This window comes from Aeromicrobium sp. P5_D10, from assembly GCF_054049535.1.
This window is the reverse complement of sequence record NZ_JBFUME010000009.1, coordinates 1-56,855: the sequence shown is the minus strand read 5'-3', so window position 1 is coordinate 56,855 and position 56,855 is coordinate 1. Positions and strand designations below refer to the sequence as shown.

The 56,855-nt window shown below is 64.6% G+C and carries 58 protein-coding genes (1 of these 58 running past the window's edge); 41 read left to right on the top strand and 17 right to left on the bottom strand.

Going from position 1 to position 56,855, the window contains the following annotated elements:
- The 3 genes from ACXJKC_RS17340 to ACXJKC_RS17330 all read right to left on the bottom strand — a co-directional run.
- A protein-coding gene (locus tag ACXJKC_RS17340) for a sigma-70 family RNA polymerase sigma factor (protein ID WP_456698041.1) crosses the window boundary here: on the bottom strand, positions 1–671 show its 5' end (the start). Its footprint begins 961 nt before the window's first position; the window shows 671 of its 1,632 coding nt (coding positions 1–671); its start codon is at positions 669–671; its stop codon lies off the left edge, out of view.
- A 75-nt stretch (positions 672–746) separates the two neighbouring features.
- On the bottom strand, positions 747–1,520 hold the full coding sequence (locus tag ACXJKC_RS17335; protein WP_456697995.1) for an RNA polymerase sigma factor: 774 nt from the start codon (positions 1,518–1,520) through the stop codon (positions 747–749).
- Between the two features lie 180 nt (positions 1,521–1,700).
- Complete coding sequence (locus ACXJKC_RS17330) at positions 1,701–3,821, bottom strand: CHAP domain-containing protein (RefSeq protein WP_456697994.1); 2,121 nt, start codon at positions 3,819–3,821, stop codon at positions 1,701–1,703.
- A 292-nt stretch (positions 3,822–4,113) separates the two neighbouring features.
- Between ACXJKC_RS17330 and infA the strand changes: the two genes are divergently transcribed.
- The 8 genes from infA (at position 4,114) to ACXJKC_RS17290 (ending at position 10,254) form a co-directional block, all read left to right on the top strand.
- A complete protein-coding gene (gene infA / locus ACXJKC_RS17325; RefSeq protein ID WP_007078610.1) occupies positions 4,114–4,335 on the top strand; it encodes a translation initiation factor IF-1 in 222 nt (73 codons plus the stop codon).
- 48 nt (positions 4,336–4,383) lie between these two features.
- Positions 4,384–4,497, top strand: coding sequence for a 50S ribosomal protein L36 (rpmJ, locus tag ACXJKC_RS17320; RefSeq protein ID WP_008361054.1), 114 nt, complete (start codon positions 4,384–4,386; stop codon positions 4,495–4,497).
- 191 nt (positions 4,498–4,688) lie between these two features.
- Positions 4,689–5,057: a 30S ribosomal protein S13 gene (rpsM, locus tag ACXJKC_RS17315; protein WP_056606237.1), complete on the top strand. Its 369-nt coding sequence runs from the start codon at positions 4,689–4,691 to the stop codon at positions 5,055–5,057.
- Positions 5,058–5,063: 6 nt separating this feature from the next.
- Entirely contained in the window at positions 5,064–5,459 is a 396-nt protein-coding gene (gene rpsK / locus ACXJKC_RS17310) for a 30S ribosomal protein S11 (protein WP_056209373.1), read from the top strand.
- Between the two features lie 40 nt (positions 5,460–5,499).
- Positions 5,500–6,108, top strand: coding sequence for a 30S ribosomal protein S4 (gene rpsD, locus ACXJKC_RS17305; RefSeq protein WP_456697993.1), 609 nt, complete (start codon positions 5,500–5,502; stop codon positions 6,106–6,108).
- 73 nt (positions 6,109–6,181) lie between these two features.
- Complete coding sequence (locus ACXJKC_RS17300) at positions 6,182–7,192, top strand: DNA-directed RNA polymerase subunit alpha (protein WP_456697992.1); 1,011 nt, start codon at positions 6,182–6,184, stop codon at positions 7,190–7,192.
- 51 nt (positions 7,193–7,243) lie between these two features.
- Complete coding sequence (gene rplQ / locus ACXJKC_RS17295) at positions 7,244–7,774, top strand: 50S ribosomal protein L17 (RefSeq protein ID WP_456697991.1); 531 nt, start codon at positions 7,244–7,246, stop codon at positions 7,772–7,774.
- A gap of 125 nt (positions 7,775–7,899) precedes the next feature.
- Positions 7,900–10,254 carry a S8 family serine peptidase gene (locus ACXJKC_RS17290; protein ID WP_456697990.1) on the top strand — a complete coding sequence of 785 codons (2,355 nt, stop codon included), beginning with the start codon at positions 7,900–7,902 and terminating at the stop codon, positions 10,252–10,254.
- An 82-nt stretch (positions 10,255–10,336) separates the two neighbouring features.
- Here the strand turns inward: ACXJKC_RS17290 and ACXJKC_RS17285 are convergent, their stop codons facing one another.
- The 4 genes from ACXJKC_RS17285 to truA are packed head-to-tail and all read right to left on the bottom strand — an operon-like array spanning position 10,337 to position 12,907.
- Positions 10,337–10,924 carry a class I SAM-dependent methyltransferase gene (locus ACXJKC_RS17285; protein ID WP_456697989.1) on the bottom strand — a complete coding sequence of 196 codons (588 nt, stop codon included), beginning with the start codon at positions 10,922–10,924 and terminating at the stop codon, positions 10,337–10,339.
- 12 nt (positions 10,925–10,936) lie between these two features.
- A complete protein-coding gene (locus ACXJKC_RS17280; protein WP_456697988.1) occupies positions 10,937–11,710 on the bottom strand; it encodes an endo alpha-1,4 polygalactosaminidase in 774 nt (257 codons plus the stop codon).
- 15 nt (positions 11,711–11,725) lie between these two features.
- Positions 11,726–12,067 (bottom strand): MmcQ/YjbR family DNA-binding protein, encoded by a 342-nt coding sequence (locus ACXJKC_RS17275; RefSeq protein ID WP_456697987.1) that lies wholly within the window; start codon positions 12,065–12,067, stop codon positions 11,726–11,728.
- 21 nt (positions 12,068–12,088) lie between these two features.
- On the bottom strand, positions 12,089–12,907 hold the full coding sequence (gene truA / locus ACXJKC_RS17270) for a tRNA pseudouridine(38-40) synthase TruA (protein WP_456697986.1): 819 nt from the start codon (positions 12,905–12,907) through the stop codon (positions 12,089–12,091).
- Positions 12,908–13,036: 129 nt separating this feature from the next.
- Here truA and ACXJKC_RS17265 point away from each other — a divergent pair, with 129 nt between their 5' ends.
- Positions 13,037–13,477: a hypothetical protein gene (locus ACXJKC_RS17265; RefSeq protein ID WP_456697985.1), complete on the top strand. Its 441-nt coding sequence runs from the start codon at positions 13,037–13,039 to the stop codon at positions 13,475–13,477.
- An 85-nt stretch (positions 13,478–13,562) separates the two neighbouring features.
- Here the strand turns inward: ACXJKC_RS17265 and ACXJKC_RS17260 are convergent, their stop codons facing one another.
- Entirely contained in the window at positions 13,563–14,858 is a 1,296-nt protein-coding gene (locus ACXJKC_RS17260; RefSeq protein WP_456697984.1) for a citrate synthase, read from the bottom strand.
- A gap of 242 nt (positions 14,859–15,100) precedes the next feature.
- Between ACXJKC_RS17260 and rplM the strand changes: the two genes are divergently transcribed.
- Genes rplM through glmM form a run of 3 tightly spaced genes read left to right on the top strand, consistent with a single transcriptional unit; the run spans position 15,101 to position 17,430 of the window.
- Positions 15,101–15,544: a 50S ribosomal protein L13 gene (gene rplM, locus ACXJKC_RS17255; RefSeq protein ID WP_456697983.1), complete on the top strand. Its 444-nt coding sequence runs from the start codon at positions 15,101–15,103 to the stop codon at positions 15,542–15,544.
- A gap of 32 nt (positions 15,545–15,576) precedes the next feature.
- Positions 15,577–16,077 (top strand): 30S ribosomal protein S9, encoded by a 501-nt coding sequence (rpsI, locus tag ACXJKC_RS17250; protein ID WP_456697982.1) that lies wholly within the window; start codon positions 15,577–15,579, stop codon positions 16,075–16,077.
- 6 nt (positions 16,078–16,083) lie between these two features.
- Positions 16,084–17,430 carry a phosphoglucosamine mutase gene (glmM, locus tag ACXJKC_RS17245; protein ID WP_456697981.1) on the top strand — a complete coding sequence of 449 codons (1,347 nt, stop codon included), beginning with the start codon at positions 16,084–16,086 and terminating at the stop codon, positions 17,428–17,430.
- Between the two features lie 22 nt (positions 17,431–17,452).
- Here glmM and ACXJKC_RS17240 read toward each other — a convergent pair whose 3' ends face one another.
- Entirely contained in the window at positions 17,453–19,225 is a 1,773-nt protein-coding gene (locus ACXJKC_RS17240) for a serine/threonine-protein kinase (protein WP_456697980.1), read from the bottom strand.
- Positions 19,226–19,369: 144 nt separating this feature from the next.
- Between ACXJKC_RS17240 and ACXJKC_RS17235 the strand changes: the two genes are divergently transcribed.
- The 3 genes from ACXJKC_RS17235 to ACXJKC_RS17225 all read left to right on the top strand — a co-directional run bounded on the left by ACXJKC_RS17235 (position 19,370) and on the right by ACXJKC_RS17225 (position 22,455).
- Positions 19,370–20,659: an Ig-like domain repeat protein gene (locus tag ACXJKC_RS17235; RefSeq protein WP_456697979.1), complete on the top strand. Its 1,290-nt coding sequence runs from the start codon at positions 19,370–19,372 to the stop codon at positions 20,657–20,659.
- A gap of 75 nt (positions 20,660–20,734) precedes the next feature.
- Positions 20,735–21,481, top strand: coding sequence for a hypothetical protein (locus tag ACXJKC_RS17230; RefSeq protein WP_456697978.1), 747 nt, complete (start codon positions 20,735–20,737; stop codon positions 21,479–21,481).
- Entirely contained in the window at positions 21,478–22,455 is a 978-nt protein-coding gene (locus ACXJKC_RS17225) for a GNAT family N-acetyltransferase (protein ID WP_456697977.1), read from the top strand. The genes ACXJKC_RS17230 and ACXJKC_RS17225 overlap by 4 nt, the downstream gene beginning before the upstream one ends.
- Here ACXJKC_RS17225 and coaA read toward each other — a convergent pair.
- Complete coding sequence (gene coaA, locus ACXJKC_RS17220; protein WP_456697976.1) at positions 22,452–23,393, bottom strand: type I pantothenate kinase; 942 nt, start codon at positions 23,391–23,393, stop codon at positions 22,452–22,454. The two genes, ACXJKC_RS17225 and coaA, sit on opposite strands and share 4 nt — an antisense overlap.
- A gap of 123 nt (positions 23,394–23,516) precedes the next feature.
- On the opposite strand from coaA, the gene glmS reads away from it, so the two are divergent.
- From glmS to ACXJKC_RS17165, 11 genes are all read left to right on the top strand, one after another.
- The gene (glmS, locus tag ACXJKC_RS17215) at positions 23,517–25,361 is read left to right on the top strand and encodes a glutamine--fructose-6-phosphate transaminase (isomerizing) (RefSeq protein ID WP_456697975.1); all 1,845 of its coding nucleotides are present in this window, start codon (positions 23,517–23,519) and stop codon (positions 25,359–25,361) included.
- A 13-nt stretch (positions 25,362–25,374) separates the two neighbouring features.
- Positions 25,375–25,728 (top strand): holo-ACP synthase, encoded by a 354-nt coding sequence (locus ACXJKC_RS17210; RefSeq protein ID WP_456697974.1) that lies wholly within the window; start codon positions 25,375–25,377, stop codon positions 25,726–25,728.
- Positions 25,722–27,164 (top strand): bifunctional ADP-dependent NAD(P)H-hydrate dehydratase/NAD(P)H-hydrate epimerase, encoded by a 1,443-nt coding sequence (locus ACXJKC_RS17205; RefSeq protein ID WP_456697973.1) that lies wholly within the window; start codon positions 25,722–25,724, stop codon positions 27,162–27,164. Before ACXJKC_RS17210 ends, ACXJKC_RS17205 begins: the two co-directional genes overlap by 7 nt.
- Positions 27,165–27,166: 2 nt before the next feature.
- Entirely contained in the window at positions 27,167–28,285 is a 1,119-nt protein-coding gene (gene alr / locus ACXJKC_RS17200; RefSeq protein ID WP_456697972.1) for an alanine racemase, read from the top strand.
- On the top strand, positions 28,282–29,262 hold the full coding sequence (locus ACXJKC_RS17195; protein WP_456697971.1) for an alpha/beta fold hydrolase: 981 nt from the start codon (positions 28,282–28,284) through the stop codon (positions 29,260–29,262). The genes alr and ACXJKC_RS17195 overlap by 4 nt, the downstream gene beginning before the upstream one ends.
- Positions 29,259–30,263: a tRNA (adenosine(37)-N6)-threonylcarbamoyltransferase complex ATPase subunit type 1 TsaE gene (gene tsaE, locus ACXJKC_RS17190; RefSeq protein WP_456697970.1), complete on the top strand. Its 1,005-nt coding sequence runs from the start codon at positions 29,259–29,261 to the stop codon at positions 30,261–30,263. The genes ACXJKC_RS17195 and tsaE overlap by 4 nt, the downstream gene beginning before the upstream one ends.
- 131 nt (positions 30,264–30,394) lie before the next feature.
- Entirely contained in the window at positions 30,395–31,030 is a 636-nt protein-coding gene (tsaB, locus tag ACXJKC_RS17185) for a tRNA (adenosine(37)-N6)-threonylcarbamoyltransferase complex dimerization subunit type 1 TsaB (RefSeq protein ID WP_456697969.1), read from the top strand.
- Entirely contained in the window at positions 31,027–31,461 is a 435-nt protein-coding gene (locus tag ACXJKC_RS17180) for a GNAT family N-acetyltransferase (RefSeq protein WP_456697968.1), read from the top strand. The genes tsaB and ACXJKC_RS17180 overlap by 4 nt, the downstream gene beginning before the upstream one ends.
- 45 nt (positions 31,462–31,506) lie before the next feature.
- Positions 31,507–31,884 carry a DUF5709 domain-containing protein gene (locus ACXJKC_RS17175; RefSeq protein WP_456697967.1) on the top strand — a complete coding sequence of 126 codons (378 nt, stop codon included), beginning with the start codon at positions 31,507–31,509 and terminating at the stop codon, positions 31,882–31,884.
- 27 nt (positions 31,885–31,911) lie between these two features.
- Complete coding sequence (locus ACXJKC_RS17170) at positions 31,912–32,676, top strand: lysophospholipid acyltransferase family protein (protein WP_456697966.1); 765 nt, start codon at positions 31,912–31,914, stop codon at positions 32,674–32,676.
- A complete protein-coding gene (locus ACXJKC_RS17165; RefSeq protein WP_456697965.1) occupies positions 32,673–33,023 on the top strand; it encodes an SdpI family protein in 351 nt (116 codons plus the stop codon). Before ACXJKC_RS17170 ends, ACXJKC_RS17165 begins: the two co-directional genes overlap by 4 nt.
- A 60-nt stretch (positions 33,024–33,083) precedes the next feature.
- On the opposite strand, the gene ACXJKC_RS17160 is transcribed toward ACXJKC_RS17165, so the two are convergent.
- A complete protein-coding gene (locus ACXJKC_RS17160) occupies positions 33,084–33,821 on the bottom strand; it encodes a DUF981 family protein (RefSeq protein WP_456697964.1) in 738 nt (245 codons plus the stop codon).
- Between the two features lie 166 nt (positions 33,822–33,987).
- Between ACXJKC_RS17160 and ACXJKC_RS17155 the strand changes: the two genes are divergently transcribed.
- Entirely contained in the window at positions 33,988–34,539 is a 552-nt protein-coding gene (locus ACXJKC_RS17155) for a TetR/AcrR family transcriptional regulator (protein ID WP_456697963.1), read from the top strand.
- A 9-nt stretch (positions 34,540–34,548) separates the two neighbouring features.
- On the opposite strand, the gene ACXJKC_RS17150 is transcribed toward ACXJKC_RS17155, so the two are convergent.
- Positions 34,549–35,049 (bottom strand): DinB family protein, encoded by a 501-nt coding sequence (locus ACXJKC_RS17150; protein ID WP_456697962.1) that lies wholly within the window; start codon positions 35,047–35,049, stop codon positions 34,549–34,551.
- A gap of 26 nt (positions 35,050–35,075) precedes the next feature.
- Here ACXJKC_RS17150 and tsaD point away from each other — a divergent pair, with 26 nt between their 5' ends.
- Positions 35,076–36,122 (top strand): tRNA (adenosine(37)-N6)-threonylcarbamoyltransferase complex transferase subunit TsaD, encoded by a 1,047-nt coding sequence (gene tsaD, locus ACXJKC_RS17145; protein WP_456697961.1) that lies wholly within the window; start codon positions 35,076–35,078, stop codon positions 36,120–36,122.
- 1 nt (position 36,123) lies between these two features.
- Positions 36,124–37,755 carry a glycoside hydrolase family 3 N-terminal domain-containing protein gene (locus tag ACXJKC_RS17140; RefSeq protein ID WP_456697960.1) on the top strand — a complete coding sequence of 544 codons (1,632 nt, stop codon included), beginning with the start codon at positions 36,124–36,126 and terminating at the stop codon, positions 37,753–37,755.
- A gap of 15 nt (positions 37,756–37,770) precedes the next feature.
- Here the strand turns inward: ACXJKC_RS17140 and ACXJKC_RS17135 are convergent, their stop codons facing one another.
- From ACXJKC_RS17135 to ACXJKC_RS17120, 4 genes are all read right to left on the bottom strand, one after another.
- The gene (locus tag ACXJKC_RS17135; RefSeq protein ID WP_456697959.1) at positions 37,771–38,628 is read right to left on the bottom strand and encodes a 5-oxoprolinase subunit C family protein; all 858 of its coding nucleotides are present in this window, start codon (positions 38,626–38,628) and stop codon (positions 37,771–37,773) included.
- Positions 38,625–39,203, bottom strand: coding sequence for a 5-oxoprolinase subunit B family protein (locus tag ACXJKC_RS17130; protein ID WP_456697958.1), 579 nt, complete (start codon positions 39,201–39,203; stop codon positions 38,625–38,627). Before ACXJKC_RS17130 ends, ACXJKC_RS17135 begins: the two co-directional genes overlap by 4 nt.
- Positions 39,200–39,913: a LamB/YcsF family protein gene (locus tag ACXJKC_RS17125; protein WP_456697957.1), complete on the bottom strand. Its 714-nt coding sequence runs from the start codon at positions 39,911–39,913 to the stop codon at positions 39,200–39,202. Before ACXJKC_RS17125 ends, ACXJKC_RS17130 begins: the two co-directional genes overlap by 4 nt.
- Before the next feature lie 80 nt (positions 39,914–39,993).
- The gene (locus ACXJKC_RS17120) at positions 39,994–41,175 is read right to left on the bottom strand and encodes a class I SAM-dependent methyltransferase (RefSeq protein ID WP_456697956.1); all 1,182 of its coding nucleotides are present in this window, start codon (positions 41,173–41,175) and stop codon (positions 39,994–39,996) included.
- 334 nt (positions 41,176–41,509) lie between these two features.
- Between ACXJKC_RS17120 and groES the strand changes: the two genes are divergently transcribed.
- From groES to ACXJKC_RS17105, 3 genes are all read left to right on the top strand, one after another.
- Complete coding sequence (gene groES / locus ACXJKC_RS17115; RefSeq protein WP_456697955.1) at positions 41,510–41,803, top strand: co-chaperone GroES; 294 nt, start codon at positions 41,510–41,512, stop codon at positions 41,801–41,803.
- Positions 41,804–41,899: 96 nt separating this feature from the next.
- A complete protein-coding gene (groL, locus tag ACXJKC_RS17110; protein WP_456697954.1) occupies positions 41,900–43,507 on the top strand; it encodes a chaperonin GroEL in 1,608 nt (535 codons plus the stop codon).
- Between the two features lie 63 nt (positions 43,508–43,570).
- Positions 43,571–44,989 carry an RNB domain-containing ribonuclease gene (locus tag ACXJKC_RS17105; RefSeq protein ID WP_456697953.1) on the top strand — a complete coding sequence of 473 codons (1,419 nt, stop codon included), beginning with the start codon at positions 43,571–43,573 and terminating at the stop codon, positions 44,987–44,989.
- Between the two features lie 84 nt (positions 44,990–45,073).
- On the opposite strand, the gene ACXJKC_RS17100 is transcribed toward ACXJKC_RS17105, so the two are convergent.
- Positions 45,074–45,667 (bottom strand): TetR/AcrR family transcriptional regulator, encoded by a 594-nt coding sequence (locus ACXJKC_RS17100; RefSeq protein ID WP_456697952.1) that lies wholly within the window; start codon positions 45,665–45,667, stop codon positions 45,074–45,076.
- Positions 45,668–45,777: 110 nt separating this feature from the next.
- Here ACXJKC_RS17100 and guaB point away from each other — a divergent pair, with 110 nt between their 5' ends.
- From guaB to ACXJKC_RS17055, 9 genes are all read left to right on the top strand, one after another.
- Positions 45,778–47,289 (top strand): IMP dehydrogenase, encoded by a 1,512-nt coding sequence (gene guaB / locus ACXJKC_RS17095; protein ID WP_456697951.1) that lies wholly within the window; start codon positions 45,778–45,780, stop codon positions 47,287–47,289.
- A gap of 9 nt (positions 47,290–47,298) precedes the next feature.
- Positions 47,299–48,357 (top strand): NYN domain-containing protein, encoded by a 1,059-nt coding sequence (locus ACXJKC_RS17090; RefSeq protein WP_456697950.1) that lies wholly within the window; start codon positions 47,299–47,301, stop codon positions 48,355–48,357.
- Between the two features lie 44 nt (positions 48,358–48,401).
- Complete coding sequence (locus ACXJKC_RS17085; RefSeq protein ID WP_456697949.1) at positions 48,402–49,508, top strand: GuaB3 family IMP dehydrogenase-related protein; 1,107 nt, start codon at positions 48,402–48,404, stop codon at positions 49,506–49,508.
- Complete coding sequence (locus ACXJKC_RS17080; RefSeq protein ID WP_456697948.1) at positions 49,508–49,975, top strand: GNAT family N-acetyltransferase; 468 nt, start codon at positions 49,508–49,510, stop codon at positions 49,973–49,975. The genes ACXJKC_RS17085 and ACXJKC_RS17080 overlap by 1 nt, the downstream gene beginning before the upstream one ends.
- 133 nt (positions 49,976–50,108) lie before the next feature.
- The gene (locus ACXJKC_RS17075) at positions 50,109–50,501 is read left to right on the top strand and encodes a hypothetical protein (RefSeq protein ID WP_456697947.1); all 393 of its coding nucleotides are present in this window, start codon (positions 50,109–50,111) and stop codon (positions 50,499–50,501) included.
- Between the two features lie 166 nt (positions 50,502–50,667).
- Positions 50,668–51,807, top strand: a complete 1,140-nt coding sequence (efeO, locus tag ACXJKC_RS17070; RefSeq protein ID WP_456697946.1) for an iron uptake system protein EfeO — start codon at positions 50,668–50,670, stop codon at positions 51,805–51,807.
- A gap of 31 nt (positions 51,808–51,838) precedes the next feature.
- Positions 51,839–53,137, top strand: coding sequence for an iron uptake transporter deferrochelatase/peroxidase subunit (efeB, locus tag ACXJKC_RS17065; RefSeq protein ID WP_456697945.1), 1,299 nt, complete (start codon positions 51,839–51,841; stop codon positions 53,135–53,137).
- 54 nt (positions 53,138–53,191) lie between these two features.
- Positions 53,192–54,763: a succinic semialdehyde dehydrogenase gene (locus tag ACXJKC_RS17060; RefSeq protein ID WP_456697944.1), complete on the top strand. Its 1,572-nt coding sequence runs from the start codon at positions 53,192–53,194 to the stop codon at positions 54,761–54,763.
- Positions 54,756–56,453, top strand: coding sequence for a GMC oxidoreductase (locus ACXJKC_RS17055; RefSeq protein WP_456697943.1), 1,698 nt, complete (start codon positions 54,756–54,758; stop codon positions 56,451–56,453). The genes ACXJKC_RS17060 and ACXJKC_RS17055 overlap by 8 nt, the downstream gene beginning before the upstream one ends.
- Positions 56,454–56,855: the final 402 nt, after the last annotated feature.

Genomic DNA, 56,855 nt, shown 5'->3' with positions numbered 1-56,855 from the left:
CACCGGGTGCAGGTGTCGAGATGCTTCTCGACCGCGGCGGTGTCGCGTGTGCGCAGCGCCTTCCGCACGTACTGTCCGAGGAGCGCGGTTGTGCTTTTGCAGTCGTCATCGAGTGTGGGCGACAAGTGGCTTTGCAAGTAGGCGACGCGCAGACCCTCGCGGGCGCGGTAAGCGAGCGCGGAAACGCTGTTGGGGCTCATCCCGAGCAGGGGAGCGACCTGGGCGGGTTTCTGCTGCTCGACATCGAGATGCCACAAGACCATCTGCCAGCGTTCGGGCAGCGACGCGAAAGCCTCGGCGGCGGCCTGCTGCTCGAACTTCATCTCCGCCGGGTCGATGAACTCGACCGCGCGATCGAGCTCGGCCTCGTCGCCGGTCGTCTTCAGCCGTTTTCCGGCCCGGATGCGGTCGACGTGCAGCCGACGGATACTCGTCAGCAGATAAGCCCGGAAGAACTCGTCGGGTCCCTTGCCACCCTGGAGGGCAGCCATGACACGTGAGAAGGATTCGGCCACGAGGTCGTCGGCGTCTGAGCTGGGGACCAGCTGCCTGGCGAGCCGGTTCGCGGCGTCACGATGCCGGGCGAACAGCACTCCGTACGATTCGAGGTCGCCAGCGCGCACCGCGACGATGAGCTCGGCGTCGGTGACGTCTGAGGTCGCGCTCGACATCTCGGTCACGTCGTGGTCCGGCCTTTCGTGCGTGCAGGGATAGGGGCATTGCGGTGCTCGTCTGGAGCGAGGTTCTCAATCAGGTGGGACGATTCCGATCTCGACACCAGTGGCCTGAAGCTCGACGTACGCCGACATGCAGTCCTGGCAAGTCGCCAGATGCGCATGTGTCTTTTCGAGTTCGCGGGTACTTCCGGTCCGTTGCAAAAATGCCGGGAGTTTGGATCGGGTGTTGGCACAGATTGCATCGGCCTCGGGTCCGGGCGGGGAGATGTGCTGCTGCAGATATGCCTGGCGTAGTCCCGAACGGGCCCGGTACACCAGGGCTGAGACGCTGTTGGGCGAGACGTCGAGTGCCTCGGCGAGATCTTGTGGCTTGTGGCCTTCGACGTCGAGGTGCCACAGCACGGTCTGCCAGCGAGCCGGCAGTGACTCGTACGCTGCGCGGACCGAAGTGCGTTCGAAGGAATCGAGTTGGCTGTCACCGAAAGGCACCGCGGTGTCGATCTGCGACTCATCGTCAGTCGGTAGGACCTTCTGCCGGGCTTTGGCGCGACGGCCGGCCTCGTGGCGAACTGTCGTGAACAAGTAGCTGCGGAAGTTTGACGTAGGGCCCTTGCCGCGTCCCACCAGATCGAGAATCCGGGCGAAGGACTCGGAGACGATGTCTTCGGCGTCGTCGCGCATGCCCAGGTGACGGGCGAGACGAAGGGCCGCATAGGCGTAGCGGTCATACAGGGTCGCATAGGCTTCCTGGTTGCCGCTTCGAGCCATCACGAGGAGTTCCGGAGTCTCCAGGTCTTCCAAACCTGGGACGTCCGACATCCCGGTGGCGGTTTGAATGTCCATGCGTCTCCTGAAATCTTTTCGCCCGACACCGTGAGGTGCCGTTCGTGCGCCCCCTGATGCTGACGACTAGTTCCGATTGACAGTGAGACGAGGCAGAACCACGTTCGTGACGCGAAACTCGAAAGAAAGATAAAACACGTTGCGATATCACGATAGTGCCGTGCGGGTCGAGCAGCGACATCATTTGATCGTGATGGTGCGGGTGTGGGAGGAGCCCGCGACCGCCGATGTCCCGTTGAACGTCAATGTGTACGTCCGGCGGCCCGCCGGCTGCCTAGTCAATGCAGCCAAGGCCCTGCCGCGCTTGACCTTCACAGTGAGGAGCTTTTTGCTGCCGGTGCGAATCGTCAGAGTGCCGTTGGGTGATGTGGCACCGGGCGCCGAGACCTTGATGGAGAAGGTTGCCTTGCCGCGGCCAGGCGTCTTGACCGAGGCCGACACCTTGGAGTCGGCCTTGGCACGGCCGATCTTGGCAGTCGTGGCCGTCCTGGTGGCGTATCCACTCGCCCTGAACGTGACCTTGACCGTCAGGTAGTGGCCGAGATCGTCCTTGGTGACCCGGCGCGTGGACTTGGTGGACCCGGGGATGGCCTTCGAGTCGCGCAGCCACTGGTAGCTCAACGAGGTCTGGGCGGGGGATTGGACGCCGGGGGCGATCCTGAGCACCGAGCCCAATCGTGGCTTTCCGGTGGCCCGGGGCGATTTCGAGATCGATATATGGCCGGCGACCACGGCTGCGGTACGTGCTGACCGGGCCGAGGCGGCCGTGAAGCCGTCACGTCTGGCCGTGACGCCTACCTGGATGCGATCACCCAGATCCTGACGGGTCGGTACATAGGTCTGGCCGGTTGCGCCGGCTATCGGGGTCGCACCCGCGTACCACTGGAAGCTGTAGGTGCCGGCCGGTGACCACACTCCGGTAGAGGCAGTCAGCCGGGAGCCGACGCGGGGCGTACCCGAGACGGCAGGGGACGTCCGCGAGGAGAACGTGCCGGTGACGACGGCCTTGGATGCGCGTGAGGTCGACGTTGTCGTCACATATCCGCTGCGACTGGCCGTGACCACGACATCGATGGTCTTTCCGAGAAGATTCGGCGCGATATCGTACGAAGCGCCTGTGGCGCCTGCGATCGGCATGCCGCTTGCTCGCCATTGGTAGGAGAAGGCAAGCCCCGGCTTCGACCAAGTACCGGGCGTCGTAGTCAACCTGGAGCCGACTGCGGCGACGCCCGAGACGGCGGGCTGGACGGTGTTCGTCAGGCTGCCGGCCGCGACGGCGACAGTTCTCGGCGTTCTCGCCACATGGGTCATATAGCCCGGCCGGATCGACGTGATCCGCACGCTCAGCCCCTTGCCCGCGTACTCGGGACCCGGAGTGAATGTCGCCGACTGGGCACCTTTGATCGTGGAGCCGTCGGCGAACCAGGCGTATGCACGTGTCGCTGCGGCCGGCGTGACCGCGCCGGCTGTCACTGTCAAAGGTGTGTCGACTCTGGGACTTGCGGGAAGTACGGGAGATGAGGCTTGCGTGAACGCCCCGAGCGCGACTTCGACTGCAGGGGACGTCACCTTGACTGTCGGATAGCTCGGCCGGGTCGCGGTGACCTGCACGGCGAGCTTCTTGGCCGCCTGGGCAGCCGAAGGGGTGAACGTCTTGGCCGTTGCGCCGCGGATCGCGGTGCCGTCGGCGAGCCATTGGTAGGCATAGGTATTGCCCTTGGGGCTCCAAACACCTCCGGAGGCCTTGATCGCGGCGTCGACCTTCGGGGTGCCGACGACGGCAGGCTTGGTTTCGTTGATGATTCTGGGATCGGAGAAGTGGATGAAGCCGTCGGGCCAGCCAGACCCCGATTTGGTGATGCGGCGCCAATCGAACGCGCCACTCCAGTTGGATTCGGACACCCAGACCTCGGACGAGGAGACGACCTTCTCGACGTAGGCGACGTGATTGCCGGTCTTGCCCCACCACGCGACGGAGCCGACTGTCGGGACGGAGTCGGTGACCGATGCCATCGTGGTGCCCCAGTCGCGGGCGTTGCCGACACCGGACTTGGGGCGCTTGTTGGGCATGCCGTTGGTCGTGACCAGGCGGTAGGCGACGTAGTTGGTGCAGTTGGTGCCGGTGTACATGTTCCAGTAGCTCGTGCCCTTGTGCGAGGAATAGCCTGCGTGCGGGTAACCCTTGTCCTGGCATGACGTGTAGCCGCTGCACAGCACGGTGTAGGCCGCTTGTGCTGGGTTGGTCGGCACCAACAGGGCGGCGAAAAGTAGCACGGCGAGTGCAAAAGGAGAACGCGACACGCCGACACTCTACGTGACGCGTGGGGCGTATGTGATTTGAATGCGAGACCCAAGCTTGAGATGCCCCCTGGCTGGAGGCGCGGTCCGCGCGCCATCTGGGGGACCGCGATTTGAGTCTGCCGCCCGCGTAGGCGTAAGATTGGGAGTCGGCCTTTCTGGGTCCTCATCTGTGTGCATGAAATCAGTGTTCGCGATGCTGCTTCGGCGGTGTCACAACGATGCGTCCAGGCCGATGGCAGACGAGCTACACAAGAACGAGTAACACCACAGCAGTGCAACCAAAGAAGAGGTTATGGCGAAAAAAGAAGGCGTCATCGAAATGGAAGGTGCCGTAGTAGAGGCACTGCCTAACGCGATGTTCCGTGTCGAGCTGGCCAACGGTCACAAGGTTCTCGCGCACATCAGCGGCAAGATGCGTCAGCACTACATCCGCATCCTTCCTGAGGATCGGGTTGTCGTGGAGCTCTCGCCGTATGACCTCTCCCGCGGGCGCATCGTCTACCGCTACAAGTAACACCCCACAAGTAAATACCCACGTTCAGATCGCAAAGAGAGACTCTCGATGAAGGTCAACCCGAGCGTGAAGAAGATCTGTGACAAGTGCAAGGTGATTCGTCGCCATGGCCGCGTCATGGTGATCTGCGAAAACCCGCGTCACAAGCAGCGTCAGGGCTAAGCAAGCTTCTTCACAGCAGTAGCAACACGAAACATCTGATCGCTCCTACCGCTCCACAGACTCGCGTCTGACAGGCAGTAGGTCACCCCCGGAAGCGTAGGCCGGGGCCTGGTTCAGGATCTCCAAAGATCCTGGAGGCAACCAGGACGCATCAGGTGGCCACACCTCGCAGAACGGAAGGAAATGCCTACATGGCACGCCTCGTAGGAGTAGATCTCCCGCGCGAAAAGCGCATCGAGATCGCACTCACTTATGTATTCGGGATCGGGCGCACTCGTGCGACCGAAACCCTCGCGGCAACCGGCATCAGCCCGGACAAGCGCGTCCACGAGCTCGACGACAATGATCTCGTCGCTCTCCGTGACCACATCGAAGCGAACTACCAGACCGAGGGCGACCTGCGTCGTACCGTGACGGCTGATATTCGCCGCAAGATGGAGATCGGCAGCTACCAGGGCCGTCGTCACCGTGCGCATCTGCCCGTACGCGGCCAGCGCACCAAGACCAACGCGCGCACCCGCAAGGGTCCCAAGCGCACCGTCGCCGGAAAGAAGAAGTGATAGCGCATGCCTCCTAAGACAGCTGGCAAGAAGGTTCGCCGCAAGGAGAAGAAGAACGTCGCTCAGGGCGAAGCCCACATCAAGAGCACGTTCAACAACACCCACGTCACCATCACGGACCCCTCGGGCGCCGTGATTGCCTGGGCCTCCGGCGGAACCGTTGGATTCAAGGGCTCGCGCAAGTCGACGCCGTTCGCTGCCGGTATGGCTGCCGAATCGGCTGGTCGCCAGGCGATGGAGCACGGGATGAAGAAGGTCGACGTCTTCGTGAAGGGCCCCGGTTCGGGCCGCGAGACGGCGATCCGGTCGCTGAGCGGAGTCGGCCTCGAGGTCGGCACCATCTCCGACGTGACACCCAGCCCCCACAACGGCTGCCGTCCCCCCAAGCACCGTCGTCTCTGACGTCGTCGCTGCCCCACGAATTTTCTAGGAGTTATCACTCATGGCCCGTTACACCGGACCTCTCACCAAGAAGTCGCGCCGTCTCGGCATCGACCTCGTCGGTGGTGACGCTGCATTCGAAAAGCGTCCTTACCCTCCCGGCCAGCACGGCCGCGCGCGCGTCAAGGAGTCGGAGTACCGCAACCAGCTGCTCGAGAAGCAGAAGGCGCGTTACACCTACGGAGTGCTCGAGAAGCAGTTCCGCAAGTACTACGAGCTCGCCTCGCGTCGTCCCGGCAAGACCGGTGACAACCTGCTCCAGATCCTGGAGTCGCGTCTCGACAACGTCGTCTACCGTGCCGGGTTCGCCCGCACGCGTCGTCACGCTCGTCAGCTCGTCAACCACGGTCACTTCATCGTCAATGGCGTCAAGACCGACATCCCGTCTTTCCAGGTCAGCAAGCACGACATCATCGACGTCAAGCCCAAGTCGCTGGAGACCACGCCGTTCATCGTCGCGCGTGAGACCCACGACAAGGACACGGTTCCCGGCTGGATGGACGCTGCGCCCGATCGCGGTCGCATCCTGGTCCACGAGCGCCCCGTCCGCGAGCAGATCACGGTTCCGATCCAGGAACAGCTGATCGTGGAGTTCTACTCCAAGATCTGATCCTCACCCGTCTCTGGCAACAGAGCACTACCCGGACCTTCAAATAACGGTTGGTTCGGAAAGGAAGAAAATTATGCTGATCGCCCAGCGTCCCGCCCTGTCCGAAGAGGTTGTCGACGATTTCCGTTCGCGGTTCGTCATCGAGCCTCTCGAGCCTGGCTTCGGTTACACCCTCGGCAACTCGCTGCGTCGCACGCTGCTGTCGTCGATCCCGGGTGCAGCTGTCACCTCGATCAAGATCGACGGTGTGCTTCACGAGTTCTCGACCGTCCCCGGTGTCACCGAGGACGTCACCGAGATCATCTTGAACCTCAAAGAGCTTGTCGTCTCCTCGGAGAACGACGAGCCCGTCGTGATGTACCTCCGTAAGGAGGGCGCCGGTGATGTGACCGCCGCCGACATCCAGCCTCCGGCCGGAGTCGAGGTCCACAACCCGGATCTGCACATCGCCACCTTGAACACCAAGGGCAAGATCGAGATCGAGCTGGTCGTCGAGCGTGGCCGCGGCTACGTCTCGGCCGTTCAGAACAAGTCGGGTGACGAAGAGATCGGCCGCATGCCGGTCGACTCGATCTACTCGCCGGTCCTGAAGGTGACCTATAAGGTCGAGGCAACCCGAGTTGAGCAGCGTACGGACTTCGACAAGCTCGTCATCGATGTCGAGACCAAGAAGTCCATTCTTCCTCGTGACGCGATCGCGTCGGCCGGTTCGACTCTCGTCGAGCTGTTCGGTCTGGCGCGTGAACTGAACGTCGAGGCTGAGGGAATCGACATCGGCCCGAGCCCGGTCGATGAGCAGCTTGCTGCTGATCTGGCTCTGCCGATCGAGGACCTCAACTTCACGGTCCGCTCTTACAACTGCCTCAAGCGCGAGGGCGTCCACACCGTGGGCGAGCTCATCACGCGCTCTGAGCAGGATCTGCTCGACATTCGCAACTTCGGTTCGAAGTCGATCGATGAGGTCAAGGCCAAGCTCACCGAAATGGGCCTGGCGCTCAAGGACAGCCCGGCCGGATTCGATCCGTCCGCTGTCATCGACGCGTACGACGACGACGCCAGCTTCGCCGAGGACGAGCAGTACTGAGGTACTGCCCGACCTTGACGGCCATAGCCTGAAAGATTTTGGAGAACAACAATGCCTACACCCACCAAGGGTCCTCGCCTCGGCGGCAGCCCGTCGCACCAGCGGCTGATCCTTGCCAACCTCGCGCAGAACCTGTTCGAGCACGGCAAGATCACGACGACTGAGGCCAAGGCCCGCCGTCTGCGTCCGTACGCCGAGGCCCTGATCACCAAGGCCAAGACCGACACGGTGGCCAACCGCCGCCAGGTCGTCAAGGTCATCCGTGACAAGAGCATCCTGCACACGCTGTTCACCGAGATCGGTCCCGCCATGGCGACCCGTCCCGGCGGCTACACACGCATCACGAAGATTGCGCCGCGCAAGGGCGACAACGCCCCCATGGCCGTCATCGAGGTCGTCGAAGCCAAGCAGTTCGGCGCTCAGAACCAGACCGCCAAGAAGGCCAAGACCGAGAAGGCCGCTCCGGCTGAAGAGGTCGAGGTCGTCGAGGCTGAAGCAGCCGACGCCGATGTCGAGACCGAGGCTCCGGCCGAGGAAGTTCTCGAGACTGAAGCACCTGCTGCCGAAGACGACGCCAAGTAGCATCTGCAACGCCCAGCACGCCCGTCACCGTTCGGTGGCGGGCGTTCTGCTGTCTCGACGGAGTGATATTTTTGCGTCTGAGCGTGGTGCACCGGTAGCACGCCTCCGAATCGTGGGGATCATCCGTGCTGAAGGTTCGTCGTTCCTTGACCGTGCTGGTCTCCAGCGCTCTCGCGCTGTCATTGACCGGGCTCAGTGCTTCTGCGGACGAAGCTCAGCCTCCGCCGATCGCACCGGCCAAGCTGGTTCCGCCCGTCGAAGTACCCGTCGATGAGGTGCCTGATGTGGCCAGAGGTTTGATCGTCAAGACGACGACTGCGACGCCGACCGAGGGTCTGCTCGCAGCGACCGACAAGGCGCTGGGCACAGACGCCGACGTCGAAGACGATTCGAAATTGTCAACGAAGGTCGCCACAGTCGACTTCGATCAGGTCGTGTCTGGTGAGACCGCACAAGAGGTTGCCGACGCTATCGCCGAACGCAGCGATGTTGTCTGGGCGACTCCCAATCGCATGGTCCGCGCGCAGGCGGCTCCGCCGGTCTCGAAGAACGACCAGTACTTCGGAAACCAGCGCAATCTGTGGGACACGATCAGCACGCCGTTCGGCGGCTACAGCATCAAGGCGCCTTCGCTGTGGCGCAAGACTGAGGGCAGTGCGAGCACTGTCGTCGCCGTGATCGACTCCGGCATTCTGGCCGGACACCCGGACCTGGACCTGGCCGGCAAACTACTCCCGGGTCGAGACATGATCACCGATCCCGCGATATCGCGCGATAACAATGGTCGCGATTCCGACCCCTCTGACCAGGGCGACTGGTACAACGCGGGTGAGTGCGGCGACCCTCGAGCCAGTCCCAGTTCATGGCACGGCACATTCGTCGCGGGACAGATCGCAGCAGAGACAAATAACGGAATCGGCATTGCCGGAGTGGCCCCGGGGGCATCGATCCTGCCGGTCCGTGCACTGGGCAAGTGCGGCGGCTGGGACAGCGATATTCTCGCGGCGATGGCCTGGGCCTCCGGCGCCACGGTCGACGGGGTCGCCAATCCGAACAAGGCCAAGATCGTCAACATGTCGCTGGCTGGCCCGCCGATGTCGTCGGCGGGACGGGCCTCCGCCTGCCGGGCCTACAGTGCTGCGGCGAGTGCCGGAAACGCGCGCGGTGCAATCTTCATCGCTGCCGCAGGCAATGACGGTGACAATGCCAATCGGGTGGTGCCGGCCTCGTGTGGCGGTTTCGTCTCAGTCGGCGCGACCAGTTCCAAGGGATTCAGCGCCATCTACTCCAACATCGGATCGACCGTCGATCTCTCGGCGCCCGGTGGAGATCCGTGGGTGGAGGGCCCGTCTGACCAAATCGTGTCGCTGAGCAATCTAGGCAAGACCGTGCCCGGCGCGCACAGCGTCGGCCGCTCGCAAGGCACCAGCATGGCGGCCCCGCAGGTGGCCGGTGCCGCCGCGCTGCTCCACCGTCTAGGATTCAATTCGCCGAATGAGTTGACCAATGCGCTGTACGCCTCGGTGTCGCCCTTCCGGGCACGCAACCCCGTGTATGCCAGGAAGAATGTCCAGGGATATCGGTACGACCTCAACTGCACGTCGCCGGGACGCAAGTGGTGTGGGCGTGGACTGCTTGATCTGAGTCGAGTGCAGGCGCCGCTCACAGCACCGGTCATCAGCGGCTCTCTGACGATCGGCGAACCGCTCAGAACCTCGCTCGGCGCCTGGGTGCGTACACCGACCCCGAAATACGTCTGGAGGGTCAACGGAGCTGTCAAGGGCACTGGTAGCGTCTACTGGCCGACCCTCGCCGATGCCGGTAAGTCCGTCACCGTGACGATCGCCCCGTCGACCGCGGCATTTGCCAAGCTGACCAACCTCTCCGGCCCGACCGGCGCGATTGCGGCCGGGCCCGCAGTCAGCCTCGCTGTGACCACGCCCCGTTACGGCTCGAACTACACTCTCAGCGCCACGGTGGCCGGTGCTGCAAGCGGACCGGTGCAGATTCGCACCGACAGCGGTCAGGTTCTCGGGACCGGCAATGTGGTCAGTGGCGTTGCCCGCATCCGCATCTCGGGCCGGGCCTTGAAGCCGGGCAGCTATGCGGTCCGTGCGGCCTACCTCGGCAATGGAATCACCGCAAAGGCGTCCTCGCCGCGCAGGACCGTCACGATCCGCAAGCTGACCGCTAAAGTCGGGACCAAACTGCCCAAGTCGGTCAGCAAGAAGAAGCGAGCCAAGTTGCGAGTTACCGTGACCGAGCGGCCGAATCTGTTCGCGAGCCCGACTGGCACACTGCGGATCTACGACGGCAAGAAGCGGATCCTGATCACGAAGCTGTCGAGTTCGGGTAAGGGCAAGAAGAGTATCCGGCTGCCCAAGCTCAAGAAGGGCACCCACAAGATCCGGGTGCTGTACCAAGGCAATGGCTACATCTCGGGCGCCTACTCGTCGTACCGCAAGATCAAGGTCAAGTAACCCCACCCCCTCCTGGGGCGGTGCACCAGCGTCCACATTGCCGGCCAAAGTGGACGCCGATGCACCGCCCGAGGACTTGGGGTCAGGTGCCTCGGCGCACTTCGAGGATCCGGAAACCCTTCTCGCTGTCGGCGCGTCGGGTTGGCCACCCCTGGTCGACGAGCCAGCGTTGCAGCGAGTCTGCGCCGAGGTTCTTGCCGACCACCAGGCGGGCGACCCCGTCGGGTGCGAGGCGGGGGAGCCAGCGCAGGAGAAGATCGTGCAAGGGCTGCTTACCGATCCGGATCGGGGGATTCGACCAGATCTGGTCGAAAATCACATCGGCGGGCACTTCATCGGGAAGCACGGCCTGTACCGACAGGCCGAGTCGTTCTGCATTGACGCGGGTCAGGTCGAGTGCACGTTGATTGGTGTCGACAGCCCATACCGTCGCGCCGGACAGCGCGAGTGAACACGCTATGGGGCCCCAGCCGCACCCGATGTCGAGAACTGTTCCAGAGGCGGGCGGCGTGCTGTTGCGCAGGAGCACTGCGGTCGCCTTGTCGAGCCCGTCGTGGGAGAACACCCCCGACGAGGTCGTGAATGTCAGCTCGCGTCCCCAGATACGGGCCGAGACGTCGCGCCGTCGATCAGGGCTGGTGGGCGATCCGTCGAAATAGTGCTCTGACACGGCTCCAGTGTCTCAGCAGGTCTGGAAGACGTATCCCTTGGATCCGCGCCTTAGGACATCACGGTCACGCAGGACGATGGATGCTTTGCCTCGCCGTGCAGCACAGGCTCGTTTGAACGAGGAGCGGCCGTTGTCGGAGTACTCGATCTCGATCAGCTGGGTGCCGTACACCTTGGTGTACTTGCCGCATTCGCGGTACACCTCGCAGTCCTCGGCGACGGCGAAGTCGAAGCCGATACGCCGGTGGCTGAGTTGCGGCGAGTTCTTCTGCGCTATCGCGAGCTTGCTCCGGTGGGCCTCGCGAACCAGTCGCTTGGCGTAGCCGACTGCGTGAGACTTCTTGATGAGTTTGCGAGATCTGGTCCACGAGTCCAGGTTGTCGGGCTCGACAGCTTGGAATCCGTCGCGACGGCACCGCTCAAACCACGTGCGGTTGATCGCTGCGAGCGCGTCTCGCTTCTTGGTCGTCCGGATGTCGAGGAGGACCTCATCGGGCCAATTGCGATCGCGGACCAGACGTCCGGACTTGTCGCGGAGCAGGAGCTTCGGGTGCTTCTTCTTCCACCAGTTGAGTCGCCCGGGCTGGGTCTGGAACGAGTTGACGTAGCAGACCGAATACCGGCCGGCGGCCGGCGGATCGGTCCGATCCCGCACCACGATCTTCACGTTCGCGGCTGGTCGGTAGGCGCCGCCCAGTTGATAGTCGGCCTTGGCCGGGGTGGGCGGGAGCGTCACAGGTGAGGTCGCAAGAGCGACGGCGGCGAGGATTGACGCGATGACCGACATGTCATCAGTGTGTCATCAGGGGGAATGCTCCTTGCGAAGCCTGGCAGGTGCCGCGATACGCCAGGCGTCGGCGATGAGTTCGAACAGCTCTTGGCGGTCGACCGCATCGAGGTTGATCAGAATGTAGTTGTGACCGTCGTAGTGCGAGGTTGTGTAGAACGCGGGATCGGTCCCGGCGAGCAGAGTGGCTTTGTCATCGGCAGAGCACTTCAGGGCGAGCCCGCCCTCGCTCTCGGTGCGCAGACGCCCCAGCAATGTGCCGGCCACCTTGAGCGATGGGGTGCGATAGGACGTCGATTCAACGACTTCGGGCAGCGTCACGGCGTATGCGACGACGTCATCCCAGCTGATCGACATAGGACCAAGTGTTTCCCGGACTCAGTCGAGATGCATCTCGGACACGCCGACTTGATCGCGTCTGCGGCGAGATTCCACGGCACGAGCAGCCAGACCCGACGCGTCGGGATAGACGACCTCCTCGAGCACGAGCCCGTGCGGGGGCATCACGGTGACCCGTGCATTGCGGGTCGCCGCCTGGAGAACCTCGTCGGCCCAGGCGGGTTCGAATCGGCCCTCGCCGACGGCCGTGAGAGCGCCCATGAGGGCCCGGACCATGGAGTGGCAGAACGCGTCGGCGCGGACCGTCGTCTCGACCAGATCGTTCCGGCGAACCACGTGAAGCTCCAGCAGAGTGCGGATCGTGGTGGCTCCCTCACGCTTCTTGCAGAAGGAGGCGAAATCGTGCTCGCCCAGCAGATGCTCCGCGGCGGCGTTCATCGCGTCGACGTCGAGCAGCCGGGGCCAGGCGACCTGGTGGTACCGGTCGAGCGGGTCGGGGCCGGCAGCTGTGTCGCAGATTCGATATAAGTAGCGACGTTCCAGAGCCGCGAAACGGGCGTCGAAGCCTTCTGGCGCGAGGCTCAGGCCGCGCAGTGAGATGTCGGGGGGCAGCAGTCGTCTCAGGCGACGTTCGAGAACCGGCGGATCGACGTCCTGAAGGTCGACGTGCGCGACCTGACCGCGAGCGTGGACCCCGGCGTCGGTCCGACCGGCGCATGTCAGCTGGGGGACCGACTCCAGGCGCAGAATCGTGGCGATCGCCGCCTCGATCTCGCCTTGCACGGTCCGTAGGCCTGGTTGAGTCGCCCAACCACGGAACGCTGAACCGTCATAGGAAAGATCAAGTCGCAACCGCACGCCGCCACGATATCGTCTGACTGTGTCTGGGTCGCGGTGTGCTGGTCGGGTTGATGCGAGACGCTGACACGACTCGGGCGCAGGTGTAACTTTGGTTGACCGGCTTCCCGGTACGACAAGGAGTTTCTCATGCGCAAGCTACTCGCTGCGATGGCCGCCTCAGCTCTCCTGATCACCCTGCCCGGCCCGGTGGAGGCCGCAACCAAGAAGTTCGCTGTGACCATCAAAGCGCCGAGCACCGTCTACTATCGCTATCCGACCCCGGTGGGTGACCGTTGTGAGGACCTCGGGCCTCAGGGCGGTGAAGCCAAGCTGACGATCAAGATCACCGGAACGGTCCGCCCGATACGCGCCGGCAAGTACGTCACGATCTACAAGAAGTTTGTCGGCGGACACGGTGTCGTCGAGGGTAAGGCACGGGTCAGGTCTTCTGGACGGTTCACCTTCCTCGACAGACCGACTTCGTCCAGAACGCGCTACTACAAGGCCAAGATGCCCACGACCGGCTCCTACAAGACCGGATTCAGCAAGTACACGCGGGTCAAGATCGAAGGTTTCTGCGACGAGTGATCCGGCGCAGAAACCACGAGGGCCTGGATCCGATGCAGTACCGGATCCAGGCCCTCGCGGATTGCCATGACGCTTGGCGGAGGAGTTACGCCCAGCGATCTTCTTTGGCGACGAAGGTGAGTTCACGGTCGCCGGTGTAGATCTGCTTGGGTCGAGCGATCTTCTGCTCCTTGTCGTCGACCAGCTCATTCCACTGGGCCAACCAGCCCGGTGTGCGGCCGATTGCGAACAACACCGTGAACATCTCCGGCGGGAACTGCAATGCTTCGTAGATCAGACCCGAGTAGAAGTCGACGTTCGGGTACAGCTTGCGCTTGACGAAGTATTCGTCCTCGAGTGCGATCTTCTCCAGCTCCTGTGCGATCTCGAGCAGCGGGTTGACGCCCGTGACCTCGAAGACGTCGTCACAGGCCTTTTTGATGATCGTGGCACGCGGATCGAAGTTCTTGTAGACGCGGTGACCAAAGCCCATGAGCTTCTCGTCGCCGTTCTTGACGCCTTCGATGAACTCGGGGATCTTGTCCTTCGTGCCGATCCGGCGCAGCATCTTGAGGACTGCCTCGTTCGCCCCGCCGTGGAGCGGTCCGTAGAGGGCAGCGATGCCGCCCGACACGGCCGAGTACGGGTCGACCTGGCTCGAACCGATCGAGCGCACGGCGTTCGTCGAACAGTTCTGCTCGTGATCGGCGTGCAGGATCAACAGGACATCGAGTGCTTTGACCAAGCGAGGATCAGGGGCATACGTCTGCTCCGACATCTTGAACAACATCGACAGGAAGTTCTCGGTGTAGTTCAGATCGTTATCGGGGTAGACGTAAGGCTTGCCCTGCGCGTGCCGGAACGACCAGGCACCGAGGGTCGGCATCTTGGCGATCATGCGCACGATCTGGTCGTGGCGCACCTGCGGATCGCTGACATTGCGGGCTTCGGGATAGAACGTCGACAGCGCGCCGACCGACGACATCAGCATGCCCATCGGGTGGGCGTCGTATCGGAAGCCCTGCATGAGGGACTTGACGTTCTCGTGCACGAACGTGTGGAACGTGATCTCGTGCACCCACTGCTCGTACTGTTCCTTGGTCGGCAGTTCACCGTAGATCAGCAAGTACGAGACTTCGAGGAAGGTCGACTTCTCGGCCAGCTGCTCGATGGGGTAGCCGCGATATTCGAGGATGCCCTTGTCGCCGTCGATATACGTGACGGCGCTGCGGGTCGAGGCGGTGTTGGTGAACCCGGGATCGTAGACAGCGAGACCGGGATCGTCCTCGGTCTTTCCGATCTTGCCAAGGTCACCAGCTCGTACGGTTCCATCGGTGATGGGAAGCTCGTACTCAACGCCTGTGCGGTTGTCGCGGACGGTCAGGGTCTGTTTTTCGGTCACGATGGGTCTCCTGTGACGTGCCAATCGGGCCCACGAAGATGGTGCGGACCACTAGACAACGTAGCTCGGTACGTGACGTGGCGCACCAAGGGGGTCCAGGTGACGGACTCGTTTTGACCCGGGCCACTCCAGCCGGTTAACCTAGTGTGTCGTTGTGCCCATCGGCTCATGCCGTGGGCCGCGACGACCACAGAGTTTGATTGAAGAGTCGTACCCCCACCGAAGAACGAGAAGGTCACGCCGTGCGCACGTTCAGCCCCAAGCCGTCTGACATCACCCGTCAGTGGCACGTCATCGACGCTCAGGACATCGTTCTGGGCCGTCTCGCCGTCCAGGCTGCGACGCTGCTGCGCGGCAAGCACAAGCCGACCTATGCGCCGCATGTCGACGGCGGCGACTTCGTCGTCATCGTCAACGCGGAGAAGGTGGCACTGTCGGGCAACAAGCGCACCGACAAGCTTGCCTACCGTCACAGCGGATACCCGGGTGGACTCAAGTCCATCGCCTACGGCGACCTGCTCGAAAAGGATGCACGCAAGGCGATCGAGAAGTCGGTCCGCGGCATGCTTCCCAAGAACCGTCTGGGCGATCAGCTGATCACCAAGCTCAAGGTCTACTCCGGTCCTGAGCACCCGCACACCGCCCAGAAGCCCCAGCCGTTCGAGATCACTCAGATCTCCCAGTAAAACTTTCCCGATCAGAGTAGGTAAGCGCAAACATGGCTGAGACCGCCACCATCGAAGAGACCGAGTTCGAGACCAACGCCGAAGGTGTCGCGTACACCTCGGAGTCCGCTGGTGCATCCGAGACCTCCAGCAAGCCCGCGACGATCGCTCCGGGTGCTGCGACAGGTCGCCGCAAGGAGGCCATCGCGCGTGTTCGCATCGTTCCTGGCACCGGCGTGTGGACTGTCAACGGCAAGCCGCTCGAGGAGTACCTCCCCAACAAGCTGCACCAGCAGATTGCCAAGGAAGCCTTCGCCGAGACCGGTCTGCAGGACCGTTTCGACGTCATCGCCCGCGTGACGGGTGGCGGCATGACCGGTCAGGCCGGCGCTCTGCGTCTCGGCGTGGCTCGGTCGCTTAACCAGATCGACGAAGAGGCCAACCGGCCGGTCCTCAAGAAGGCCGGACTCCTGACGCGCGACTCGCGTATCAAGGAGCGCAAGAAGGCTGGTCTCAAGAAGGCTCGTAAGGCTCCGCAGTACAGCAAGCGCTGATCCTTCGTGGGCCGCATCTTTGGTACTGATGGCGTTCGCGGGCTCGCGAATCGTGATCTGACCGCAGAGCTCGCCGTTGACCTCTCGGTCGCGGCGGCCCACATCCTCGGCGAGGTGGGTGCTTTCGCCGATCAGCGTCCTACCGCAGTCGTGGCCCGCGATCCCCGCGCCTCAGGTGAATTCCTGGAGGCCGCGGTGGTCGCGGGTCTTGCTTCTGCCGGCGTCGATGTGCACCGACTCGGTGTTGTCCCTACGCCGGGAGCCGCCTATCTGACGTCGTTTCTCAAGGCGGACATGGGCGTCATGATTTCGGCGAGCCACAATGCGATGCCTGACAACGGCATTAAATTCCTCGCCCGCGGCGGTCTCAAGCTCGACGATGATCTCGAGCTCCAGATCGAGAATCGGCTCCAGGAACCTTGGGACCGCCCGACGGGTGCCGGGGTCGGTCGAATCGGCGACAGCCATGCGGGCGTCGCGGCGTACACCAAGCATCTGATCGAGTCATCGCCCCGACGCCTTGAAGGCCTCAAGATCGTGCTCGACTGTGCCAATGGTGCCGCGCACGAGGTCGGGCCGACCGTTTTCGAACAGCTTGGTGCGGACGTGATCACGATCCACGCCGAGCCCGATGGTCTCAATATCAACGAGAACTGTGGTTCGACCCATCTGGACGATCTGCAGAAGGCCGTACTCGATCATGGTGCCGATGCAGGCTTCGCATTCGACGGCGACGCCGACCGGTGCCTTGCCGTCGACCAAACCGGCGAAGTGGTCGACGGCGATCACATCCTGGCAATGCTCGCGCTGGCCGCGCGCGATGCCGGACGGCTGACCGAGGACACTGTCGTGGCCACGGTCATGAGCAATCTGGGCTTCGTCCATGCAATGCAGAGTGCGGGGATCACCGTCATCCAAACGGCGGTCGGCGACCGTTACGTCCTCGAGGCTATGCGCACCGGCGGATTCAATCTCGGTGGCGAGCAGTCTGGCCACGTCATCATGGGCGACTACGCCACGACCGGCGATGGTGTGCTCACCGCGGTTCATCTGGCCGCTCGAATGCGCGAAACAGGTTCGAAGCTCTCCGAGCTGGCCGCCGTCATGACTCGGCTGCCTCAGGTGCTGGTCAATGTCCCGGGAGTCGACAAGTCCCGCGCCGACACCGACCCGACTCTGCTGGGCGAGGTCGCGATCGCGACGGCTCGACTCGGCGACTCCGGGCGTGTCCTGTTGCGACAGTCCGGCACCGAACCGCTCGTACGGGTCATGGTCGAAGCTGGCACCCACGAAGAAGCTGCCGGCGTTGCGCAGCACCTCGCAGCAGTCGTGCGCTCGACCCTCGCGCTCTGAACTCGACTGCGTGCCGGTCTCGTCACCTAGGACACACGGCTCGGCCGCTGTCGTACTTCTCGGCTTTGAGGGCGCTCCAGGTAGCAGAACCGGTGCGGCCGTCGGGCTCGATGCCTCGGTCGATCTGGTAGGTCTTGAGCGCAGCGGTCGTCATCTCGTCGAATGGTTGCGTCATGATGCCGATGCCCTCGTCGGACTGAGGCTCGGCGATGTAGCCGCGGATCAGCAGGATCTGCTGCAGTTCGTTGATCAGGAGCTGCTCGTCGAAGGCCGGGTCGATTGAACTGTCGAGGACGGGGAGGTCCCCGACGGACTCCAGGCACATGCAGAAGCTACGTCCCCGCTGGTCGGCATCGAGCAGATGAGGGATCGCCTGACCGATGCCTGCATCGATACGGGCAGCGCACACGTCCTTGAGGGTGGCGTAAGGGCCGGTCCAGGCGAGGTAGTAGGGCTGTCCGCTGCGGTTGACCGGCTCGTACGTGGCACAAGTGTCTGAGCCGCGGAGGTATTTCACGTCTGGGACCAGCTCAGCTGCCTCGTTGATTCGCTTCGCGAAGCCGCTGGGGTTGCCTCGGGTGAGCTGCAGGATGTACTCCTCGGTGCAGCCCGGGCTGTCGTAGGTCGCGCCGACGACACCGGGCAGCGGCCCGTCATCGGGGGGCGGGTCTTCACCGAACGGCAAGAAGACGAAGGCGCTCGCGACGACGGCGACGACCGCGAGGACTGCTACGGCGCCAAGCGCAAATCGTTTTCGTACCGATGATTGCCGCCGTGCCTTCGGCTGCGCCGAGGGGGGATCGGCCGACTGGGCGCGGGGATGCAGGCGGGTGCCGACGTTCGGCACGCCTTCGGGAACGGTCAAAGTGAACGAGCGGACCGCCGTGAGGTCATTGGGGACCTGTGCAGGAAGCGCGGCTCCGGCGGACGAGTCGAGCACCTCGATCCGCGTTGGAGGCAGACCCAGGTCGATCTGCTCTTGCTGCAGAGCTTGCGCGAAGTCGAACGCCGACGTGTACCGGTCGTGAACGGACTTGGCCATCGCGCGGAGCAACACGTGCTCAAGGGTCGGTGGGACGTCGGCTCGCCCCGTGGGTCGCAGCGGCTCGGTCGAGATGCGTATACCCATCGCGATACCGTCGTTCGCCTGACCGTCGCGGTGGTAGGGCGAACGGCGCGCGAGCAGGCTGTAGACGGTTGCGCCCAGCGCGTACACATCGCTGCGGACGTCCTTGGCTGCGGTGCCCTGGAACGCTTCGGGCGGAGCCCATGGCACCGAGAGGCTGTTTTCCAAAGTGTGGGTGTCATCAGCGGTCGATGCGATCCCGAAGTCGGTCAGCAGCGGGGCGCCGTAGGCATTGGTCAAGATGTTGTGCGGCTTGATGTCGCGATGCAGAATGCCGGCCCGATGGGCGGTCTCGACGGCTGCTGAGATCTTGATGCCCACTTCGAGGACGTCTGCAAGAGGGATCTCCTCTACTCGGTAGCGCTCGGCCAGGTTGGGGGCCGGGCAGTACTCCATCACGATGTACGGACGTCCGTCCGGACTCACGTCGGCCTGGAAGATCGGGACGATTGAGGGATGCCCGGACAACTGAGCCATGACGTTGGCCTCGGCGTGGAAGAAGTCGATGTCGGCGTCCTCGTCGACGACCTGGTGCAAGACCTTGACCGCGACCTCACGGGCCGGGATGTCTTGCCGGTAGAGGTGCACGTCGGCAAAGCCACCTCGCCCGATGAGCCGGACGAAGGTGAGGCCGTCCAGCTCGGGGGCGGGAGAGCGACGTGCTGGCACGGATCGACACTAGCTGATCACGGCCGGGCGAACCCGTGCGGCGAGTGCTGCACGTGCAGGGGACCTCTACCCATCGACGCCGTGTCGGTCGCCGCCTACTGTCGCTGGTGATGCACGTCAGAAACGAATTCTCGGAGGTACACCATGACTCAGCACCATCGCAGTATCCGCCTGTTCATCGGATTGTTGGCGGCACCTATCGTCTGCATGGGCCTGATCTCCGCGCCAGCCGCGGCATATTCCGTGCCGAGCGGCACTGTGAAGGGCGTGGTCACCGTGGCCGGCGTCCCTCTTGCTGGGGCCAAGGTGACCTTGGTGCGTCGCGACGGCGACAGCGGCGATGCGTTCGAGCGGTACAAGACGGTCACGACTAACAGCGTCGGCCGCTATTCACTCACCCGTCCTCGCGGCAGCGACACGACCTGGTGGTACGACCACGTCGTCGTGAGTGACCCGAAGGCTCGTGCGGTCACGGCCTATCGAGAGTTCATGGGCAACACGTCGCGTACCGTCACTCGCAATGTGACCCTTAAGCCTGCCGCATCGATCACCGGCAAGGTCACCCGAACTGATGGTGCGTCCCCGACATCGATTCGGGCAGAGATCGTCGACGGTCCTGATAAGGATCTGATCGAGAACCTCCAGATGAGCAGGTACGACGACGATCGAGGAGTCAGTTCCAGCGGGACTTATCGTTTCCCCGGCCTGCCGGCCGGCACCTACACCGTCTGCTACCGCGACACGACGTCGAAGTACCGTACCGAGTGCTATGACGAGGCCGTCTCCGGGCCGGACGGGGGTACTCCCAGTGGGGTCGCTGTGAAAAGCGGCGGTGCCACAATACTGAAGGCTCAGCTGTTGGATCACCTCCAGGCACATCTGCGAGGCATCGTGACCGATACCAGCGGCAGGCCGCTCAGGAAGCTCCGCGTGACGGCTGTGCCTGTGGGCGGGCCGCTTGGATATGACCAGTCCACCTCCACTTGGTCGACCGGCGGATTCGACCTTCCCGTCTCGACGCCGGGCGATGCGCAGATCTACATCGCGGACCCGGCGGGTGACGTGTGGGAGTCGCGCTGGTACGACAGCGCCACCAGGACCGGCGCCCAGGTCTTCGCGCTGGCCGAGGGCACGAGGGTCAACGGTCTGGCTATCAAGCTCAAGTCGAAGGCGAAGGTGAAGGTGCACTCCAAGAGCGGCACCGGCAAAGTCACCTTCACGGTCGACGTGACCCGCCGAGCCACGGGCAAGCACCCCAGCGGCACGATCACCATCTCGCGCAAGAGCGTCAGCCGGACGGTCACCCTCAAAAAGGGCATCGCCAAGATCACGCTGACCGGGCTGCCATCAGGCAAGCGGACGTTCCACGTCGACTACCGGGGGACGTCCAGCACAGCTGACGCCCGCAGGACGGTCACAGCGAAGGTGCGCTAAGTCTGGACGAGCGACGGTCGGGTGGGCAAGACGCCACCCGACCGTCGTGGTAGACGTTGAGCCGGAGGTGTTCGCATGAGCACATTGACGGTCGAGTTCTGCGGCGAGGAGTTCGTCATCTGTCCTGATGATGTCTTCACGATCGGTCGGGAGGGTGATCTCGTGGTCGACGAGGACAATGCCTACCTGCATCGCCGCGTCGTCGAGCTACGGTATGACGTCGGCTTCTGGTGGATTGTCAACGTCGGGACCCGCTTGTCGGTGACGGTCAGCGGCGAGGCTGGCACACTGCAGTCCTGGATCGGCCCCGGCTCGCGGCTCCCCGTCGTTCTGGCGAGCCAGGCGATCTTGTTCACAGCAGGCGAAACGACGTACGAGATCGACATCGCCTGCGAGGAACCGGCATTCTCTGAAGCTCCTGCGATCCCGGAGGACTCCGGTGACGCCACCCTGGGCGCTGTCGAGCTGACGCCTTCACAGTTACGTCTCGTGCTGGCACTCGCCGAGCCGATGCTCCGGCGCAAGGGCACGGGTTCGACCGAGGTGCCGTCCAGCGCGGCGGCGGCCGATCGTCTCGGTGTGCCCATCACGACCTTCAACCGCAAACTCGACAATGTCTGCGAGAAATTTGCCAAGAACGGTGTCAAGGGCCTGCATGGTGGCGGGGGCAGGCTCGCGACGTCTCGACGCACCCGACTGGTCGAGTACACGGTGTCCGCTGGCATCGTGCGGGCCGAACACCTGCCCTTTCTTGACCTGCCGACTTCGCACACCGATGAGACCGACGCCTCGCGCGGTGAATCTCATACCCTCGGATTGTGACCACAATCGAGCAGCTCGACCCGAACGACGACAAACAGTTCGCCGACTACCACGCGGCGTATCGTGCCGGGCACGACGAGCAGTGGGACCGTCCGTACAGTGCCAAGGAGCAGCGCGCAGAGCTGCTGCAGAATCCACGTCATTGCGTCATCCGCGGTGTCGTGGCGCGAGACGAGGTTGGTGCCGTGGTGGGCATGGGATACGTAGAACTACCGCAGCGCGACAATCTCGATCTCGGCTACATCGACGTGCGGATCGCTCCGGAACATCGACGCCGTGGCCACGGAAGTGCAGTGCTCGCCCGCCTCGACGAGATCCTGACAGAGGCGGACCGGCATTCGATGTTCGCCGAGGTCGCCTGGAACCTCGGCACCGACGGCTCGGCGCACACGGCGTTTGCGGAGGCGCACGGCTTCACCCGCGATCTCGTCGACGCCCATCGCGTATTGGCACTGCCGGCAGATGTCCCGTCGATCCCGGCCCGCGACGGCTACACCCTGATCACATGGCGTGGACCGTGCCCGCAGAAGTGGGTCGAGCAGTATGCCAATCTTCTGACGTTGATCGTGCAGGAGGCGCCTTCGGGAGAGTTCGCGCTCGAGAATGAGTTCTACGACGCCGAACGGGTGAGATCCGACGAGCAGCTATGGGCCGACCAGGGCCGCACGATGCAGGTCGTTGCAGCGCAAGCGCCCAGTGGAGAGCTTGCGGGACACACCCAGTTGGTCTTCAGCGACACCGATCCGACGAACGCCTATCAGTGGGACACCCTTGTCCTGGCCGAGCACCGGGGGCACGGTCTCGGTCTCGCCCTCAAGGCACGTGCGATGCACGAGGCGGCAGATCTCTTGGCTGGTCGCCGCGAGGTGCACACGTTCAATGCCGCCAGCAACGGGCCGATGATCGCGGTCAACGAGACATTGGGATATCGCCAGGTCCGATGGGTGGGTGAGTACGTTCGTTCGAACGGCTAGATCTTGCGCAGCCTGACCCAGTCGACCGCGTGGTCAGGCCCCTTGCGCAGCACGAGGGAGGCACGCCCGCGTGTTGTGGCGATGTTTTCTTTGAGGTTCGGCCAGTTGATGGTGTCCCAGAGGGTACTCGCGCGTTCGATCGCCTGCTCGTCGCTGAACGCGCTGTAGCGGTGGAAATATGACTCCGGATCGGCGAATGCGGTCTTGCGCAGGGTCAGGAAGCGCTCGACGTACCAACGCCGCAGATCCTTTCCGGAGGCGTCGACATAGATCGAGAAGTCGAAGAAGTCGCTGACCGCGAGTCCTGGCGATCCATCTCCCCGGGTCTGGGCCGGCGCGAGCACGTTGAGGCCTTCGACGATCACGATGTCGGGGGCCTTGAGAGTCACGACCTCTTCGGTGCGGTCATAGGTCAGGTGCGAGTAGACCGGCGCGGTCACGACCTCGACGCCCGACTTGACCTCCATGACGAATCGCAAGAGCGCCTTGCGGTCGTACGACTCGGGGAAGCCCTTGCGATCCAGGATGCCGCGACGCTCGAGTTCGGCGTTGGGGAACAAGAAGCCGTCGGTCGTCACGAGCTCGACAACCGGGTGATCCGGCGATTGGGCCAATAGCTCGCGCAGGAGTCGTGCTGTCGTCGACTTGCCGACCGCGACCGAGCCCGCGATACCGATCACGAAGGGAGTGCGACGTGATTGTTTGGCACGCAGGAAGTGTTCAGTTGCCTGGTACAGCGCGCCGGCCAGCCGCACACGCATGCTGATCAGCTGGGTCATCGGCAGGTAGACCTGCCGCACCTCTTCAAGGTCGAGTTCGTCACCAAGTCCGCGCACCCGCTCGATCTCATCGGGTTTAAGCGGCTGCGGCGCGTCTCCGGCGAGCTCGGCCCACGCAGCTCGCTCCAGCTCGACATACGGTGAGTGGTCGCGCGTCATGGCGACATTCTCGCGCGTCCACGGTCCACACGCTGAACTCGGCCCCCAAAACCGTCGCGTACCGGGAGGACTGGGGCGCACGTCATCGTGGCTCGCACGGCGTGCGCTTGTACCCTTGGAGGCATGTGTGGAATTGTCGGGTACGTCGGTCCGCGGTCGGCTCTCAACGTTGTCATGGGAGGACTACGACGCCTGGAGTATCGCGGGTACGACTCCGGCGGGGTCGCGCTCGTGGGTGACGGTCAGCTCTACTCGGCCAAGAAGGCGGGCAAACTGGTCAACCTCGATGCCGAGCTCGAGCAGAATCCGTTGCCGGAGGCGAACACCGGAATCGGTCACACGCGCTGGGCGACCCACGGCGCGCCCAATGACGCCAATGCGCACCCGCACCTCGACGACACCGGACGAGTCGCCGTCGTGCACAACGGCATCATCGAGAACTTCGCGGTGCTGCGAGCCGAGCTGGAAGCTGCCGGCCACGAGATGCTCTCGGAGACCGACACCGAGATCGTGGCCCATCTGGTGCGCGACCAGTTGCAGGTCACTCCGGATCTGTCTGAAGCTGTCCGTGTGGTGTGCCGCCGTCTGGAGGGCGCCTTCACTCTCGTGATCTGCGATGCGCAGCAGCCCGACATCGTTGTGGGCGCCCGTCGCAACTCCCCGCTCGTCGTCGGCCGGGGTGAGGGCGAGAACTTCCTCGGATCCGACGTCGCCGCGTTCATCGAATTCACCCGTGAGGCCATCGAGCTGGGTCAGGACCAAGTCGTCACGATCACCCCTGAGGCGATCGTCGTGACGAATTTCGACGGCAGTCCCGGTGAAGTCACCTCCTATCACGTCGACTGGGATGTTTCGGCCGCCGAGAAGGGTGGCTACGACTGGTTCATGCTCAAGGAGATCGACGAACAACCACGCGCCGTCGCCGACACCTTGCTGGGCCGCCACACACCAGGTGGCATGTTGCAGCTCGATGAGATGCGCATCAGTGACGGAGAGCTGCGCGAGGTCGACAAGATCATCGTGATCGCGTGCGGTACATCCTTCTACGCTGCGATGGTCGCCAAATACGCGATCGAGCACTGGACCCGCACGCCGTGCGAGGTCGAGCTGGCATCGGAGTTCAGGTACCGCGATCCGATTCTCGACAAGAGCACACTTGTCGTCACGATCAGCCAGTCCGGGGAGACCATGGACACGCTCATGGCGATCCGCTACGCCCGCCAACAGCGTGCACGGGTGCTGTCGATCTGCAACACGAATGGCTCGACGATCCCGCGTGAGTCCGATGCCGTGATCTACACGCATGCCGGCCCGGAGGTCGCGGTCGCCTCGACCAAGGGCTTCCTCGCCCAAGTCGTCGCCTGCTACCTGCTCGCGCTCTATATCGCCCAGGTCAAGGGCATGAAGTACGGCGACGAGATCGACGGGATACTGGAGGAGATCGGCAAGATCCCCGATGGCATCCAGCGGATGCTCGACGAGGGCGACAAGATGCGCAAGCTCGCGACCGAACTCGCCGGGTCGCGCTCGATCCTGTTCCTGGGACGTCACGTCGGCTACCCCGTGGCACTGGAAGGTGCGCTCAAGCTCAAAGAGCTGGCCTACATCCACGCCGAAGGCTTCGCCGCCGGAGAGCTCAAGCACGGACCGATCGCGGTGATCGAGGAAGGCCTCCCAGTGTTCGTCATCGTGCCGCCCAAGGGTCGCGATCAGCTGCAGGAGAAGACAGTCAGCACGATCCAAGAGATCCGCGCCCGCGGCGCACGCACGATCGTGCTCGCCGAGGACGGAGATATCGACGTCGTGCCGTACGCCGATACCCTGATCCGTCTCCCGAAGGTCCCCACGCTGCTGCAGCCCCTGGTCGCGACGGTGCCTCTGCAGATCTTTGCCGCCGAGTTCGCCAGCCAGCTGGGCCATGACGTCGATCAGCCCCGTAACCTCGCCAAGTCCGTCACGGTCGAATGAGTCGTGCCGTCTCGTGACGATCTATGGGATCGGCGTGGATGTCGTCGACATTCCGCGTTTCGCGGCGACGCTGGAACGTACGCCCACGATGCGCGATCGGCTCTTCACGGCGCGAGAGATAGACGGGCCGTTGGAATCGCTGGCCGGCCGGTTCGCGGCCAAGGAGGCCTTCGTCAAGGCATTGCGCGCCCCGGCGGGAATGTCGTGGCAGGACATCGAGGTCGTCAATGACGCACAGGGTGCTCCCGAGCTCCGCCTGACAGGTGCTGCGCTCGATCGGGTCGCCGAGTTGGCCATCACCGCGACTCATGTGTCGATCTCGCACGATACGACTGTCGCCACGGCATTCGTGGTGGCCGAATGCTGAGGGCGCACAGCGTCCCCGACATCCGTGTGGGGGAGGAAGCTCTCGCCGCCGAACTTCCGGACGGCGAGTTGATGCGTCGGGCGTCCCGAGGCCTCGCCGACGCGTTGGACCATATCGCCGCAGGTGATCTCGTCGCGATGCTGATCGGCCCCGGCAACAACGGCGGCGATGCGCTGTTCGCCGCAGTTCAGCTGCTGGATCGCGGGATCCGGGTGGATCTCTGCCTCCTGGATCGCTCCGCGGTGCACTCCGAAGGGCTGGCATCCGCGCTGGACGCCGGGGCGCAGATAGTCGATGCGCCCACGGGCCAGAGGCACTGTCTCGACGCGATGTTCGGGATCGGTGCCCGCCCTGGCCTGTCGGGTCGGGCAGCTGAATGGGCGGAATGGATCGCGGACACTCGGCCCTACACGATCGCGGTCGATGTGCCGTCGGGAGTCGACGTCGACCGAGGCGTTCTGTCGGGCGTCCACGTCAAGGCCGACGCGACGATAACGTTCGGAACGTACAAGAACGCTCTCTTGGTGAATCCGGCCGCGGGTGCTGCGGGGTGGAACGGCACCGCGATCGCCAAGCTGGTCGATCTCGGGCTCGCGGACCATCTGCCGGAGCCCTCGCTCGAGGCGATCGAACCCACCGATGGGCATCTGTTGTCCCAGATGTTCGACTGGTTGGAGAGTCCGACGAGCCACAAGTATTCACGTGGCGTGGTCGGGATCGCCGCCGGCTCCGACGAATATGCGGGCGCGGCTCACCTGTGCGTGTCCGGTGCACTGTCCGGAATGGCGGGAATGGTGCGGTTCGTGGGTGCCTCCCACCTGAGCCAGCGCATTGTCGACCGGGCGCCCGAAGTAGTCGCCGGGCCGGGCAGAGTCCAGGCCTGGGTCGTCGGGCCGGGCAGCGGAGATCAGGCCGAGCAGCACCTCGAGACCGCCCTCGCCGATGGGGTTCCGGTGCTGATCGACGCCAGCGGATTGGCCCATCTGCCTGAGTCATTCGATGTTCCCGTGCTGTTGACGCCGCACGCCGGGGAACTGGCTGCGATGTTGGATGTCAGTCGGACCGCCGTCGAGGCCGAACCGCTGGCTCACGTCGTCGAGGCGGCCCGGCGCTGGGACACGACGGTCCTGCTCAAAGGAGCACGGACGCTGGTCGCGACGCCGGGACGTGCGACGCGGGTCAATCTGACCGGGTCTCCGTGGCTCGGCACGGCCGGCGCGGGTGATGTCCTGTCCGGTTTCGCCGGCTCGCTGATGGCGTCCGGGGCAGATCCGCACGATGCGGGATCCTTGGCCGCCTTTTTGCACGGAGCCGCCAGCGTGCGTGCGAATCGAGGTGGGCCGGTGACGGCGTCGATGGTGGCCGCCGCCCTCCCGGGCACGGTGGCAGCGTTCCACGACGGACTTCTCGACGACGTCCGCGACTGGAGGGACTGACAGTGCAGGAACCCCAGGCCGAGGCCGTCATCGACCTCGACGCGTTCAGGGGCAATCTCGCCGCCTTGGCCGATTGCGCTCCGAACTCGCTGCAGATGACCGTCGTGAAAGCCAATGCCTACGGACACGGCCTGCTGCCCATGGCACGTGCTGCCCGCGATGCCGGATCGGAGTGGCTCGGTGTCGCGACCCTCGACGAGGCCATCGCCTTACGTGAAGGCGGCGATACCGGCGAGATCCTGTGCTGGCTCGCGAGCCCCGACGCGCCGTGGGCCGAGGCCGCCGAGGCAGGAATCCAGGTGACGGCATCTTCTGCGGCGCAGCTCGCCGAGATTATCGCGGCAACACCATCGCGGGCACGGGTACAGCTCAAAGTCGATACGGGACTTTCGCGCAATGGCGCCCGTGGGCCGCAGTGGACCGAACTCGTCCAGGCGGCGAAAACCGCTCAGGCGGCAGGCCGGATCGAGGTGACCGGCACATGGTCGCACTTCGCTTGCGCCGACGAACCTGAGCACCCGGCCAATGACGAGCAGGAAAAGGTCTTCGGCGAGGCCGTGGCCGAACTCACCGCTGCGGGCCTCGAACCCGGTCTGCGGCACCTGAGCAATTCGGCCGCGACGCTGACCCGTCCATCCGCGCATTTCGATCTGGTGCGCGTCGGTATCGCGGCCTACGGCATCCGGCCCGATCCGGCGATGGTCTATTCGACTCCGCTGACTCCGGTCATGACGCTGCGCGGACGTCTTGCCCAGGTCAAACGGATTCCGGCCGGCAGTGGCGTCTCGTACGGCTGGACCTGGACCGCTGAACACGACACGACGGTGGCCGACGTGCCGTTCGGATACGGCGATGGGATCTTGATCGCGGCCTCGAACCGCGCACATGTGCAGGTCGTGGGTGTACGCGCACCGATCGTGGGACGGATATGCATGGATCAGTTCGTCATCGATCTAGGCGATCAGCAGGCGTCCCGAGGCGACATCGTGGTGCTGTTCGGGCCGGGCGACGACGGTGAACCGACCGCGGAGGACTGGGCCGCCACGACGGGCACGATCGCGTATGAAGTGGTGACCCGCCTGGGTGATCGCATCGTCAGGACGTACAGAGGGGACCGATGAGCCGATCCGTCAGACTCGCGACGACCGCCGGCGCCTTCGTGGCAGCCGGGGCAGCGGCTACGTTGCTGAACGGCCGCCAGCGCGCGCAGCGCCGACGACGGCGGGGTGAGGAGGTCGAATTCGGTTCGGTCCACAGCCCCGCGCTGACGTTGATGTCTTCTGACGGCGTCACGCTCAACGTCGAGATCGACGAGGCTGACCGCAAGACGCCGACCATGATCTTCTTGCACGGCTGGGTCGAGAACATCGACCTGTGGCACTACCAGCGCCTCGCATTGCGGGGTCGGGTCCGGATGGTGTTCGTCGATCTGCGTTCGCATGGACGTTCCGGTCGTTCGTACGCCGACAACTCATCGCTGGATGAGATCGCCGACGACGTCCTGACCGTGATCAAGCAGATCGTGCCTCGCGGTCCGATCGTCCTCATCGGCCATTCGATGGGCGGTATGGCCATCATGAAACTCGCTCAGTCACAGCCTGACCTGTTCGGCGGCCGCGTCAAGGGTGTCGTGCTTCTGGGCACCAGCGGAGGGCGTCTGATGCGCAACAGCCCGGTTCTCCATCGTCTCGTCCCGCTGCTCCGGACTGGAGCGCCCTTGCTCGATTGGGGACGGCGGTTCAACAGTTACTCGGTCATCCGGCGCTGGGCTTTGGGACCGCAGGCCGCCGAACGGCACGTCGACATGGCCAATGAGATGATCCTGACTGCGCCGACACATGTCTTGTCGGACTTCTATCCCAACTTCGTCGATCTCGACCTCACGTCGGGATTCGAGGCGCTGGGCCGGGCTCGCGTGACGGTGATCGGCGGCACGGCCGACCAGCTGACGCCGATCAAGCACAGTCGTCGACTCGCCGACCAGATCACCGACGCCAAACTCGTCGTACTCGAAGACGCTGGACACATGATGATGTTCGAGGAACATCAGACGGTGACCGAAGCGATCGAAGACGTGTTGGAGGACATCAACGCATGATCGGATCGAATGCGCTCAACGTCGTCGAAGCGGGTCCGGAGCACGCGGGCCTGATCGTCGACATCATCCACCGTTCGTTCGGCGCCCGGCCGGTGCTGGATCCGCCGACCACGGCGCTGGCGGAGACGATCGATTCGGTTTCGGCCACGCTCGCCACCGCTGGCGGACTGCTCGTCGAACGTCGTGGTCGCCCGATGGGTGCGCTGCTGTTCGACGAGTCGCGTCCCGGTCAGTTGGGATTGCGTCGGGTCTGCGTCGACCCCGACATCCAGGCCCGCGGTGTCGCCTCGGCCATGGTGGGTGTCGCCGAGGACACAGCCGAAGAGCGGGGCAAGGACGGTATCTGGCTCGATGTGCGCGAGGAGCTGCCCGAGACGGTGCAGTTCTGGACCCGCCGCCTGTATCAGCCGGTCGGCCGGCGCGGTGCATTCATCGAGTTCGGGAAGACCCTGTGGTTGGCGCGGGAAGTGCCGACGCCCGACGACATGCAGGCCTTGGCGACCCGGCTGGCGGCGCTTCTTCGCGCCGGAGACCTACTGGTGCTGTCAGGTGACCTCGGGGCAGGCAAGACGACGTTCACGCAGGGACTCGGCGAGGCGCTGGGGGTGCGTGGCCCGATCACGTCACCGACGTTCATCATCGCCAGGACCCACCCGTCCCTGGTCGGCGGTCCGGCGTTGGTGCATGTCGACGCCTATCGGCTGGGCGATCTGCGCGAGATCGATGACCTCGACCTCGATGCGACGACCGAGTCGGCCGTGACGGTCGTGGAGTGGGGCGATGGGATGGCCGAACAGCTGTCCGACAGTTGGTTGCACGTCAAGATCGAGGTGCGCGGCCCGCGGCCGATCGACCCCCTCGGTACTCCCCATGAGTGTGAATCGGGCGTGGACAGCGATGAGTCGGTCTATGACGGCGTCGAGGCCCGGGTGGTCACGATCAAGCCCCATGGCCCCCGCTGGATCGGCGTCCCCCTCCGTTCCACCCTCCTGCCCCCCTAACCCTCGCGAGTCACCTAGTCACCGCCCGTGAGCCATGTAGTGACGAGTGCGTGTGAGCAAGTGACTCATCGAACGTGACTAAGTGACTCCTCGGACGTGAGGCAGTGACTCGCGAGCGTTAGGGTGGCGGGGTGCTGCTGCTTGCTTTCGACACCGCTACTCCGGCGATCACGGTTGCTGTCCACGACGGGACCAAGATCGTGGGAGAAGCCTACGGAGAAGGCGCGATGGCTCACGGCGAACTGCTCGCACCGGCGATCCGGGATGCGATGGCGCAGGCCGGCGCCGCGATGTCGGATCTGACCGACGTCGCCGTCGGCGTCGGTCCGGGACCGTTCACCGGCCTGCGGGTCGGAGTCGTCACAGCCCTGACGCTCGGCTCCACTTTGGGTCTGACGACGCATGGCGTCTGTTCGCTCGACATCCTCGCGGCCGACGTTCGGGCGGACGGCGAGTTCCTGGTCGCGACCGACGCGCGTCGAAAGGAGGTCTACTGGGCCCGCTATGCCTCGCCGTACGAGAGGGTCGAGGGTCCCAGTGTCCTCAAGCCCGCAGATCTCGCGGTCCTGCACCCCGATCTCGCGGTCTACGGCCGCGGCGCGCATCAGTACGACGGCGTGCTGAACGCCGCGGGGGAGGCATGCGATCCCCGAGCAGCTGCCCTCGCGGAACTGGTCATGGCAGGCAATGTCACCGAGGTCGGTCTCGAACCCCTCTACTTACGTCGACCCGATGCGGTGCCGCAGGTCAACCCCAAGCAGGCATGATCCGCCCGGCCGGGCAAGGTGACGTCGGCACGATCCTCGCGATCGAGCAGGCCTGTTTCGCTGAGGCGGCCTGGAGCGAGAAGCTGATATGCGACGAGGTCCTGAGCGAACGCCATGTGGTCCTGCTGAGCGAGGACGAACAGGCCTACGGCGCCATCGCAGTCGTCGGCGAGGATGCCGACCTGGATCGCATCGCAGTGCTGCCCGGCTCGCGGGGGCACGGACGGGCGCGTGACCTGTTGGAGGCCCTGATCGACCGGGCACGTGACCTGGGGGCCGGGCGGATGCTGCTCGAGGTCGCAGCAGACAACGTGGCTGCGATAGGCCTGTATGAGTCATTCGGCTTCGACACCATCAGCACCCGACGGGGCTACTACGGGGGCATCGTCGATGCGCTCGTGATGGAGGTCTCGATCGCCGAGTGGCGCTGATCCCGTTCGCCTTGCTTCTCGCGGTGAGCGTGCCAGTCTGGAGTCATGACTTCGTACCACGATGAATCCGACGCACCAGATCAGGAAGCGCTCGTCGAAGACGTCGACGAGATGATGGACACCGGCTACTCCCCGCCCGAGAGCTACCGTGGCGAAGGGTTCGGCACGACCGCCGACGAGGCCCTGGAGGGGGAGTCGATCGACGAGCGGCTGCGCCAGGAAGAGCCAGAGCCCGATCCGTACGCCGACACCGATGAGGTACTCGACGACGGTGAGGTGGGGTCGAGGCGCGCCGGCAGGCTCGTCGACCCGGATGCGGGGTTCGGCGAGGACACCGAGAAGGATCTCATCGCCGAGGACGTCGGCATCGACGGAGCGGCGTCGAGTGCAGAAGAGGCGGCAGTTCACGTCGTGGAAGACTGACGGCCCAGCCTGCACTACCCTGACCGGATGCGCGATTTCACCTACCCGGCCACGATCCTGACGGCGAAGACGCTGTTCAAAGTACTCGGCATGAAATTTCAGATGTCCGGCACGGAAAATATCCCGCGCACCGGCGGTGCGATCCTGGCTGCCAACCACATCGGCTACGTCGACTTCATCTTCGACGGTCTCGCAGCCCAGCCCAGCGGCCGGTTGGTGCGGTTCATGGCCAAGAAGGACGCCTTCGACCACCGTGTCACGGGTCCGATCATGCGTTCGTTCCACCACATCTCGGTCGACCGTGAGAACGGCCAGGCCTCCTACGATGACGCGGTGCAGTACGCGCGTGACGGCGAGATCGTCGGCATCTTCCCTGAGGCCACGATCAGTCGCTCGTTCGAGATCAAGGAACTCAAGACCGGAGCAGTCCGGATGGCCGCCGAGGCCGGTGTTCCGTTGATTCCGATGGTCACGTGGGGAACCCAGCTCCTGAAGACCAAGGATCATGAATCAGATCTGAAGGGACGCGGAAAGACGATCGGCCTGCATGTCGGGGCCCCGTTGGCCGTGACGGGTGACGATCCGGTCGCCGAGACCGAGCAGCTGCGGGCGGCCATGTCGGCGCTGCTCGACCACGCGATCGAGACTTACCCGCTCAGCCCGGAAGGTCAGTGGTGGGCGCCGGCTCGTCACGGCGGCACGGCGCCGACTCTCGCCGAGGCGGCTCATCTGGACGAAGAGGAGTACGCGGCTCGCGCTGCTCGACGCGTGTCGAGGAAACAGCAGGATTGACGTTGCTGAGCGTCTCAGGCAGTTCGCTTCTCGCAGCAGCAGGGCTGTTGGCATTGGCCGGAATCAATGCATGGCTCGTGGTGGCAATAGGTTCAGGACGATTGCGCCGAAATCTGTTCATCGGCATCAGAACTCGAGCCACGATGAGTGACGACGAGTCGTGGGAAAAGGCACATCGTGCAGCGATGCCGGGGCTTCGCTGGACCAGCATTCTTGCGGCCGTGTGCGCGGTGGCCGTCGTGCTGGTGGACCGGTGGCCGTTCAGTATCGCCGTGGTGTTCCTCCCGCTGGCGATGATGGTGGTGGCAAGTCTGATCGGGGCCCGATCCGCGGCGCTCTCTCGATAGCGCTTCTGCGGGGATACGAAGGCGGGCCCCGTCTGGAGCCCGCCTCTCAGTATCGGCGTGTCACATCGTGTTGACGATGAGCCCGATGTGGGTGAAGAAGTTCATCGCTCCGAACAGGATGAACGCGACACCGGTGACGGCCCAGACGACCCCGGTGATCTTGATCGGGACGGTCAGCACGGCGGTGGCCTTCTTGAGGCTGTTGACGACGAACGGGAACAGCACGGCGCCGATGCCGATCAGGGCGAACAGGCTCGACATGAAGATGGCTTCGACCAGAGGCCATTCAGCGAACTCTCCGGAGATGGGCTCCTCGGGCGGGGCAGCGAACAGCTTGTACTTGATTCCCGCGACGGCGATGCCGAACAGGGCGAGTCCGAGACCGCCGACGAACACCGAGATCGGCTGGGCGACCTTGGCGAGCGCCGCGAGCGGCTCGGGGCGGGTCAGCGCTTCGGCTCCGCGGCGCCACAGGTAGATCGATGCGCCGAGCAGCAGGACGCCGAAGCCGAGGCTCGTCTCGCCGAAGATGATGTTGTCGAACGGGAAACCGCCTGCTGCCAGGGGCCAGGTCAGCGTCATGTGGAGACCGGTCGTGGTCAGGATGGCGCCCAGCACGCCGAAAGCGAGCGACCATCCCTCAGCACTGACGTCGCTCGGCTTGGTCATGAGCTGGCGGGCCAGGAGGACGATGCCCAACAGGCCTGCGCCGGCGGCGATCGACATGATCGTGTTGTAGGTGGGCATCGTGGCCCAGTCGATCTTCAGCCCTTCCTGGGCCAATGATGTTGCGTGCATTCGGTCACCTCGTGGATTCGATCGGGGTCGTCGTTGACCCTCATCCACTAAAACACATACTGCTGTATAGGTATTCCCATGGGTGGGCCTATACACTGAAGTCGTGGCGTCACCGGTAAGGATCACTTCTCAGGAGCGGAGTAGTGCGCGGCAACGAGACCTAGTCGTGGCGGCGGCTCAGTTGCTCATCGATGAGGGCCCGGGTGCCGTGACCCATCGCAAGGTCGCCGAGGCAGCGGGTGTGCCGCCCGGATCGGCCAATTACTACTTCCCGTCCAAAACCCGTTTGTACGCTGAAGCGGTCCGCGAGGCCGAGGAGATCCGTGGCAATGGCGCACTCCAGATGGCGCACGAGCTGTCACGCAGAAGCCGGTCGGAAAGCACGACCGCATGCTTGCTGATCGAGACGTTTTACGCACCCAGGCTGAGACCCGACGTCGTCACAACTCGTCTGGAGCCGATGCTTGCCGCCCATCGCGATCCGGAGCTGCGCGCCATCATGCTGGCCTCGCGCACCCGGCTGCTGCGTGCTCTTCGGATAGTCCTGGAGAAGTCAGGCTACGAGAGAGTCGCCGCAGGCCAGGACGTCGATCTGTTGGCGCAATCGATCGACGCCTCGTTGATCAGGGCCGGACTCTCCGGCGAACGTGATCCGATCGTTGTCGCAGCGTTGTCGGTCGCCCGGCTCCTGGAATTGGCTCAACTCGAGCCCAGGTAGCAGCGGGGATCAGTCGCCCGTGGCGCCATCGGCCAACTCGCGCAAGATGTCGAGGTGGCCGTTGTGGCGAGCCGTCTCCTCGATCAGGTGGTTCAAGATCCAACGGGCCGTGACCGGCTGAACCCGATCGCCGCGGCGCACCATGTCGAGATCGACATCGGCGAAAACTGCCCTGGTCCGCGCAGCCTCCTCCTCGTAGAGGCGAATGACCTCGGCGATGGGCAGCTCCGAACCCTGCCTGAACTCCGCGTCGGGGTCCTCCTTGCTCCACGGACCATCGTCCTCGCCGCCGAGCAGATCGTGATTGATCCACGACCGCTCGACCCAGCGCAGGTGATTGAGCACATTGGCCGGGCTCATCAGCGGGGAGCCCGGCAGCGGTGCAGTCCGCGCCAGCTCCTCGCTCAGACCACTGACCTTGATCACGGCCGTGTCCTGCGTGTAGTGCAGCATCTGGACCAGGATCGTCCGCTCGTCGAAAGCCGCTGGGATGTCGTCGGTGCGAGTCATGTTTTTCACCCTGCCACAATGTGGGGGTGAGTGAACCTCTGGTGATGGGCATCGAATCGTCCTGCGACGAGACGGGCGTCGGTATCGTCCGCGGTACCGAGCTGCTGGCGCATGCCTTGAGTTCGAGTATGGAGCAGCACGTACGCTTCGGCGGCGTCGTTCCGGAGGTCGCCAGCCGCGCCCATCTGGAGGCGATGGTGCCCACCCTCGAGCAGGCCTATGCCGAATCGGGAATCCGGGTGCAGGACGTCGACGCCATCGCCGTGACGAGCGGGCCCGGGCTGACCGGCGCGCTCCTCGTCGGAGTCGCCGCGGCCAAGGCCTTGGCCCTTGCCCATGACAAGCCGCTTTACGGCGTGAATCACCTCGCAGCCCACGTGGCTGTCGACCAGTTGGAGCACGGCCGGTTCAACGAACGCGTCGCCGCGCTCCTGGTCAGCGGTGGTCACACCGAACTGCTTCTCGTCGACGACATCGTCACCGGCATCACGATGCTGGGCCAGACGATCGACGATGCGGCCGGTGAGGCATTCGACAAGGTTGCCCGCCTCCTCGATCTGCCCTATCCGGGAGGTCCACACATCGACCGGGTCGCCCGCGAGGGGAACCCTGCTGCGATCGCCTTCCCGCGCGGACTCACCACTGGCCGAGACCTCGAGAAGCACCGCTACGACTTCTCGTTCTCCGGCCTCAAGAGTGCGGTGTCCAGGCACGTTCAGCACGAACAGAGGATGGGCCGGACGTTCGACACCGCCGACGTCGCTGCCTCATTCCAAGACGCCGTGTGCGACGTGCTGACCAAGAAGACCATTGCGGCGTGTCTGGACCATGACGTCGACACGTTGATCATCGGTGGCGGCGTGGCTGCGAACGCCCGGCTGCGGCACTTCGCCGAGGAGCGGGCCGCCAAAGCCGGTATCAAGGTCCGCATTCCGCGTCTCGGGCTGTGCACCGACAACGGTGCGATGGTCGCGGCATTGGGTGCCGAGGTCGTACGCCGTGGGATCGCGCCGTCGTCGCTGGACCTGCCGGTCGATTCGAGCATGCCCGTCATGCAGGTCGTGGCTGCCTGACATGACGACGCGTGTTCGGGTGATCCCGGTCGTCATCGTCGCGCTCGTCCTGATCGTGGCAGCCGTCATGTCGTGGACCGGGCGCGATGACGACACGGCGTCCCCGCGGTCATCCCAGCAGCCGCGTGAAGATGCGAAGGCACCGGAACCGACCGGCTGGGTGCCGTCGGATGAGGTGCGGGCCAAGGCGCGTTCGCTGGCCGACGGGCTGAGCCTGGATCAGCTGGCCGGCCAACTCATCATCGCCCGCAGCTTCTCGCACGACACCTCGCTCGCGCTCGTGCGTGACAGACATTTCGCCGGTGTCATGGTCACGGGCCAGCAGATCCTCGACTCCACGACCGAGGACCCGCTCAATGAGGTCAAGGCTTTCAACCGCCAGCTGCAGGATGCCGGTTCCGATCGAGGGTTCCCGGTCATGGTGCCGATCGACCAGGAGGGCGGGCTCGTCGCCCGGCTGACCGATCCGCTGACGGTGTTCCCGACATTCATGTCCGCCGGCGCGGCGGTGACCGGCCACGGTGACGAAGGCGCCGCGGCCGTCACGGCAGCGGCGCGAGCGTCGGGCGCGGAGTTGCGTGCTGCGGGCTACAACACGGTTTTCGCACCGGATGGCGACATCACGATCGGACCGGCCGATCCGATCATCGGCAGTCGCTCCGCGGGATCGGACCCCGCGACGGTCGCAGCAGCAGTCGTGGCAGCTGTCGACGGATATTCCGAGGCGGGGATCATCTCTGCGGTCAAACACTTCCCAGGGCATAACGTCGCGACCGACAGCCACAAAGGCCTGCCCGTACTCGACAGCGACCGTGACCGGCTTCGGTCCCACGATCTGGCGCCGTTCGAGGCCGCGGTCGCACATGCCGCCCCTGGCATCATGACCGGTCATCTCAACGTGCCGGCGATCGACAAGGGTGTCCCGGCCTCGATGTCGCGCAAGGTCATCACGACGGGGCTGCGCAAGAACCTCGGTTACGACGGACTCATCATCAGTGACTCGCTCGGCATGGGTGCGGTCATGAACCGCTATCCAGGAGGCGCGGCCGCAGTAGAGGCGATCAAGGCCGGCAGCGACCTGGCACTGATGCCGGCCGACAATGAACAGGCGTACGACGCGATGCTTGCCGCGCTGAAGTCCGGTGACCTTCCAGAGAAGCAGGCCAGGGATTCGGCTGCTCGTACCATCGCCTATCTTCTGCACGCGGAGGCAACTCCGGCTCCGCCCGGCGAGCCTGGCTCGCACCAGGCCGAGTCCGAAGCGCTCAGTGCCAAGGCCGCCACGATCGTCGCGCATCCGTGCCCGGTGCCGAAGATCGACGCGGTCATGCCGTCAGGCTCGGCGGATGCGGTCGCCGCCTTCCAGATCGCGGCGGTGGAGGCAGGTCTGCCGCTGGGGTCGGGAACCTCCGTCGCCTTGCTGGGTCCGGGAGTCCCGGCCGCAAGCGCGGCAGTTGTCGTCTCGACCGACACCCCTTACGGACTGGCGAACAGCTCGGCGCCGACCAAGATCGCGTTGTACGGCAGCAGTGTCCCGGCGATGCGGGCCCTGGTCAAAGTGCTCATGGGAGACGCGCGAGCGCTCGGCAAGCTTCCTGTCGACATCGGACTGCCTGCGCCCAAGCGCTGTTAGGCAGAACCTGGGCGATCAGCGCGGATGCACCCGGTTGAACCGGAGAGTCTGCCCGGGAGGAGCCTGCGCCAGCCGATCCGTGTGCGCGTCGACCACGACGGCGATGACGGGATAGCCGCCGGTCACCGGATGGTCGGGTCCGAACACGATAGGTTGCCCATCTGCCGCGACCTGGATGCTGCCGCGCAGGCACGGCTCACTCGGAAGCTCGTGCTCCACGGATCGTTCGAGCGAGGGGCCGGTGAGCCGGACGCCGATGCGGTTGGACGTCGGACTGATCTGCCAGGGCTCCTCCAGCAACCTGCGGACGGCAGCGGCGGTGAACCACTCATCGCGCGGACCGAGGACCACGTCGAGCGTGAGTTCGCCGCTCCGGTTGAGCGCAGGAACGTCCTGCATGTCAGGGGCACGGCTCGGTGCGCCGACGTCCAACCTGTCACCGGCAGTCAGCGGGGCGGGTCCGAGTCCGGCCAGGGTATCCGTCGACCGCGATCCGAGCTCGACTTCGCCGGTAAAGCCGCCGGCGACTCCGACATAGGTCCGCAACCCGGCACTGGGCGCACCGAGGCGAAATGTCTGCCCGGCCGCCAGGGGGATCGCGCGACCATAGGCAGCGCCACTCTCGTCGATCTGGATCCCGGTGGCCGCACCAGTCACTGCGACGACGTGATCCCGCTCGGCCCGCAGCACCAGGCCCCCGCCGAGCACCTCGATCGCTGCGGCGTCCGGACGATTGCCGAGAAGGACGTTGGCTTGGCGGAGAGCGCCTCGGTCGAAGGCGCCCGAGACACTGACGCCGAAGTGCCCAAGTCCCGGCCGCCCGCTGTCCTGGATCAGGCTCAGCATCCCCGGAGAGTCGACGTCGAGCGTCATGCGACCACGAACCGGACATGGGATCCGGCTGTCAGCAGTGCCGGCGGCTCACGCCTCGAGTTCCACAGCTGCACCGTGGTGTGACCGATCAGCTGCCAGCCGCCTGGAGACTCGCGGGGATAGATTCCGCTGAACCCGCCGGCGAGCCCGACGGCTCCGCTGGGCACGGCTGTGCGGGGAGTGCTGCGGCGCGGAACGGCCAGACGCCGATCGCCCCCGACCAGGTACGAGAAACCGGGCGCGAATCCGCCGAACGCGACTGTCCAGACCGTCCCGGTGTGGGCCACCACGATCTCCTCGACCGACAAGCCGGTGAGCCGGGCGACCTCGTCGAGATCCGGTCCGTCGTAGTTCACCGGAATCTCGATCGTGATGCCGGGATCTCCGGCTGGCGGTCGGGGCCGGGTGCCCGCGATCAGCGCCCGGATCTCGGGCAGCGCTCCCCGCACCAGGACCGTGCGGGCGCCGAGCACGACCTCGGCCTGTCCGTCGAGCGCTGCGAACCAGGCCTGGGCCTGGGTCAGGTCCTCGCAGTCGATCAGTAGGGCGCGGTCGCCGTACGGGCGGACGTTCATCGCGTGCTCGCGAGCGTGGCTCCGGCGCCTTCCAGTGCCGTCCGGACGGCACTGGCCAGCGCGACGGCGCCGGGGGAGTCGCTGTGCACGCAGATCGAGGCGACCCGACCCAGCAGATCGACTGCCTGTGCGGCCACTGCGGTCGGGCTGTCGAGGACCGCACCGGGTTCGGAACGCGGCACCAGCGTCCCGTCAGGGGCATAGGCGCGGTCGGCGAAGCCTTCGTGGACGATAGGGATTCCCGCGGCCACTGCGAGGCCCAGGGACACCGATCCGGGTAGACCCAGCAGCGGCAGGGGCGAATCGAGTCGCGCGATCGCATCGACGACCGCCTGGGCTTGGGCTTCGTGGTGGACGATCGTGTTGTACAAGGCTCCGTGCGGCTTGACGTACGTGACGGTCCCGCCGACCGAGCGCGCGATGTCGTCGAGTGACTGGATCTGGCCCAGCAGCTCGCGGGTCAGATCGGCGGGTGGCAGGTCGACGAACACCCTGCCGAAGTTGTCGCGGTCCCGGTAACCCACTTGCGCGCCGATCGCGACACCCTGTGCAACGGCGGCCTCGCACGTGGCCCGCATCAGTTCGGGGTCACCGGAATAGGCGCCGCAGCAGACGTTGGCACTCGTGACGACACCGAGCAGGGCGAGATCCTCGCCGGATCTCCATCGGTCCCACGACTCCCCGAGATCGGCATTGAGGTCGATGCGCATGACGTCAGCCTAGGAGCTCGCCCAATCGCGAGTGGTGCGAACCCAATCGCGAGTGGTGCGTCCTGGACGAACACGCCGTCTCAGAACGTCCGAGGCGCACCGCTCGCGGAATCTGGTTGTACCAGGAAGGCGCGGCCCTGGCCTTGAACCCTCGTCATGATGACAGTGGCCCGGTTCGGGCCTTTCAGCTTCATCCTCTTGATGAGCTCCTCGGGGACGATGTCGACGCCGCGTTTCTTGATCGTCAACGTCCCGATCCGGCGCACCTGCAATGCGGCCTTGAGAGGCTTCTCGCGGAACGGCAGTTCGTCGATGATCCCGAACCCCCGCGCCAGCGGCGACGGCTCGAGTCGGTCGGAGCTGACGTACGCGATGTGCGAATCGGGCAGCCAGCCGCCGATTTTCGCGGCGAACTCCATCACGAGTCCTGCCCGGATGACAGCGTCATCGGGTTCGTAGAGATGGCCGCCGACATCCGCGACGGCTACCGGTTCGCTGTCTGCGACGAGCCCCGCCCCGGAAGGCAACACGGTGGCCCGGCGGCTGGCCGTGGCGAATGGCGCCCCCCACAGACACGCTTCGACCAGGTCCCCGCCATCGCTGACCCACTCGGCCTCGACTCCTGCCGGCACGGCGTCATGCGCGAGACCCGGCATGACTTTGGCGACAGCACGGCCCGCCAGCAGTTCGCGGACCCAGTCCCACGGCGGCTGCAGGTCTGCGGTGGAAAATGTCCGACCCCGGCCATCGCGTCGAGCAGGATCGACGAACGCGACTTCGTCACGGCCGATCGGCACGGTTCGGGCATCTGCGCACTCTACGCGTCCTGACAGGTCGAGCGACTGCAGATTGGCCGATGCGATCGCGGCTCTGACCGGGTCGAGTTCGACCCCGCGGACCGCGATACCTGCTCGCGCCAGCGCGATCAGATCACCGCCGATGCCGCAGCCGAGGTCGATCGCCGAGGTGGAGCCGGTCGAGGCCAACCGGGTCGCACGATGCGCCGCAACGCTCATCCGGGTCGACTGCTCGAGCGCATCGTGCGTGAAGTACATCCTTCTCGCATCGGCGCCGAACTTGGTGACGGCCTTGCCGCGCAGATGGTTCTGGGTCACGGCGGCCGCGACGAGTTCGGGAGGGTATGTCTTGCGCAGTCGCGTTCCGAGGGCCAGATCGCTCTCGACGCCCGCGCGGGCCGCCACCTCAGCCAACAACTCCTGCCCGCGTGGGGAGAGCAACTGGTCGAACGTCGACAGATCCATGAAGTGACCATAGCGAGGAGCGGAGCTGGGGGTACCTCCCGCTTGCGGGGGCCGAGAGGTGGGCCGTGGACGAAGTCCAGTGGTGACCATAGCGAGGAGCATGGTGACCATGGCGAGGAGCGGAGCGACGAGAGGTGGGCCGTGGACGTAGTCCACGAATTGAGTCCGGAGCGAAGCGGAGGACGGCCCACCTACTAGCAGTCGCTTGGGTCGAGTGCTAAGTTCTGTATTGGCACTCTCCTCGTGGGAGTGCTAACCCACAGGTGAGTTCGACCCCCGCGACGGCGTACTCACCAATGTCCCAACGTTCACCGTTGAAAGGGGAGGTCGACACGTGTCGGTCACCATCAAGCCGCTCGAGGACCGTCTGGTCATCCAGGTTGTCGAAGCAGAGCAGACCACTGCGTCCGGACTCGTTATTCCGGACACCGCCAAGGAGAAGCCGCAGGAAGGCATCGTCGTTTCGGTCGGCCCCGGTCGGGTCGATGACAACGGCAACCGCGTTCCGCTCGACGTTGCAGTCGGCGACAAGGTTATCTTCAGCAAGTACGGCGGCACCGAGGTCAAGTACGCGGGCGAGGAGTACCTCATCTTGTCCGCGCGCGACGTTCTCGCTGTCGTTTCGTGATTTGACGCCCCGGCGCCCGTGAGGGCGCCGGGGTCTCTCACGTCCTGAGAAGCACCAGTCTCCCCAGTCGCACCCATATTTTTGAAAGAGGCTTATATGCCCAAGATTCTCGAATTTGACGAGAACGCCCGCCGCTCACTCGAGCGCGGCGTCGACAAGCTTGCCAACACCGTCAAGGTCACGCTCGGCCCCAAGGGTCGCTACGTCGTCCTCGACAAGAAGTGGGGCGCTCCCACGATCACGAACGACGGTGTGACCGTCGCCCGCGAGGTCGAGCTCGACGACCCGTTCGAGAACCTCGGCGCCCAGCTGGCCAAGGAAGTCGCCACCAAGACCAATGACGTCGCCGGTGACGGCACCACCACCGCGACCGTCCTGGCGCAGGCCATGGTCCACGAAGGTCTGCGTGCCGTTGCTGCGGGCGCCAACCCGGTCGGCCTGAAGAAGGGCATCGAGGCTGCCGTCAAGGCTGTCACCGAGCAGCTCCACTCGCAGGCTCGTGAAGTCGACGACATCAAGGACATGACCGACGTCGCGACCGTCTCGTCGCGTGACGCCCACATCGGCGAGCTCATCGCCGAGGCATTCGACAAGGTCGGCAAGGACGGTGTCATCACCGTCGAAGAGTCCAACACGATGGGCACCGAGCTCGAGTTCACCGAGGGCATGCAGTTCGACAAGGGCTACCTGTCGCCCTACATGGTGACCGACACCGAGCGTATGGAAGTCGTTCTCGACGATCCCTACATCCTGGTCAACCAGGGCAAGATCTCCTCGGTCAGCGATCTGCTGCCGATCCTGGAGAAGGTCGTCCAGGCCGGTAAGCCGCTGTTCATCATCGCCGAGGACATCGAGGGCGAAGCGCTCTCGACCCTGGTCGTCAACAAGATCAAGGGCACGTTCACGTCGGCCGCCGTCAAGGCACCCGCGTTCGGTGACCGCCGCAAGGCCATGTTGCAGGACATTGCGACCCTCACGGGCGCCGAGGTCGTGACGCCCGATGTCGGTCTCAAGCTCGACACGATCGGCCTCGAGGCGCTCGGTACCGCGCGCCGCGTCGTCATCACCAAGGACGCCACCACAATCATCGAAGGCGGTGGCGACAAGGCCGACGTCGACGGTCGGGTCAGCCAGATCAAGGCCGAGATCGAGAACACCGATTCGGACTGGGACCGCGAGAAGCTGCAGGAGCGTTTGGCCAAGCTCGCGGGCGGCGTCTGCGTCATCCAGGTCGGCGCGGCCACCGAGGTCGAGCTCAAGGAGAAGAAGCACCGCATCGAAGACGCCGTCTCGGCGACTCGTGCAGCGATCGAAGAGGGCATCGTCGCCGGTGGCGGCTCGGCTCTTGTCCACGCTGTCTCGGTGCTCGACGACAACCTCGGCCTCGTCGGCGACGAAGCTGTCGGCGTCCGGATCGTCCGCATCGGCGCCGACGCGCCGCTGGAGTGGATCGCCCGCAACGGCGGCGTCTCCGGTGAGGTCGTCGTCAACAAGGTGCGCGAGAGCGGCCAGGGCTACAACGCGGCCACCGACACCTACGGCGACCTGGTCGCCCAGGGCGTCCTCGACCCGGTCAAGGTCACGCGTTCCGCGCTGGCCAACGCCGCGTCGATCACCGCGATGCTGCTGACGACCGAAACGCTGATCGTCGAGAAGCCGGCCGAAGAGGCCGGCGCCGACGCGCACGCAGGTCACAACCACTGATCGGTTGAATCAAGCACGGCGCCCGCCCCGGTTCTCCGGGGCGGGCGTTGTACGTTCTAGGACGTGAGCGTCCATGACTTCGAAGCCATCCGAGCCGACCTGGGATTGCCGCCGGCCGCCGACAGCGATCGGTTTCCTCCTGACGTCCTGGCAGAGGCCGACAAGATCGCGGCGACTGACGCTGGAGAGGTCGATGACGCGACGGCATTGCCGTTCGTGACGATCGATCCCGAGGGAGCCAGAGATCTCGATCAGGCGGTCTACCTAGAACGTCGAGGGGCCGGCTTCCGAGTCCACTATGCGATAGCCGATCTCGGATCGGTGATTCCTCCGGGGGGCGCGGTCGACGCCGAAGCGCGGCGACGTGGGCAGACGATCTACCTGCCCGACGGGCGTGTCCCGCTGCATCCGCCGGTGCTGTCCGAGGGGGCGCTGAGCCTGCTGCCCGACGAGGTCCGCGGTGCGGCACTGTGGACGATCGACGTCGACGAGCAAGGTGTCGCGACGCACGTCGATGTCAGGCGGGCAGCGGTCCGCTCGATCGCCCAACTCGACTACGACGGGGTGCAAGCCGGATTCGACGCAGGCGCACCGCACCCCTCGATCGAGCCGCTGGCCGACCTGGGGCGGCTGCGTCGGGCGGTGCGAGTCGAGCTCGGCGCCGTCGAGCTGGCTCTGCCGGAGCAGGAGGTCGTGATGACCGACAGCGGCTGGCGGGTCCACATGCGTCAGCGCACCGACGTCGACGGGTGGAACGCTGAGATCTCGCTGCTGACCGGCATGGCGGCCGCGCAGCTCATGCTGGGGGCCGGGATCGGTCTGCTGCGCACCTTGCCACCGAGTGAGGACAGCGACCGCGCGGCCTTCCTGCGGACCGCCCAGGCCTTGGGCGTCCAGGTCGCCGACGGGGCCACCGCCTCCCAGGTCCTGGCTGATCTCGATCCCGAGCTGGCTACGTCGATCGCACTGATGCGCGACGCCACCCGTCTGCTGCGCGGTGCGGCGTACGAGTCGTTCGACGGGGCCGCGCCCCAGCAGCCCGTGCATGCCGGCGTGGGCGGGCCGTACGCGCACGTGACGGCACCACTGAGGCGATTGGCCGACCGGTTCGGCACCGAGGTGTGTCTCGCGATCTGTGAGAAACGTCCGGTCGCTGCCTGGGCCCGCGAGGCGCTGCCGTCGCTGGGCGAGATCATGCGCGACTCCGACCGACGTGCGTCCCAAGCCGATCGTTCGTGTATCGACCAGGCCGAGGCCTGGGAGCTGGCCGGCCGGGTGGGGGAGTCGTTCGATGCCATCGTGGTCAGGGCTGACCGCGAAGAGGGCGAGATCATGCTGATGGCGCCCCCGGTACTTGCCAGCTGTCGGGGAGCCGACCTGCCAGAAGGCCAGCAGGTCGCGGTCCGGCTGCTGGAGCTCGAACCGACAGGCCGCCGGATCGTCTTCGAATACGGGGGCACTTTGCCTACTCCATCAATCTAAGGGTAGGCTACCCTTAATTCGGGTTCATCTCCTGCGTGGTCGTGGTGGCCGCAGGAGATGAACCCGGAGCTTTTGGACCCGGCGTCAGCTCGAACGGCGGCGCAGCGCCAGCCCGGCGATGAAGATGTCGAGCTTGCGGCTGTACAGTCCGCGTCCTTCCCACACCTCGTCGTGCGAGTAGGCGTCGAGGATCTCCTCGGGGTGAGCGGTCTGTATCTTGCGCAATCGACTCATTTGAATCGAGCTGTCGAGCGCCAAAGAGATCGGAAATTCGACGGCCACGGCGGCATCCTCTGGCTCGAATCCCTGGCCTTGGACCGTACTCACCCAGTCCGACATCTGCTCGAGCAGGGCCGGAGCCGGCCTCGAGGCGAGCTGGCTGGCCCGGTCGAGACCCGGGAATGCATCGCAGACCCGCCAGACTGCTTCGCCGATCTCGCGCACGAGCTCTTCCCACCCGAGATCACTGCCCGGCCACGTCGTCGTGCGATGGGCGCGGTCGAGCGCGTGGATTAATAGATCATCTCGGTCGGTCACATAACGGTAGAGGCCTGAGTGCGCGACGCCGAGACGGCGAGCCACTGACGGCATACTGAACTGATCCACACCATCGTCGAGGGCCGCTTGTGCGATGACGTCAACGGTCAACGCGCGCGGGCGCCCAGGCTTGCGCTCCATAAGCGACAGCCTACAACCGGAATCGGATGAACCGCTGCTTGAAACCCGAATCAATTTCGGGCGTGGCGGTGGACGTCGGACCGGCGAGGGTCGAGGGATACCATGAACGCATGGAGCAGACGGGTATTCCTGACAAATTCGCAAATCTTGGACTCACGTACGACGATGTGCTCCTGTTGCCCGGTGAGACCGATGTCGTGCCCAGTGAGGTCGACACCACCGCGCGCTTGACCCGTAACCTGTCGCTGCGCGTCCCGCTGCTCTCGAGCGCGATGGACACCGTGACCGAGTCCCGCATGGCGATCGCCATGGCGCGCGAGGGTGGCATCGGAATCTTGCACCGCAATCTCTCGATCGAGGATCAGGCCTATCAGGTCGATCTGGTCAAACGGACGCAGACCGGAATGATTCCGAACCCTGTGACGATCAATCCGAAGGCCACGCTGGAAGAACTCGATGAACTGTGTGGCGAGTACCGTGTCTCGGGTCTCCCGGTCGTCGACCAGGACAACAAACTGTTGGGCATCATCACCAACCGCGATCTGCGCTTCGTCCCGGTCGCCGAATGGGGTACGCGCACCGTCAACGAGATCATGACGCCGATGCCGTTGATCACCGGTCCTGTCGGCATCAGCCGTGAGGACGCGTCGGCGTTGCTGCGTGCGCACAAGCGTGAGCGACTGCCCATCATCGACGCCGAAGGGCACCTCGCCGGACTCATCACCGTCAAGGACTTCGTCAAGTCCGAGCAGTACCCTCTGGCCAGCAAGGCCGAGGACGGCCGGCTGCTCGTCGGCGCCGCTATCGGCTTCTTCGGCGACTCGTGGGAGCGGGCCAACGCGCTGCGCGAGGCAGGCGTCGACGTCCTCGTCGTCGACACTGCGCACGGACACGCCCGCCTGCTGCTCGACATGGTCCGCCGGCTCAAGGCCGACCGGGCATTCGACGGAGTCGAGATCATCGGCGGCAATGTCGCGACCCGCGCCGGTGCCCAGGCACTGATTGATGCCGGTGTCGACGCGGTCAAGGTCGGCGTCGGCCCCGGCTCGATCTGCACGACCCGAGTCGTCGCAGGCGTCGGCGTCCCGCAGATCACAGCCGTATACGAAGCGTCCTTGGCATGTGGACCTGCTGGTATCCCCTTGATCGCAGACGGCGGTTTGCAATATTCGGGCGATATCGCCAAGGCGCTCGTCGCCGGAGCGGACACTGTGATGGTCGGCTCCCTGCTGGCCGGCTGTGAAGAGAGCCCGGGCGAACTGATCTTCGTCGCGGGCAAGCAGTTCAAGAGCTATCGGGGCATGGGGTCGCTGGGTGCCATGGCCTCGCGCGGCAAGAAGTCCTACTCCAAGGACCGCTACTTCCAGGCCGATGTCGTCAGCGACGACAAGATCGTCCCCGAAGGCATCGAGGGACAAGTCGCTTACCGCGGTCCCCTTGCGGCGGTCGCACATCAGCTCGTGGGCGGGTTGCACCAGTCGATGTTCTATGTCGGAGCGCCGACGATCCCCGATCTGCAGCGCAATGGCCGGTTCGTGAGGATCACGACGGCGGGGCTCAAGGAGAGTCATCCGCACGATATCCAGATGACAGCCGAGGCGCCCAATTACGCTTCGCGCTAACGTCGAGGCGTGAACAACAACCGCAACGTCGCTGTCTTCATCGACGCCGAGAATCTCTTCAAGGGGTACGGCAAGCTCGAAATCCCTGATATCTCCATGGAGGAGATCCTCGATCAGCTCGAAGTCGCCGCCGCCCGCGAGGCAGGTGCCGGCACGATCGCGCTCGCGCGTGCCTTCGCCGACTGGGGCGCGCTCGGTCTCGAGGACTATCGGCGTGACGTCGAACGCGCGGGCGTCGAGACGGTCCAGGTCTTCAGCGTCGGCAAGGCCGAGAAGAATGCCGCTGACATCGTGCTGGTCGTCGATGCCCTGCGCGCTGCGGCCGATCTCGACCAGCTCGAGGTGTTCATCCTGGTTTCCGCCGATGGCGATTTCGTGCCGCTGGTGAGGCGTCTGCACGAACTCGACAAGTACGTCATCGGCGCGACGCTCGCCGATCATCCGGTGAACTCGTTGCTGGAACGCGAGGTCGATCAGTATGTGCCGCTGAAGACCAAGCCCGTTCCCCCCGCTGCCGCGCTCCAGCCGATCTTCTCGGCAAACCTGTCGACTGACCCGAAGGCGCTCAAGCTGCCCCCGCAGCCGTCGACGCCGAAGCGGGCGCCTGAGCCGAAGATCGACAAGCCGGTAGTGAAGAAGGTCAAGGAGGTCAGCGAGCGCAAGGAACCGGCCGTCAAGAAGCCGGCCAAGCTGTCCTGGCACGAGATGGCCAAGGAAATCGAAGTCATCCACGACCAACCCGCGAGTTCGCCTGCGGAGTACAAAGCGATCATCGAGAAGATCCTCTTGGATTCCAAGGTCCGCAGCTTCTGCGACAAGCTCGCCAATGCCGGCGGCACGCTGCCGATCCTGGCGATGGCGATCAAGGCCGCCGCGCCGAAGATCAGTCCGTCCGATGCTCGGGTCGGTTCGATGTCGCGAGCCTTGCGATTCGCGCTCGCCGACACCCAGTACGCATTGGCCCGCGAGAGCGACGATGTGCAGCCGGTGCTGGTGCGGCGCAACGCCAATCCGGCCGGCATGCTGACCGATCTTTCACTCGACGACATCCAGCGCGGCGTCCAGTAAGGCACACCCGAGACGCGCACTAGCCAACCACTAGGCTGGTGCTCATGGCAGACATCGAGATCGGCACAGCCAAGCGCGGTCGACGGGCATACTCCTTTGACGACATCGCGATCGTCCCGAGCCGACGCACGCGTGACCCCGAAGAGGTGTCGACAGCCTGGCAGATCGATGCCTACCGATTCGACCTTCCGGTCATCGCGGCACCCATGGATTCGGTCATGAGCCCCGAGACGGCTATCGCGCTCGGCAAACACGGCGGACTCGGTGTGCTCGATCTCGAGGGGCTGTGGACCCGCTACGACAATCCTGAAGAGCTGCTCGACGAGGTGGCCAGCATTGAGGGACCTCAGGCCACCAAGCGTCTGCAGGAGATCTACGCCGAGCCGATCAAGGCCGAGCTGATCACCGCGCGACTTCAGCAGATGCGATCGGCCGGCGTCACGGTGGCCGGGTCATTGTCTCCAGCCCGCACCAAGGAGTTCGCCGACACCGTTGTGGCCGCAGGCGTCGACCTGTTTGTGATCCGTGGCACGACGGTCTCGGCCGAGCATGTCTCCGGTCAGACGGAGCCGCTCAATCTCAAAGAGTTCATCTACGAGCTCGACGTGCCCGTCATCGTCGGTGGCTGTGCCACCTATCAAGCAGCCCTGCACCTCATGCGCACCGGGGCCGCCGGTGTCCTGGTCGGTTTCGGCGGCGGTGCTGCGCACACGACTCGTTCAGTGCTCGGCATCTCGGTGCCCATGGCGTCGGCCGTGGCCGATGTCGCCGCGGCACGTCGTGACTACCTCGATGAGTCTGGCGGACGTTACGTCCACGTCATCGCCGACGGATCGATCGGGCGCAGCGGCGATATCGCCAAGGCGATCGCGTGCGGTGCCGACGCCGTCATGATCGGTTCGCCGTTCGCGCGTGCCTCGGAAGCGCCCGGCCGCGGTTATCACTGGGGTGCAGAGGCCTGGCACCCCGATCTGCCGCGCGGCGAGCGAGTCGACATCGGAACCGTCGGTGACTTGGAGTCGGTGCTGTTCGGCCCCTCGTCGGTCCCGGACGGCACCATGAATCTGATCGGTGCGCTGCGTCGCGCGATGGCCACGACGGGTTACACCGATGTCAAGGAGTTCCAGCGGGTCGAGGTTGTCGTCGGCTGATGCGCATCGAGCCGGTTGCTTTCGATCATCCGGATGCGGTCATGCTCCGCGATGAGCACGTCGCACTGGGCAATCAGCTCTACGCCGACGATCCGGCGGCGGTGCATCGGGGCGGGTCCGAGGGGCTCGATCCGGCCTCGGTGCTCGCGACCTATGTCGCCTACGACGCCGAGGGGCCGGTCGGGCATGCGTGCGTACGACGCCTCGATGGCGAATTGGCCGGGGAGCTCGAGATGAAGCGGTTGTACGTCCGTCCCGCATCCCGCGGGACCGGCGTCGCCGACGAGCTGCTGGCAGCGATCGAACACGTTGCCCGTGGCCAAGGTGTCGCTCGCATCCTGATTCACACGGGCGACCGCCAACATGCCGCCCTCGGGTTCTACGGCCGTCATGGGTACACTCCGATCCCGGTCTTTGCGCCCTACGAAGCCGTCACGTATTCCCTGTGCTTCGAGAAGCGATTCTGAACTCGTCGTGATTGGTTGTCACGAATGTGATGCGTGCCACAGATATCGGCTCGCGTGCGGTCTACGTTTGAAGTAACCGATTGAAGCAACCAATCACATCCCGCCTCTGGCGGGTGGACGAAAGGGAACCATCATGAGGAATCGAATCGCCACTGCCGTCGCCGCCTCAGTAGCCGCGATCGGCCTGGTATCGGCCAGCGGAGGAACTGCGAGCGCAGAGCCCTCGGGCAACTACGACTACGTCTGTGTATCCACCAATGGAACCAGCTACACCATGGCCGACGGTGAGAAATTGAGCAACTGCAAGGGCTCGTACCTGCAGAAGTACATCAACGGTCAGCAGGTCGAAACCGTCCACTTGACCGGACAGGGCACGCCGGCATCGCCGAACCAGCTCGACGGCTACTGCATCGTCGGATTGGCGCTCGGCGGAACCGCCGCGATCGTGTTCCCGCCGGCCGGCGCAGCCGAGCTTGTCTTCGCGGCAGCCAGCGGCGTCCTCACATTGGCGGACTGTCTCGCCTGATCTGAGATCGATCACGAGCTGTGCCCGACCGTGAAAGGTCGGGCACTGCTTCGTTCGCTTCGACGTCGCACATCACACCCTCCGGGGATAGCCGTCGACTCAGGCCTGCCTTAGCATGGTGAGGCTAGCCTTATTCTGGGCAGCCTGAAACAGAAGGAAAGCCCCGATGAAGTCTTCTCTTGCCACGCTGGGTGTGCTGACGATGGCCGCGCTGAGCCTCGGCGCCTGCGCCTCCGACCCCTCCGAGCAGACGGCGTCAGGCGATCTGACCGTCGCCGCCTCCGATTCTGAGTGCAAGGTCTCCGCGACCAAACTGGACGCCGGTCCGTCAACATTCAAGGTCACCAACAAGGGCTCGCGTGTCACGGAGTTCTACGTCTACGCCGAGGGTGACCGCATCCTGGGCGAGGTCGAGAACGTCGGTCCGGGCTTGACGCGCAACCTGGTCGTCGACCTGCCCAAGGGCACCTATGAAGGCGCCTGCAAGCCCGGCATGATCGGCGACGGTATTCGCCAGACGCTGACTGTCACGGGTGAGGCCGCCAAGTCGCTGTCCGACTCCGAAGAGCTCAAGGCCGCAGCCGAAAGCTATGCCCGCTACGTCAAGTCGCAATCCGATGCGCTGATCGTCAAGACCACCGAGTTCGTCGACGCGGTCAAGGCGGGCAAGGTCGACGAGGCCAAGGCGTTGTTCCCTGTCGCACGCACCTACTGGGAGCGCATCGAGCCGGTTGCCGAGAAGTTCGGCGACCTCGATCCGATCACCGACGGCCGAGAGCCCGACGCGATCGCCGAAGGCGTCGACTTCACCGGCTGGCACCGCATCGAGAAGCAGCTCTGGGTCGAGAACAACACCGAAGGCATGGACAAGTACGCCGATCAGCTCCTTGTCAACGTCAAGAAGATCGTCGCGCTCGGCCAGGACGCTCCGCTGACGGCACTCGAGCTCGCACAGGGCTCGAAGGGCCTGCTCGACGAGGTCGCGACCGGCAAGATCACGGGTGAGGAAGACGAGTTCAGCCACACCGATCTGTGGGACTTCAAGGCCAATATCGAGGGTTCGCAGGCCGCGATCGCGTCGCTGCGCCCGGTCCTGGAGAAGCAGGATCCCGAACTGGTCGCCAAGCTCGACGCCGAGTTCGCGGCCGTCGACAAGGAACTCAACCAGCATCAGGACCAGACGACCGGCGACTGGGCGTTCTACGACAAGCTGACGAAGGAGCAGATCAAGGCTCTTTCGGATGCTGTTGCGGCGCTGAGCGAGCCGATCAGCCAGGTCGCGGCCGTCGTGTCGAAGTCGGCCTGATCAAACGCGATAGCTGGGTGACAATAGAGCTGTGAATAACAAGATCCCCACGTCGGGGTCCGGCGTGTCCCGTAGGAAGCTGCTGGGCGCGGCCGGACTCGGCGTGGTGGCCGCCGGTGCGGTCGGAGCCGGTGCCGGCTACGCCGCTGCCGACAAGTCGGCGCCGCCGGTCGTGCCTGATCCCGATGCCTTGCCGGTTCCTTTCGAGGGCAAGCATCAGGCCGGGATCGTCACGCCGGCGCAGGACCGGCTCTACTTCGCCGCGTTCAAGCTGACGACCGAGAGCCGTGGGGACCTGATCCTGCTGCTGCAGGATTGGACGGCGGCTGCCCGCCAGCTCACTCAAGGCAATGACGTCGGGCAACTGGGCGCCGTGGGCGGCTCGCCGTACGCGCCGCCCGAAGACACGGGTGAGGCCCTCGGGTTGCCGCCGTCGGGACTCACGATCACAGTCGGCTTCGGTCGCGGAATGTTCGTCGACGACTCGGGCAAGCCCCGGTTCGGGCTCGATGGCAAACTGCCCGATCTGCTGAAAGAACTGCCCTCCTTCAGCGGTGATCGTCTGGATCCGGCGATCAGCGGGGGAGACCTGGCGATCCAGGCATGCGCCAATGATCCGCAGGTCGCAGTGCACGCCGTGCGTAATCTGGTCCGGATCGCCTTCGGCCGGGCGTCTGTGCAGTATTCGCAGATGGGTTTCGGACGCACATCGTCGACCTCGTCGGCGCAGGTCACGGCTCGCAATCTCTTCGGTTTCAAGGACGGAACGGCCAATATCAAGGTCGAGGACAAGAAGGACGTCGAGGACTTCATCTGGGTCCATCCCGAAGACGGCCCTGATTGGCTGGTCGGTGGTTCCTATCTCGTGACCCGCAAGATCGACATGCGGATCGAGACCTGGGACCGCGAGTCCCTGGAAGGCCAGGAGAACATCATGGGCCGGGCCAAGGGGTCAGGTGGCCCCTTGTCAGGCGGCGACGAGTTCGATGTGATCGACTTCACGGCCAAGACCGACGCCGGGGAGCTCTCGATCGCCGAGAAATCCCATGTGCGTCTGGCTCATCCTGATTTCAACAAGGGTGCCAAGCTGCTGCGACGTGGCTACAACTTCGTCGACGGGTCGAATGGCCTGGGGCAGCTTTCGGCGGGTCTGTTCTTCATCGCGTATCAGCGAGATCCCTTCAAGCAGTTCGTGCAGATCCAAAAGTCCCTGGCAGGGCTCAACAACGATCTGCTCAACGAGTACATCGTCCACGTCGGTTCGGGGCTGTTCGCCTGCCCGCCAGGCGTCGGGTCCGAGGGCTATTGGGGCGAACGCCTGTTTTCCTGAGAGCGGGGTTACCGGTCAGTAGCCATGTGACACCGCCGATGTCATACTCGGGGTATGACAATGTTCGACGTGCCGACCACCACCTCGTCGCCTGTGTCGGAAGCCAGGCTCGCCCAGCTGACGGCACTGATCAGGTCGACATCAGGCCAGACCCGCACGACCCATTCGCCTTTGAATGGCGAAGTCGTCGCTGAGATTCCCGAATCGACTCTGGCCGACGTCGATACCGCATTCGACACAGCGCGCGTCGCCCAGGACCGCTGGGCCAAGACCTCGCTGGCAGAGCGCAAGCGGATACTGCTGCGATTTCACGATCTGGTCCTCGAACACCAAGAGGAGCTGCTCGACCTGATCCAGATCGAGTCGGGCAAAAGTCGCCGACATGCCTTCGACGAAATCGCCCACCTGGCCTTGACGGCGCGATTCTATGCGCGTCGGCTGCGAAGCCAGTTGGCCCCCAAGCGTCGCAACGGCGCACTTCCGACGCTGACCTCCATCACGGTCAATCAGGTTCCCAAGGGGATCGTCGGCATCATCAGCCCGTGGAACTATCCGTTGACCATGGCGATCGCGGACGGATTGCCCGCCGTTGCCGCAGGCAATGCGGTCGTGCACAAGCCCGACAGTCAGAGTCCGCTCATCGCGCTGGCGGCGATCGAACTGCTGCGCGAAGCGGGTCTCCCCGGGGATGTCTGGCAGGTTGTCAGCGGAGCCGGATCAGTCATCGGCACGGCGATCATCGAGCGGGCCGACTATGTCTGCTTCACCGGATCGACGGCGACCGGCAAGATCATCGCGGCGCAGGCCGCCGCGCGTCTGATCAGCTGTTCGCTCGAACTCGGTGGCAAGAACCCCATGATCGTGTTGCCAAGCGCCGATATCGAACGGGCAGCTGACGGTGCGGTCCAAGCCTGCTTTTCGTCTGCCGGTCAGCTGTGTGTGTCGATCGAGCGGATCTACGTGCCGCAGGATCGGTTCGAGGAGTTCAAGGCCGCCTTCGTCTCGCGCGTCGAGCATCTGTCGCTGGGGGCATCCCTCGACTGGGATGTCGAAATAGGTTCGCTCGTCTCCCAGGCCCAGCTCGATGTCGTCACCGAACACGTGGATGATGCGAAGAAGACCGGAGCGACGGTGTTGGTCGGCGGTAAGCCCCGACCAGATATCGGGCCCTACTTCTTCGAACCGACGGTGCTCGAAGGTGTATCGCCCGAGGCCGAATGCTTTGCCGGCGAGACGTTCGGTCCGCTGGTCGCGCTGTATCCGTACGCCACGGTCGAAGACGCGATCCGACTCGCCAACCAGGGGGAGTACGGGCTGAATGCCAGCGTGTGGGGCAGGCCCCGCGAGGCCAAGGTCATCGCTCCGCGCATCAAAGCCGGGACGGTCAACATCAACGAAGGATTCTCCGCGACATTCGGCAGCGTCGACGCACCCATGGGCGGTATGCGCCAATCCGGGCTCGGACGCCGGCAGGGCGCTGAAGGAATCCTGCGCTATACCGAGCCGCAATCGGTGGGCGTCCAACGACTGATGCCCATGTCGGGTCCGTCATTTTTGGAGTCGGACAAGTTTGCGGGGCTTCTCACCACTGGTCTCAAGGTCCTGAGGAGGACTCCGCGTGCCTAATCAGGAATTTGACTACGACGTCTTGATCATCGGATCGGGATTCGGCGGTAGCGTCTCGGCGCTGCGGCTGACCGAGAAAGGGTACAAAGTCGCTGTGCTCGAGGCCGGCAAGCGATTCGCGGACAAGGACTTCGCCAAGAGCTCGTGGCGGCTGCGCAAATTCTTGTGGATGCCGCAGATCGGCTGCTACGGAATTCAGCGCATCGACAAGCTCAAAGACGTCTTGATCTTGTCGGGTGCCGGTGTCGGCGGGGGTTCCTTGGTCTATGCCAACACGTTGTATGAACCGCTCGACCCCTTCTACAAAGACCCTGCCTGGGGGCATATCACCGATTGGAAGACCGAGCTCGCGCCCTACTACGATCAGGCCAAGCGCATGCTCGGGGTCACGATCTATCCCCACGTCACGCCGGCAGACGAGGTGGTCAAGAAGGTCGCGGAGCGCATGGGTGTAGGCGGCACATTCCACCACACCCCGGTCGGGGTCTACTTCGGGCAACCGGGTGAGAAGGTCGCCGATCCCTACTTCGGCGGTGCCGGGCCGGAGCGCAATGCATGTCTCAACTGCGGTGAATGTATGACCGGTTGTCGGCACAACGCCAAGAACACTCTCGTCAAGAACTATCTTCATCTCGCGGAGGCGGCGGGCGCCGAAGTGCATCCGCTGACGACCGTGACAGCGGTGCGTCCGCGTGCCGGTGGCGGTTACGAGATCGAGACTCGACGCACCAACAAGCGCTTTCGACCGCATCGCACGATCACAGCCGAGCAGGTTGTCTTCTCTGCGAGCACGATGGGCACCCAGAAGCTTCTGCACAAGATGCGGGATCAGGCGATCCTTCCGCACCTCTCGGATCGGTTGGGCGTCCTGACCCGGACGAACTCCGAAGCGCTGCTCGGCTCGATCGCCGACGAGAAGGATGTCGACTACAGCGAGGGCGTCGCGATCACGTCATCCTTCCACCCCGACGAGTTCACGCATATCGAGCCGACCCGTTACGGCAAGCGATCGAATGCCATGTCACTGATGCAGACGGTCCTCACCGACGGCAGCACTGACCGTGCGCGTTGGAAGGTGTGGTTGCGTGAGATGTGGAGACAGAAGCGGAATCTATTCAAGCTCTACGACCTACGGCACTGGTCGGAACGTACGATCATCGCCCTTGTCATGCAGACGCATGACAACTCGATCACGACGTACACCAAGCGCGGCCTGACGGGGAAGCGAAAACTGACCTCCCGGCAGGGGCATGGCGCGCCCAATCCGGCCTTCATCGAACCAGGCCATCGGGCAGTGCAGATGATGGCTGAGGAAATGGGCGGCACGCCAGGCGGCACGATAGGCGAGCCCTTCAACGTTCCGCTGACCGCCCACTTCATGGGCGGCTGCGCGATCGGCGACACGGCCGAGACGGGGGTCGTCGACCCGTATCAGCGGTTGTACGGTCACCCCGGTCTGCATGTTGCTGATGGTTCGACCATCACCGCCAACCTCGGCGTCAACCCCTCGCTCACGATCACCGCTCAAACCGAGCGGGCGATGTCCTATTGGCCCAACAAAGGTGAGCCGGACCAGCGCCCGGCCATGGGCGAGGGCTATCGCAAGGTGGAACCTGTGCCGCCTCGTTCACCCGCCGTGCCGGCCGATGCTCCGGCGGCCCTTCGCCTGCCCATTGTCGGGGTCAGCTAGCCAATGGCCTGCAATCCCAAGGGGCGCTCGGCAAGGGGGACCCCCCGGTGCAGGGCTGAAGTCGAGGTCGTGTAACTTAATCCATGCAAGCCAAGCACGAACAACTAGCAAGTAGCTGCAACATGGTGACCGACCCGGGATTGACCGGTGAAAACGAACCATGTAAGTTATCCCAGCAGCCACAACAACATTGCTAGCCGTTGGCTGTGCACAGTGACCGACCCCGTGTGTTTTGGGTGAAAACGAGCTGTGCTTGTTTGGCCAGTTGCCCCGTGCCTGATGTCCTTTGGGATTGATGGGTGGTGAGCGTCTGATTCTTGAGAACTCAACAGTGTGTCAAAAGTCGATGAGATTAATTGGTAGTACCCCGTCGGTTTTGATCGGCAGCCTTTTTGGTTGTTG

Coding starts and splice junctions, on each gene's coding strand:
- ACXJKC_RS17335 (WP_456697995.1), bottom strand. CDS start 1,520: ATGGACATTCAAACCGCCACCGGGATGTCGGACGTCCCAGGTTTGGAA.
- infA (WP_007078610.1), top strand. CDS start 4,114: ATGGCGAAAAAAGAAGGCGTCATCGAAATGGAAGGTGCCGTAGTAGAG.
- rpmJ (WP_008361054.1), top strand. CDS start 4,384: ATGAAGGTCAACCCGAGCGTGAAGAAGATCTGTGACAAGTGCAAGGTG.
- rpsM (WP_056606237.1), top strand. CDS start 4,689: ATGGCACGCCTCGTAGGAGTAGATCTCCCGCGCGAAAAGCGCATCGAG.
- rpsK (WP_056209373.1), top strand. CDS start 5,064: ATGCCTCCTAAGACAGCTGGCAAGAAGGTTCGCCGCAAGGAGAAGAAG.
- rpsD (WP_456697993.1), top strand. CDS start 5,500: ATGGCCCGTTACACCGGACCTCTCACCAAGAAGTCGCGCCGTCTCGGC.
- ACXJKC_RS17300 (WP_456697992.1), top strand. CDS start 6,182: ATGCTGATCGCCCAGCGTCCCGCCCTGTCCGAAGAGGTTGTCGACGAT.
- rplQ (WP_456697991.1), top strand. CDS start 7,244: ATGCCTACACCCACCAAGGGTCCTCGCCTCGGCGGCAGCCCGTCGCAC.
- ACXJKC_RS17280 (WP_456697988.1), bottom strand. CDS start 11,710: ATGTCGGTCATCGCGTCAATCCTCGCCGCCGTCGCTCTTGCGACCTCA.
- ACXJKC_RS17275 (WP_456697987.1), bottom strand. CDS start 12,067: ATGTCGATCAGCTGGGATGACGTCGTCGCATACGCCGTGACGCTGCCC.
- ACXJKC_RS17265 (WP_456697985.1), top strand. CDS start 13,037: ATGCGCAAGCTACTCGCTGCGATGGCCGCCTCAGCTCTCCTGATCACC.
- rpsI (WP_456697982.1), top strand. CDS start 15,577: ATGGCTGAGACCGCCACCATCGAAGAGACCGAGTTCGAGACCAACGCC.
- ACXJKC_RS17235 (WP_456697979.1), top strand. CDS start 19,370: ATGACTCAGCACCATCGCAGTATCCGCCTGTTCATCGGATTGTTGGCG.
- ACXJKC_RS17230 (WP_456697978.1), top strand. CDS start 20,735: ATGAGCACATTGACGGTCGAGTTCTGCGGCGAGGAGTTCGTCATCTGT.
- coaA (WP_456697976.1), bottom strand. CDS start 23,393: ATGACGCGCGACCACTCACCGTATGTCGAGCTGGAGCGAGCTGCGTGG.
- glmS (WP_456697975.1), top strand. CDS start 23,517: ATGTGTGGAATTGTCGGGTACGTCGGTCCGCGGTCGGCTCTCAACGTT.
- ACXJKC_RS17205 (WP_456697973.1), top strand. CDS start 25,722: ATGCTGAGGGCGCACAGCGTCCCCGACATCCGTGTGGGGGAGGAAGCT.
- ACXJKC_RS17195 (WP_456697971.1), top strand. CDS start 28,282: ATGAGCCGATCCGTCAGACTCGCGACGACCGCCGGCGCCTTCGTGGCA.
- tsaE (WP_456697970.1), top strand. CDS start 29,259: ATGATCGGATCGAATGCGCTCAACGTCGTCGAAGCGGGTCCGGAGCAC.
- ACXJKC_RS17180 (WP_456697968.1), top strand. CDS start 31,027: ATGATCCGCCCGGCCGGGCAAGGTGACGTCGGCACGATCCTCGCGATC.
- ACXJKC_RS17175 (WP_456697967.1), top strand. CDS start 31,507: ATGACTTCGTACCACGATGAATCCGACGCACCAGATCAGGAAGCGCTC.
- ACXJKC_RS17170 (WP_456697966.1), top strand. CDS start 31,912: ATGCGCGATTTCACCTACCCGGCCACGATCCTGACGGCGAAGACGCTG.
- ACXJKC_RS17160 (WP_456697964.1), bottom strand. CDS start 33,821: ATGCACGCAACATCATTGGCCCAGGAAGGGCTGAAGATCGACTGGGCC.
- ACXJKC_RS17150 (WP_456697962.1), bottom strand. CDS start 35,049: ATGACTCGCACCGACGACATCCCAGCGGCTTTCGACGAGCGGACGATC.
- ACXJKC_RS17140 (WP_456697960.1), top strand. CDS start 36,124: ATGACGACGCGTGTTCGGGTGATCCCGGTCGTCATCGTCGCGCTCGTC.
- ACXJKC_RS17135 (WP_456697959.1), bottom strand. CDS start 38,628: ATGACGCTCGACGTCGACTCTCCGGGGATGCTGAGCCTGATCCAGGAC.
- ACXJKC_RS17130 (WP_456697958.1), bottom strand. CDS start 39,203: ATGAACGTCCGCCCGTACGGCGACCGCGCCCTACTGATCGACTGCGAG.
- ACXJKC_RS17125 (WP_456697957.1), bottom strand. CDS start 39,913: ATGCGCATCGACCTCAATGCCGATCTCGGGGAGTCGTGGGACCGATGG.
- ACXJKC_RS17120 (WP_456697956.1), bottom strand. CDS start 41,175: ATGGATCTGTCGACGTTCGACCAGTTGCTCTCCCCACGCGGGCAGGAG.
- groL (WP_456697954.1), top strand. CDS start 41,900: ATGCCCAAGATTCTCGAATTTGACGAGAACGCCCGCCGCTCACTCGAG.
- ACXJKC_RS17100 (WP_456697952.1), bottom strand. CDS start 45,667: ATGGAGCGCAAGCCTGGGCGCCCGCGCGCGTTGACCGTTGACGTCATC.
- guaB (WP_456697951.1), top strand. CDS start 45,778: ATGGAGCAGACGGGTATTCCTGACAAATTCGCAAATCTTGGACTCACG.
- ACXJKC_RS17085 (WP_456697949.1), top strand. CDS start 48,402: ATGGCAGACATCGAGATCGGCACAGCCAAGCGCGGTCGACGGGCATAC.
- ACXJKC_RS17080 (WP_456697948.1), top strand. CDS start 49,508: ATGCGCATCGAGCCGGTTGCTTTCGATCATCCGGATGCGGTCATGCTC.
- ACXJKC_RS17075 (WP_456697947.1), top strand. CDS start 50,109: ATGAGGAATCGAATCGCCACTGCCGTCGCCGCCTCAGTAGCCGCGATC.
- efeO (WP_456697946.1), top strand. CDS start 50,668: ATGAAGTCTTCTCTTGCCACGCTGGGTGTGCTGACGATGGCCGCGCTG.
- ACXJKC_RS17060 (WP_456697944.1), top strand. CDS start 53,192: ATGACAATGTTCGACGTGCCGACCACCACCTCGTCGCCTGTGTCGGAA.